The organism is Phormidium sp. CCY1219, assembly GCF_055795085.1.
This window is the reverse complement of the sequence record NZ_JAYFEQ010000531.1, coordinates 1-57671: the sequence shown is the minus strand read 5'-3', so window position 1 is coordinate 57671 and position 57671 is coordinate 1. Positions and strand designations below refer to the sequence as shown.

At 52.2% G+C, this 57671-nt stretch carries 37 protein-coding genes and 1 tRNA gene (1 of these 38 running past the window's edge); 16 read left to right on the top strand and 22 right to left on the bottom strand.

The genetic code is table 11. The annotated features are described in order from the left end of the window. The 4 genes from AC0QH1_RS14645 to AC0QH1_RS14630 form a co-directional block, all read left to right on the top strand. Positions 1–634, top strand: partial view of a peptidylprolyl isomerase gene (locus tag AC0QH1_RS14645; protein WP_324631919.1) — the 3' portion only. It extends 125 nt beyond the left edge of the window; the window shows 634 of its 759 coding nt (coding positions 126–759); the start codon falls outside the window, past its left edge; it ends in the stop codon at positions 632–634. Continuing rightward, a complete protein-coding gene (locus AC0QH1_RS14640; RefSeq protein ID WP_324631918.1) occupies positions 631–3663 on the top strand; it encodes a peptidase domain-containing ABC transporter in 3033 nt (1010 codons plus the stop codon). The genes AC0QH1_RS14645 and AC0QH1_RS14640 overlap by 4 nt, the downstream gene beginning before the upstream one ends. A gap of 117 nt (positions 3664–3780) precedes the next feature. Further along, the gene (locus AC0QH1_RS14635) at positions 3781–5805 is read left to right on the top strand and encodes a beta-barrel domain-containing protein (protein WP_324631917.1); all 2025 of its coding nucleotides are present in this window, start codon (positions 3781–3783) and stop codon (positions 5803–5805) included. 223 nt (positions 5806–6028) lie between these two features. Further along, positions 6029–6286 carry a hypothetical protein gene (locus AC0QH1_RS14630; protein ID WP_324631916.1) on the top strand — a complete coding sequence of 86 codons (258 nt, stop codon included), beginning with the start codon at positions 6029–6031 and terminating at the stop codon, positions 6284–6286. A gap of 150 nt (positions 6287–6436) precedes the next feature. On the opposite strand, the gene AC0QH1_RS14625 is transcribed toward AC0QH1_RS14630, so the two are convergent. From AC0QH1_RS14625 to AC0QH1_RS14615, 3 genes are all read right to left on the bottom strand, one after another. Continuing rightward, positions 6437–6826: a hypothetical protein gene (locus AC0QH1_RS14625; RefSeq protein ID WP_324631915.1), complete on the bottom strand. Its 390-nt coding sequence runs from the start codon at positions 6824–6826 to the stop codon at positions 6437–6439. 81 nt (positions 6827–6907) lie between these two features. Continuing rightward, positions 6908–7423, bottom strand: coding sequence for a DUF7733 domain-containing protein (locus AC0QH1_RS14620; protein ID WP_324631914.1), 516 nt, complete (start codon positions 7421–7423; stop codon positions 6908–6910). A 278-nt stretch (positions 7424–7701) separates the two neighbouring features. Beyond that, a complete protein-coding gene (locus tag AC0QH1_RS14615) occupies positions 7702–9081 on the bottom strand; it encodes an AAA family ATPase (RefSeq protein WP_324631913.1) in 1380 nt (459 codons plus the stop codon). Positions 9082–9094: 13 nt separating this feature from the next. Between AC0QH1_RS14615 and AC0QH1_RS14610 the strand changes: the two genes are divergently transcribed. Further along, positions 9095–9277, top strand: coding sequence for a hypothetical protein (locus AC0QH1_RS14610; protein WP_324631912.1), 183 nt, complete (start codon positions 9095–9097; stop codon positions 9275–9277). Position 9278: 1 nt separating this feature from the next. On the opposite strand, the gene AC0QH1_RS14605 is transcribed toward AC0QH1_RS14610, so the two are convergent. From AC0QH1_RS14605 to AC0QH1_RS14595, 3 genes are all read right to left on the bottom strand, one after another. Beyond that, on the bottom strand, positions 9279–12734 hold the full coding sequence (locus AC0QH1_RS14605; RefSeq protein ID WP_324631911.1) for a tetratricopeptide repeat protein: 3456 nt from the start codon (positions 12732–12734) through the stop codon (positions 9279–9281). Between the two features lie 203 nt (positions 12735–12937). Then, positions 12938–13330 (bottom strand): hypothetical protein, encoded by a 393-nt coding sequence (locus tag AC0QH1_RS14600; RefSeq protein WP_324631910.1) that lies wholly within the window; start codon positions 13328–13330, stop codon positions 12938–12940. Between the two features lie 291 nt (positions 13331–13621). Continuing rightward, on the bottom strand, positions 13622–14515 hold the full coding sequence (locus tag AC0QH1_RS14595; RefSeq protein WP_324631909.1) for a hypothetical protein: 894 nt from the start codon (positions 14513–14515) through the stop codon (positions 13622–13624). Positions 14516–14640: 125 nt separating this feature from the next. Here AC0QH1_RS14595 and AC0QH1_RS14590 point away from each other — a divergent pair, with 125 nt between their 5' ends. After that, a complete protein-coding gene (locus tag AC0QH1_RS14590) occupies positions 14641–15192 on the top strand; it encodes an HD domain-containing protein (protein WP_324631908.1) in 552 nt (183 codons plus the stop codon). A 172-nt stretch (positions 15193–15364) separates the two neighbouring features. Here AC0QH1_RS14590 and AC0QH1_RS14585 read toward each other — a convergent pair whose 3' ends face one another. The 4 genes from AC0QH1_RS14585 to AC0QH1_RS14570 all read right to left on the bottom strand — a co-directional run bounded on the left by AC0QH1_RS14585 (position 15365) and on the right by AC0QH1_RS14570 (position 18661). Further along, entirely contained in the window at positions 15365–16810 is a 1446-nt protein-coding gene (locus AC0QH1_RS14585) for a GTP-binding protein (RefSeq protein WP_324631905.1), read from the bottom strand. 28 nt (positions 16811–16838) lie between these two features. After that, on the bottom strand, positions 16839–18380 hold the full coding sequence (locus AC0QH1_RS14580) for a YcjF family protein (RefSeq protein ID WP_324631904.1): 1542 nt from the start codon (positions 18378–18380) through the stop codon (positions 16839–16841). Continuing rightward, entirely contained in the window at positions 18370–18537 is a 168-nt protein-coding gene (locus tag AC0QH1_RS14575; RefSeq protein WP_324631903.1) for a hypothetical protein, read from the bottom strand. The genes AC0QH1_RS14580 and AC0QH1_RS14575 overlap by 11 nt, the downstream gene beginning before the upstream one ends. Before the next feature lie 50 nt (positions 18538–18587). After that, a tRNA-Met gene (locus AC0QH1_RS14570) sits at positions 18588–18661 on the bottom strand. 298 nt (positions 18662–18959) lie between these two features. On the opposite strand from AC0QH1_RS14570, the gene AC0QH1_RS14565 reads away from it, so the two are divergent. Then, positions 18960–19127 carry a metallothionein gene (locus AC0QH1_RS14565; protein ID WP_324631902.1) on the top strand — a complete coding sequence of 56 codons (168 nt, stop codon included), beginning with the start codon at positions 18960–18962 and terminating at the stop codon, positions 19125–19127. A 72-nt stretch (positions 19128–19199) separates the two neighbouring features. Here the strand turns inward: AC0QH1_RS14565 and AC0QH1_RS14560 are convergent, their stop codons facing one another. Next, positions 19200–19775: a hypothetical protein gene (locus AC0QH1_RS14560; RefSeq protein WP_324631901.1), complete on the bottom strand. Its 576-nt coding sequence runs from the start codon at positions 19773–19775 to the stop codon at positions 19200–19202. Between the two features lie 150 nt (positions 19776–19925). On the opposite strand from AC0QH1_RS14560, the gene rpsD reads away from it, so the two are divergent. Beyond that, positions 19926–20534, top strand: coding sequence for a 30S ribosomal protein S4 (rpsD, locus tag AC0QH1_RS14555; protein WP_324631900.1), 609 nt, complete (start codon positions 19926–19928; stop codon positions 20532–20534). Positions 20535–20697: 163 nt separating this feature from the next. On the opposite strand, the gene moaA is transcribed toward rpsD, so the two are convergent. Then, positions 20698–21684, bottom strand: a complete 987-nt coding sequence (gene moaA, locus AC0QH1_RS14550) for a GTP 3',8-cyclase MoaA (RefSeq protein ID WP_324631899.1) — start codon at positions 21682–21684, stop codon at positions 20698–20700. A 703-nt stretch (positions 21685–22387) separates the two neighbouring features. Between moaA and AC0QH1_RS14545 the strand changes: the two genes are divergently transcribed. Next, positions 22388–26239: an EAL domain-containing protein gene (locus AC0QH1_RS14545; RefSeq protein ID WP_324631898.1), complete on the top strand. Its 3852-nt coding sequence runs from the start codon at positions 22388–22390 to the stop codon at positions 26237–26239. Here the strand turns inward: AC0QH1_RS14545 and AC0QH1_RS14540 are convergent. Next, entirely contained in the window at positions 26229–26810 is a 582-nt protein-coding gene (locus tag AC0QH1_RS14540; protein WP_324631897.1) for an Npun_F5749 family FMN-dependent PPOX-type flavoprotein, read from the bottom strand. The two genes, AC0QH1_RS14545 and AC0QH1_RS14540, sit on opposite strands and share 11 nt — an antisense overlap. A 1135-nt stretch (positions 26811–27945) precedes the next feature. Between AC0QH1_RS14540 and AC0QH1_RS14535 the strand changes: the two genes are divergently transcribed. From AC0QH1_RS14535 to AC0QH1_RS14525, 3 genes are all read left to right on the top strand, one after another. Continuing rightward, positions 27946–28242 carry a hypothetical protein gene (locus tag AC0QH1_RS14535; RefSeq protein WP_324631896.1) on the top strand — a complete coding sequence of 99 codons (297 nt, stop codon included), beginning with the start codon at positions 27946–27948 and terminating at the stop codon, positions 28240–28242. Between the two features lie 85 nt (positions 28243–28327). Then, positions 28328–30982 (top strand): sensor domain-containing protein, encoded by a 2655-nt coding sequence (locus AC0QH1_RS14530; RefSeq protein WP_324631895.1) that lies wholly within the window; start codon positions 28328–28330, stop codon positions 30980–30982. Positions 30983–31806: 824 nt separating this feature from the next. Further along, the gene (locus tag AC0QH1_RS14525) at positions 31807–36288 is read left to right on the top strand and encodes an EAL domain-containing protein (protein ID WP_324631894.1); all 4482 of its coding nucleotides are present in this window, start codon (positions 31807–31809) and stop codon (positions 36286–36288) included. Positions 36289–36393: 105 nt separating this feature from the next. Here the strand turns inward: AC0QH1_RS14525 and AC0QH1_RS14520 are convergent, their stop codons facing one another. From AC0QH1_RS14520 to AC0QH1_RS14495, 6 genes are all read right to left on the bottom strand, one after another. Further along, a complete protein-coding gene (locus AC0QH1_RS14520; protein WP_324631893.1) occupies positions 36394–38265 on the bottom strand; it encodes a response regulator in 1872 nt (623 codons plus the stop codon). Between the two features lie 147 nt (positions 38266–38412). Then, positions 38413–39504 (bottom strand): ATP-binding protein, encoded by a 1092-nt coding sequence (locus tag AC0QH1_RS14515; RefSeq protein ID WP_324631891.1) that lies wholly within the window; start codon positions 39502–39504, stop codon positions 38413–38415. 10 nt (positions 39505–39514) lie between these two features. Then, positions 39515–44068 carry a PAS domain S-box protein gene (locus AC0QH1_RS14510; RefSeq protein ID WP_324631890.1) on the bottom strand — a complete coding sequence of 1518 codons (4554 nt, stop codon included), beginning with the start codon at positions 44066–44068 and terminating at the stop codon, positions 39515–39517. Positions 44069–44677: 609 nt separating this feature from the next. Continuing rightward, the gene (gene pheS, locus AC0QH1_RS14505; RefSeq protein ID WP_324631889.1) at positions 44678–45682 is read right to left on the bottom strand and encodes a phenylalanine--tRNA ligase subunit alpha; all 1005 of its coding nucleotides are present in this window, start codon (positions 45680–45682) and stop codon (positions 44678–44680) included. 258 nt (positions 45683–45940) lie between these two features. Further along, positions 45941–49162 carry an efflux RND transporter permease subunit gene (locus AC0QH1_RS14500; protein ID WP_324631888.1) on the bottom strand — a complete coding sequence of 1074 codons (3222 nt, stop codon included), beginning with the start codon at positions 49160–49162 and terminating at the stop codon, positions 45941–45943. Between the two features lie 243 nt (positions 49163–49405). Beyond that, the gene (locus tag AC0QH1_RS14495; RefSeq protein ID WP_324631886.1) at positions 49406–51283 is read right to left on the bottom strand and encodes an efflux RND transporter periplasmic adaptor subunit; all 1878 of its coding nucleotides are present in this window, start codon (positions 51281–51283) and stop codon (positions 49406–49408) included. A gap of 683 nt (positions 51284–51966) precedes the next feature. Here AC0QH1_RS14495 and AC0QH1_RS14490 point away from each other — a divergent pair. Together AC0QH1_RS14490 and AC0QH1_RS14485 are read left to right on the top strand one after the other, a co-directional pair. Further along, positions 51967–52851 carry an Npun_R2479 family HD domain-containing metalloprotein gene (locus AC0QH1_RS14490; RefSeq protein ID WP_324631885.1) on the top strand — a complete coding sequence of 295 codons (885 nt, stop codon included), beginning with the start codon at positions 51967–51969 and terminating at the stop codon, positions 52849–52851. 214 nt (positions 52852–53065) lie between these two features. Next, a complete protein-coding gene (locus tag AC0QH1_RS14485) occupies positions 53066–54169 on the top strand; it encodes an AI-2E family transporter (RefSeq protein ID WP_324631884.1) in 1104 nt (367 codons plus the stop codon). A gap of 67 nt (positions 54170–54236) precedes the next feature. Here the strand turns inward: AC0QH1_RS14485 and AC0QH1_RS14480 are convergent, their stop codons facing one another. Together AC0QH1_RS14480 and AC0QH1_RS14475 are read right to left on the bottom strand one after the other, a co-directional pair. After that, positions 54237–55307: an ABC transporter permease gene (locus tag AC0QH1_RS14480; protein ID WP_324631883.1), complete on the bottom strand. Its 1071-nt coding sequence runs from the start codon at positions 55305–55307 to the stop codon at positions 54237–54239. 150 nt (positions 55308–55457) lie between these two features. Further along, complete coding sequence (locus AC0QH1_RS14475; RefSeq protein WP_324631882.1) at positions 55458–55622, bottom strand: hypothetical protein; 165 nt, start codon at positions 55620–55622, stop codon at positions 55458–55460. A gap of 171 nt (positions 55623–55793) precedes the next feature. Here AC0QH1_RS14475 and AC0QH1_RS14470 point away from each other — a divergent pair, with 171 nt between their 5' ends. Together AC0QH1_RS14470 and cysE are read left to right on the top strand one after the other, a co-directional pair. After that, entirely contained in the window at positions 55794–56279 is a 486-nt protein-coding gene (locus tag AC0QH1_RS14470; RefSeq protein ID WP_324631881.1) for a hypothetical protein, read from the top strand. 169 nt (positions 56280–56448) lie between these two features. Beyond that, the gene (gene cysE / locus AC0QH1_RS14465) at positions 56449–57201 is read left to right on the top strand and encodes a serine O-acetyltransferase (RefSeq protein ID WP_324631880.1); all 753 of its coding nucleotides are present in this window, start codon (positions 56449–56451) and stop codon (positions 57199–57201) included. A 132-nt stretch (positions 57202–57333) separates the two neighbouring features. Here cysE and AC0QH1_RS14460 read toward each other — a convergent pair whose 3' ends face one another. Next, on the bottom strand, positions 57334–57564 hold the full coding sequence (locus tag AC0QH1_RS14460; RefSeq protein ID WP_324631879.1) for a hypothetical protein: 231 nt from the start codon (positions 57562–57564) through the stop codon (positions 57334–57336). Positions 57565–57671: the final 107 nt, after the last annotated feature.

Here is a 57671-nt window from a genome sequence, read left to right as displayed (position 1 = left end):
AGCCAACATCTCTTGCACCGAAGAAGAGCGCATGAGGGCGGTAGAGGACTTTGCCGTGCAGCAAAAGCTGACCTCGCCAGAAGTTCGAGAAGCCTGGTTAAAAAGCCAAGGCATGACCCAAGAGATGATGGTGCAACAGGTAGAGCGAAAGCTGCTGATAGAAAAATTTAAAACCGCCACTTGGGGGCCAAAAGTGCAAAGCTACTTTATGTCGCGCAAAAGCAGCCTCGATCGCGTCGTCTATTCCCTAATTCGCACCCAAGATGGCGGATTAGCGCAAGAAATCTACTTTCGCATTTCCGAAGGAGAACAGAGCTTCGAAGATGCCGCCCGCCAATACTCCAAAGGACCAGAAAGCCGAACCGGGGGATTACTCGGACCGGTGCCAGTTAACCAGCCTCATCCGCTAATTGGTAAACTGTTGTCAATTAGTCAGCCCCGTCAACTATGGCCGCCAAGGCAATTAGATGTATGGTTTGTGATTATTCGATTAGAAAAATTTATTCCAGCTCAGCTAGATGACGCCATGCGTCAGCATTTAATCAACGAAATGTTTGAAAACTGGTTGCGAGAGCAAATTCAAAAACTTGGCTCCTTGCAACCTATCGGGTTAGGCGCAGCTTCTCAATCATGACATCAACCGTTACACCGTCTCAAATCGCAACATTTCTGGCTCAAACCCCGCCATTCGATCGCCTCGGGGATAGGGCGCTGCAAGACCTGGCATCCAAATGCCAACTGCTGCGCTATCGGACTGGTCAAGCCATCTTTGAACCGGGGAAAATGCCCACCCAAGTCGCGATTCTCTACGAAGGTCAAGCGCGGGAATTGGGTCGCGATAGCCGATCGGAAGCAATGGTCAGCTTGCGACTCGCAGGACCGGGAGAAATTCTCGGCTGGGCCTCCTTAGTGCGCGGCGTCGCCTCAGAAAGCGCGATCGCCTCCTCCGAACTGATTTGCATCACCCTCAGCGCCCAACACTTTCTCGATCGCCTCAAATCCGAACCCGAGTTGCAGCAAGCCTTTCAACAACAAGCCGCCCTGTGTGAAGTCTTTGCACTACTCTCAGCGGAACTGGAACGCAGGGCAGATGCAACCACCAACCTGAAAGAACTCACCCTGAAACTCTGGCCCGATTCGGTGGTAGTGAACTTGCCCAAAGGGAAAGTGGATTTCGGCCAATTAGAGCGCGATCGCCTCTGGTTCCTCAGTGGGGGAGCGATCGGCGAACTAGAAATCAGCAGCCCCCTGATGGTAAATGCCGAGAGCATCGGGAAGCTCTCCAGTCCCCAAGGAGCCAGAGTCGTCGGCTTACCCCCATTCGACCTCGCCGGTTCGAGCGCCCCCGCCGAACCCGTGGAAGCCGAAGTGGTGCCCAGCGATCGCCCAGTAGAGAGAACCGAGTCAGACATTCCCTACGCCCCCGATCGCCCCCCCGAACCAGAACCCGACGAAAAACCCACCCGAGGGAAAACCCGCTACCCCTTCGTTCGGGGGAAAGGCACCATCAATGGTACCGTCGCCTGCTTCGAGATGCTGGCGAAACACTACGGCATTCGCGTGCGCCGCGACGTAGTGCGCCGCGTATTGGACAATCAGTACAACACCCACGGAAAGCTCACCCTGCAATCTTGCGGCGCAGTTGCCGGCATGATGGGATTTAACGGTCAACTGGTCAATGTCCCCGGAGACCTACTCGGTCGCCTGAAAGCACCAGCCATGATTCGCTGGAAAGATAGCTTTGCCTTATTGTTCAGCATCAGCGATCGCGAAATCGTGGCCGCCATCCCCTCCCGGGGAATCGTCCGCAAAAAACCCAAGAAATTCACTCAACAGTGGCAGCTCGAAGCCCTCCCCCCCACCGATGGGCAGGAAGCAGACACCCAGCAAGTCCTGCTGCTACAGCCACCCCCCGAAGAAAAGCGAGAAAAATTCAACTTCTGGTGGTTCCTACCAGAACTGCTCAAATACAAAGGCATCCTCGTCCAAGTCTTTCTCGCCTCATTTTTCGTCCAGCTCTTTGGCCTCGCCAACCCCCTAATCACCCAGGTGATTATCGACAAAGTAATCGGCCAAAGAAGCCTCGAAACCCTGGATATCCTGGGAGCCTTAATGGTCGGCGTGGCGGTCTTTGAAGGAGCCCTAACCTGGCTCCGCACCTACCTGTTTGTGGATACCACCAACCGCATCGACCTCAGCCTCGGATCCCAGGTCATCGATCACCTCCTGCGACTCCCCCTGAACTACTTCGACCAGCGGCGCGTCGGCGAACTCGCCGGACGGGTGGGCGAATTGGAGCGCATTCGGCAATTTCTCACCGGAACCGCCCTCACCGTGGTTCTCGATGCCCTCTTCTCGGTGATTTATATCGCCGTCATGCTCTCCTACAGCTTGTTAATGACGGCAGTTGCCCTCGCAACCGTCCCCTTCTTTACCCTGCTCATCGTCTTCGTCTCTCCCATCGTCCAGCGACTCCTCCGCAAGCGCGCCGAGCGCTATGCCGATACCCAATCCTATTTGGTGGAGGTCCTCTCGGGCATTCAAACCGTGAAAGCCCAGACCATCGAGATGACCTCTCGCTGGAATTGGTACGATCGCTACGCTCGCTACATCAGTGCCGGCTTTAAAACCGTCCTGACCTCCACCAGCGCTAGCTCGATCAGTAACTTTTTGAATAAACTCTCCGGACTGCTGCTGCTGTGGGTGGGTGCCCACATGGTCTTGAGCGACCCCCCGCAGATGTCCTTGGGTCAGTTAATCGCCTTCCGGATTATTGCCTCAAACGTCACCGGTTCTCTGCTGCGCTTCGTCCAGGTGTGGCAATCTTTCCAAGAAACCGCTATGTCCGTGGAACGTCTGCGCGATATTCTCGAAGCTCACCCGGAAGCAGACGAACAAGACCGCAGCAATATTCCCTTACCCGAAATTGAAGGCGCGGTTCGATTTGAGGGCGTGTCGTTCCACTTCCCCAGCAGCAAGTCCCTACAGTTGGCGAATGTCAATTTGGACTTCGCTCCCGGTCAGTTTGTCGGCATTGTGGGGCAAAGCGGTTCGGGTAAGAGTACCTTGATGAAACTGTTGCAACGCCTCTACGAACCCACTGGTGGTCGGATTCTGTTGGATGGGTACGATATTAGTAAGGTGGAACTCCATTCCCTGCGGAGCCAAATTGGCGTGGTGCTTCAGGATACCCTGCTGTTTAATGGCACGGTCCAGGACAATATTTCCCTGACCAATCCCGATGCCACTACCGATCAGATTATTGACGCCGCCAAAATTGCTGTGGCACACGACTTTATTATGAGTCTTCCCAATGGATATAACACTGTGGTGGGGGAACGGGGTTCTTCCTTGTCTGGGGGTCAGCGACAGCGGATCGCGATCGCGCGGACGGTTCTGCAAAATCCCCATCTGTTAATTCTCGACGAAGCCACCAGCGCCCTCGACTACAATTCCGAACGCCAAGTCAGCGATAACCTCGCCGAAGCGTTTCGCGGTCGCACGGTCTTCTTCATCACCCACCGCCTGTCTACGGTGAGAAAAGCCGATACCATCCTAATGATGGAACAAGGTTCGGTGGTGGAAGAAGGCACCCACGACGAATTAATGGCGCTCAAGGGTCTCTACTACTGCCTGTATCAACAGCAGGAATCCCAAGTATAGAACGTCAGCGGGAATGAAGCTTGACCGAGCGAGGGGCATTTTGATTCCTCCGGATTGCTTCATTCTCGATTCCGACTCTCCTGTATTGTTACCCCTAATTCCTAACCCATAAGCACTATGAAATCAGCAGTTTTCGACCAACCTGTTATTTTAGAGCGATCGCCAATTTGGTCTAGCATATTCATTTGGTTAATTATTGGCATGACCACCTCGGGCGTGGCTTGGGCGGCTTGGGCTAAAGTAGACCAAGCCGTTCCCACCTCGGGCAAATTAGAACCCCAAGGTGCAGTGGTGGAAGTCAAACCCCCCACCGGTGGCGTGGTGCGCGAAATTCACGTGGAAGGGGGCGAACTGGTTAGAAAAGGCCAACTCTTACTCACCCTCGACCCCACCGCTTCGGTGGCAGATGTGGAATCCCTGAAAAAACAACGCGACGCCCTCAAACAAGAAAATCAGTTTTATATCGCCGCCCTCAATGGCAATACGGTGGGCGAAGCCGGCTCGGAACTGGAAAACCTCACCAAACTGCGCGCCAACTTAATCTCGGAAAATCAATTTTTACGCGCCCAGCTTTCCGGCGGCACCACTGCAGGCAATGGCGGCGAATTTGACCTCAACCAAGAACAATTGCTCGCCGCTAGCCAACAAGAATATCGCTCCCGCGTACAAGCCGCAAGACTACAGGTCGAAGAGCTGCAAAAACAACTCGATCAAATTAACAATCAGTTGCCCACCGCGCGCGGACAATTAGTCGTGTCTCGAGGACAATTAGAATCGGCGCAACGGCAATTAGAAACGGCAAAACGCCAATTACCCACGGCGCAAAGTCAAGTAGCCATTGCTACCCAACAATTAGCCACCGCTCAGGCTCAACTGCAAAACGCCAGAAGACAATTACCGAAAGCACAAACGCAATTGGAAAATGCTCGCCGCCAATTACCGCGCGCCATGCAACAGTTAGAAGTGGCTCGCCGTCAAATTCCCACGGCTCAAGCTCAATTGGCAACGGCGAAAAAGTCTCGCGATGTCAATCAAAGTATCATGGATCGCATCCAACCGGTGGTGGCAGAAGGTGCGTTATCTGAACTGCAACAAGAACGTCAAGCCCAAGAAATTTTGCGAAGCGAAGCAGAAGTCTCTAATCGCGAAGCAGAACTTCTGAGTCGTCAGCAACAACTAGCAGCACAAGAAGCGGAAATTATTAACCGTCAAAATGAGATTTCGGCGCGGGAAGCAGAAGTTCTGCGAAGTGAAAATGAGGTTTCGGCGCGGGAAGCGGAAGTTCTGCGGTTGCGAAATGAAATCTCGGCGCGGGAAGCGGAAGTTCTGCGAACTGAAAATGAAATCTCGGCGCGGGAAGGGGAAGTTCTGCGGTTGCAGAATGAAGTGCTGTCCCGTCAAGGGGAAATCGAGCGCCTGACTAATGAAAAACAGCGGATTAATGTGGCGATCGCTCGATCCCGCGAAGAACTGCAAAATACTCAGGCTCTCTCTCGAAAAGATATCCTCAGCAAAATCGCCGAAAACCAAAAACGCATCTCCGATATCAATGGTCAACTGAGTCGCAGCAAACTCGAAAATGACAAGCGCATCGCCCAAATTGAAGGTCAGCTCGAAAAGGCAAATCTACAGTTGCGATACCAAGAAATTAAAGCCCCCGTCAGCGGCTATGTCTTCGATTTGAAACCCAATGCTGAAGATTATGTGGTGGTCGAACGGATGCCGGAACCCCTGTTGAAAATCGTTCCGAATCAGGAACTCGAAGCGTCGGTTTACATCCAAAATAAAGATGTGGCAATGGTTCTCGATGCCCTCCGCAAGGCGAAAGCTGAAGGGGAAGAAGGTGTCCCGGTGGAAGTCAATATCGAAGCCTTTCCGGCGACGGAATATGGCACGGTTAACGGCATGTTAACCGGTGTGGGTTCTGATGTGTTGCCACCGGAACAAACTCGCCCCTACTATGCATTCCCCGCCACCATCGAACTGGATTCTGAAAAATTCTTGTTAAATAACGGATTGCAGGTGGAACTCCAATCTGGGATGGCGGTTCAAGCTAATATTAAAATTGGCAAACGCAGCGTTCTCCAGATTTTCCTCAGCCGCATGACGAACAAAGCCAGAACTATCGAAACGGTGAAGTAAACCGCGATTGTTTTCTCCGTCAAGATGACTTAAAAAGTCTGAATCGTAACGGTTCGGACTTTTTATTTTAAATAACTTGAATCTTGTCATACCGAATCGGGTGGAGAAAATTCGGATCGCATGGGCACCGCCACCTGACTACTTATGCCTTCAGAGGGATGAGTTTTGTCACGGAGTGTGATACACTGGTAATTATTTTGAGCAGTACGATAGGTCTGAAGTTATGGCACCCCAAGAGAAACGACTGGAAGGAGTCGAGTTAATTGACTGTGCAAAAGCCAGTGTAAATCAGGGATTGGAAGCTGCCGCACGACAATGCGGTTATGGGGACGATCTCAGTAGTTTTGAACGAGAACTGAAAAAAGCCGGTCAGAAAACGGGCATCGAAATTAATGATTTGACCGATTTAATTACCCCTCAGCAGCAGATGAAACAAGGCAAAGGAATTGATATTGCTCCAGATTCCCAGGGGAGTTTGTAGGAATTTTTGTGAAATTGGGGGTGAAGAAAAAGGGGGTCGGGATTTTGGGGTGGCTGCGATCGCCGCACTTCTGTTTCCCTACCCTTCACCGACGCTAGGGGATGGGCGATCGCCTCTCTTCCCCCCTCTAATTCCCCTGCCGAATGTATTCTATCCAGTAAGCTGCTGTGATTCCCCACACGGCATTAAACAATACCACAAATACGGGTTAACATCCCCAACTCCAACCCCATCATTCCCTGTTTCGCTTTCCCGGGAAACACTACTAACAATTGCAAGGGTTGGCCCTAAACTCAACACCAACCCTTTGCTTAACGGGTGGTTTTTCAAAATAGGAAGAAAAAACAAAACTCCCCACAATCCACCCCACACAATTCTCGGATAAAGCCAGTTTGGGGTCAGTGCCGGCGCGATATTTACCCCGAGGGCACTGGTAATCCATAATTGCCCAAATAACCACACGGTTAGGGAGTTTGTCAACCCTCCTAAAGCGCCCTCACTGAAAAATACCGTGGCTTGTCTTGCAATCTTGTTCGTCATTATTTCTCGTTGGCATTGGTATCTTTGCCTCACCGTTTAGGCGGTTTTACCACAATTTCCCCCACTTTTCTACCCCTCGCTTTATCTCTCTGACTCCTCCTGAATATCCCAGCGCAACAATCGCGGAATTTCTGACAAGTCTAAGAGGTAATTAATAACCCATACCCCGATTTCTAATATCAATAATCTCTGCACCCAAAGGGTTCCACTGTCTTCCCCAAGCAGCATCGCGCCCCTGGCTAACTGCCAAATTCGATAGGGAATATACACGAATGGCACCGTTACCCACACGCAAGATTGCAGTTGATTCAGGGTGACGCTTTCGGATAAGACTTGCAATCCGACAAGGAGCAAATACGGCGCGATCGCCTCCACCACAAGCCGGTTTCCTAAAAATACTCCCCACCACAGCAATGCCCCCACGGGCAGCAAAATCCCTACAATCAGCACGATATACAACCACGGCGTAAACCAACTCGGCAACGATTCGGGTAGGTGATAGGGCGGTAAGTTTCTCCACCTGCGCCAAAAAATCACAAAAAAAGAATTCGCGATCGCCAAAAACCCTATCGTTTCCAGCAGTAAATTATAATTCATAACGGCTAATCTACCCAACCTCCATATCGACAAAAACTATCGCCAAAAAAGCATCTTCTCCCCTACCAAGCGCTGCACTCAGCCCTTTCCCCCTGTCAGGAAGCATGCAAATTATTTGCCCAACCTGTAAACGCCATTAATCCCATTTCTACAACCGGACCAACAACAACCAACCACCAATGACAAATTACAAATGACCAATGACCAACAACAAATGACCAATGACCAACAACAAATGACCAATAACCAATGACCAATGACCAATAACCAATGACCAACTAAGAGTTCAACTTGTGTTGTCCCAGTTTCTTCAATGAGAGAACCAGAGGCAATAAATCTTTTTTGGTCACGTATTTGAGGTTGTTTCGTTCTAGGTTAGCGATCGCAGTTTTTAACTCTTCTATCTGCTGCTCGAACTCGGTTTTAGAAGAAGCAGGTAGCAAGCCGATTTCTTTTTGCATCTGAGCGATCGCTTCGGAAAGGCGGACTAATTCATCCCCCAATAATTCAATTCTCGCCGGTGGGGGCAAATTTTCCAAGCGATCGCCCAATTGGTTGACCAAATTGAGCAACTCGTCATAATGCTCTTCTAAATTAACAATAGTATGAGAGTGCAAATCAATTTCTTTATGAAGGCGCTCGATTTCGCCATGTTCCAAGGAACTGAGGCGACGTTGCATTTGACCGTGCAGGGCGTTCACCTTCTCAAAAAGTTCGGCGATCGCCGCTTCTAAAGAGCTGAGTTGCTCGGCATCGGTTTGCGGGGAAAGGGCCTCGAATCGGTGTTCCAGTTGGCTCAATCCTGCAGTGGCGAGTCCTAACTCTCGTTGCAATTCTTCAATTTGATGGCGTTCCGGGTGCCCTTCCATTTGGGAACTCAACCCATCGAGTTTTTCTTTCACCGCGCTGAGGGAGTGGGAATTCTCCAATTTTTTCACCATCCCCGTCAGGCGCTGCAAATAGGGTTTGATAATCTTTTTGTTATGCTGCTCTAACCGGGCCACTCGCGCGAGCAAGGGTTCGAGTTCCGGTGACAGCCGATCGCCAGTGGATTCCCTTCCGGAAGCGATCGCTTGCACTTCGGTTTGCAGGTGGGAAAAATTGTGCGAGAGTTGCGCGATCGCCTCTTGCACGTCACTGAAGTTACTCGGCAAATTGGCGTTGTCATCCACCGATTCGGTGGGGATGGAAGTAGGGCCTCCCTCTAGGGTTTCCCACAGCTTGGCGATCTGTTCTTGGAGCAGCAATAGTCGGACATTCACCGTCTCCCACTCGTCTTCTCTTACCGCATTATTCTCTAACCGTTGAGTCAGATTTCGCAACTGAGTCAGTTCGTCTTTAAACGGATCCAAGTCTACGGGGGGTGCGACGGGTTTTTCTTCCCGGGCGGCGTACAATCCATTCACCACCTGACGCAGGTCTGCAATTTGGGCGCTGGTTTCTTGTCCGTGCTGGTGCTTGAAGCGCGATCGCGATGCCAGATTTAAGGACAGGGCCAGGGTCAGGGGAGCCGCTGCATAGACGACCTGTCCGGACAATGCAGCGACAAAGGTGCCCACTGCAGAAACCCCCACGCTGGTCCATTCGGCCCATTCTTGCCAATGACGCTGGTGGAGGTTTTCCCGCAAAGCTTGAAAAGAAGGTTGGATATTTTGCATGGTTTGTGGTAAGATGCCAATTCCCTGGCCAAATCATAACAGCGATCGCGAGCCACAGATGGTGGGAGGGAGAAAATCCACCGGCCATCAATCGGCGATCGCCCCTAAAACGTTCCAAGCGGGAATCTGTATTCCCGCTTGTCGGTCAACTCATCGCCACAAATATCGCCCTTCCCCAACCTGGGGAAGGGTTTAGGCTACTGGGCGGTACAGGAGAGCTTGTTGAGAGTCTCCATCGCTTGGCTGTGATTGAGGGCATCGCCTTGGCGAGAAAACAGGTCGGCGGCGATTTGTAAATCCGCCATTGCTCCTGGGATATCGCCGATTTCAGCGCGAGCCAAACCGCGATTGTTGTAAGCCCCGGCATAATTTCCATTGAGACCAATGGCCCGATCGAAGTCTTCGATCGCTCCTTGATAGTCGGCTCGGGCCGATCGCGCCACGCCGCGATTGGAGTATGCCACGGCATCTTCGGGCTTCAAACTCAAGGCGGTGGTGTAATCCTCGATCGCGCCGGCATAGTCCCCTTGGTTATACCGCGCCAATCCGCGATTATTGTAAGCCACCGCATCGTGAGGATTCAATTGAATCGCTTGGCTGTAATCTTCGAGGGCCCGTGCGTAATCGCCAAGCACCCCGTAAGCTTCGCCTCGGTAAAAGTAAGCGCCGGTTTGTTCGGGAGTTAGGGCGATCGCTTGGCTGTAATCGGCGATCGCGCCTTGATAATCCCCGCCATCGAACCGGGCAAACCCGCGATTGAAATACACCACCGATTCTTGGGGATTGAGTTCCAAGGACCGGGAGTAATCGGCGATCGCGCCTTCAATATCTCCCATGTGAAACTTCGCCAAACCTCGGTTATTATACGCCGTGGGCTGGTTGGAATTCATCGCGATCGCTTGGGTATAATCTTCCACCGCCCCGGCATAATCCCCAATATCCAACCGCTCGAAGCCGCGATTGTAATAGGCGCTGGCATTGGCGGGGTTAAGAGTCGGTTCGCTAAACCGGGCGGTTAGCTCGCGAATAATCCGAGGATCGCTGGTTCGCAATCCCACCTCTCGTTCCGGTAACGCATCGCTGCTGCTGAGGAAGTGGTGCGTCGCCACCATCGCCCAAGCGTCGTCACGGACGATAAAGTTTTCGTGGGTGCCGAGAATCTTAAAGCGCAGTTGGTTGGGATAGCTTTCTTTCAGCGCTTCTAGCTCGTTGAGGGCATCGTACAATCCCCGCTTGACTACCGGATCGCTTTGCCAGCGTTCGTTAATCCGGATGGGAAATTCGCCGGCTTCGATATCGCGCAGATGACCCCACCCGATGTCAATTTGGGCACCGCGTTTTAGGAGTTCTTCGATTTTTTGCACCAGGGAATGGTCGATGCTGGCACGACTGAGCCAGGGACAGACGAGAATCAGCCGCTGTTGAGTGCTGTCGATCGCGGTTTCGAGTTGCTCGCGGATGCTGGGGCGATCGAAGACAAGCTGGTACTCGTGGGCTTGAATCCCTTGCAGCAATTGGTGGATCTGCTCGAGCTGCTGTTCGACGCTTTTGGCGATCGCCAGTCCCATATTTTTCCCATCCACACTCAGCAGTTCGGAGGCTTCTGGGTGGCTGACCATTGCCTGAATCTGTTGGGTGAGCTGTTCGAGTTGCGGATGCAGTTCTCCTTGGGGAATTTGCCCCGCAAATTCTCGCAGTTCGGTTTCGAGTTGTTCGATGTCGCGTTCGAGGTTTTCGATCCGCAGGGGGGTAACTTCGGAAAAGTTATTGGCGGATTCGCTGACGCGCGCTAGGGCGGCGTGCAAATCGGCGACCTCTTGGCGAAGGGCTTGCAGGCTTTCTGGTTCGGTGCCTGGGGTGGATTGACTGGGGGGAGGAAGTTGTTCGAGGTGCTCGTAGAGTTCGCTAACGCTTTCTCGCAGGGTTTGAATCTGCTCGAATTCGGGACGGGCGTTAAATTGCTCTATCAGGTCGTGGATTTGATGGGTGACTTCCCGATCGATGGTGGCGCTGAGCGCGCCGTTGGTTTGGGATTCATCCCCGTAGCGCAAACGTTGCAGTTGTTCGGCGAGTTGGCGCTGTTCTACCCCGGCGTTTTCTAGGCTTTGGTTTAACTCGGCGATCGCGCTTTCTACTTGGGCGATCTGTTCGCGCACTTCGGTTTTGCTGGCGAGTCGATCGCTGGTTTGGTCCAGTTGCGTCACCCTGTCGCTGATGTCTGCTACCGCTTGCTGCAGTTGGGTCAGCTCGTCTTGGGAGGCAATCCCCACGGCTAACTGGCTCAACCGCCCATCGAGTCCCTCGATTTGTTCGTGAATTTCGGGATAGGGCAAGCTGGAAAGCTCGTCTACTCGCTGTTGCAAGGTGGCAAAGGCGGTTTCTAGGTTCGCGATCGCCTCCGGTGACAGTCCGGCGCTGAGTTTGTCGTCGATTTTATCGCTTAAGGCGTTCAGGGAGCTTTCCCAAGACCCCTGTTCTTGTTGCACGCCGACGAGTTGTTCGCGCAGTTGCGCTAGGTCTTTGGTTTGTGCCTGCATCTCGTCTTGCAGCCGATTGAGGTTTACGGCTTCGAGTGGCTCGATCCGTTGTTCCATCTCGGCGATCGCTTCGGCGACGGATTCGGCTATCTTGGCAAGGGATTCTTCTACCCCGGTTAAATCTACCGGTTGGATCGCCGATGCTGCTTGGCTCAGGTTCTGTTCGCCTAAGTGGTCTTTCAGTTCTGGCAATAGGGCGATCGCGCTGGCTAATGCGCTTCGCAATTGTTCCACTTGCTCGATCTCTGGCTGCTGGGCGACTTTCTGGCTCAGTTCTTCGAGCTGATGGCTCAGATTCCGCACCGGGGTGACGGCATCACTCAGGGCGTTTTGTCGGCGATCGAGCTCCTGAATGGCGCTTTCTAGGGCGCTGATTTTTTCTGGATCCCTTTGTTGATTCTCGCTTAAGCGCAGTTGCGCCAGTTCTTGGTTTGACTGTTCGAGTTGCTGCTTGATGCTGCTGAGGTCTCTCTCCTCTAGAGTATCGAGCTGCTGCTGTAGTTGGGAAATTTGCCCGAACACTGGGGTCAAATCCGTGCTGGGCGAGGGGGTTTCAATTTTCGAGACTCTGTTTTGGAATTGGGCAACTTTGCTGTTGATTTGCGCGATCGCCGCTTCTAAGCGTTCGATTCCCGCTGTTCCTTTACCACCGGCTTCTACGGCGTCTAGGCGGGCGATCGTCCCGCTGAGGCTCTCTTGCACGCTGGCATAGTTTTCCCGCAATCGGGCAATGTCTTGTCGCAAGGGATTTAGCTCGAGTCCCTTGGCTAGGGAAAGGGTGGTTTCCACCTGCTGCTGCAGGGCCTCTAGGGTCTCGGAATGTTTGGCTACTGCTGATTGCACGAAGTTAAATTCGCTGTCGGTGGGCAATCCATTGACGCGATCGCGCAACGCTCCTACCTCTTGGGACAGTTGCTCGTTGACTTGGCTGACCTTGTGCGCCGCGAGTTTCTCCTGCGCTAACCGACGGCGGTTAGCTAGATTAATCACCACGGATAGAGATAGAGGGGTCGCTGCATAGATAATCTGCTGCGACGCTACTGCGGCTACGGATCCGGCGACGGATCCCGCAACGGAGACATATTCAAGAATGTCTAGCAAACTTGGCTTAGTCATTTTGAATTGAGGGGCTGATAGTGATTGCTTGGAGGCTTTTTGTTATATGCGGTTCATTTTAACTCGCTTGCCATCCACCCGATCGTCCCAAAAGAAGCGATCGGATTCTTTTCTGCTACCTTTCGCTTGCCTGAAAAGCTCGATGGCAACCGATGCCTTCGATTATGGCATTGTTGCCTACCCTGGAAATTCGCTCGAACCTTTTACTCGCTGCCAAGGGGGGGCACTTCTATGGTGGCTTCCCCAGTGGCAATGTCGAGCAACCTCTCTAAGCCGATCGGTTCCATTGTCTGAGGATGAATCGGTTCTAATACGTCGATGAGCAACATCAGTTGGTCTATGGCAAGACGGGTAATTTTACCCCCCTCAATTCGGTTAATCTGCGGCCCGGATATCCCCGGCACCAACTCTGGATCGATATACAAGTCTTTGCCGCGCTCTTTGAGCAACTCAGACTCTTGGGTGGCGATGTATTGCCCCAGATCGTGTACCGATGTCCAACCCCGATGGTGTCTGAGCCAACGCAGGTATCGACCCAAGTGCAGCAGTCCAACTTGAGTTAACCGGCGATTTTTTGTCAGTGTGTTTTGGGGCATATGGGTAAAGCTATGAGTTTCTTGATTGCAAGACAATGAGTATGATGTTATCTTATCATAGCCAATTGCCTATGATTAATTATTGAGTTTTGGATTTCATATAGTTAATATGCGATTGCCCTGGAATAAAAAAATTCAGGCAAAATCGCGCTTTCCTCTCCTGGGCGGGAAACCCAGGGATGAAAGCGCATTTCCTGGCTCTTTCTGGCGCGTGCCGTTTGTCGTAGCGCGAGCTTTTATTACCACAAAACAGGACAGTCTGTCAACCCTTCAATGAGGGCTTGACAAAAATTAATCTTTGTGCTTTTCGGCAGCGCGTAAAATCAAGTTCCGGGCAACGGTTTGGGTGCCGGTATGCTCGAAGTAGTTGGTGGACATATCTAGGAAAGCGGCGACATAATCGAGTTTATCGTCGGCGATGTCGATAAATTGCTTCAAATGACTGAGTACGTTTTGTGGGTTGAGATTGCGAGATGCCACTAATTTATTCATCCACCCTTGCACGGAGGTAAAGGTTTCCCCTAAAAAGTTGAGTTTTCCGCTGTTGTTTTTGCCCGGAATTGCACTGCTAATGGTTTGAAAGGTGGGATTGGTTTCCAGTTGGGCGGGACTCATTTGCGTGAGAGTGTTATTCGCTTTTTGGATGAAATCCGGTCCGAGGGGAATTATGGCATCCACGCAGACTAATGCCGCCATCCGCATCACCGCTTCGTTATGATAGTTGGATAGAGCCGTGGCAAAGGCGGTAGGAGAGTTGGGAATGCCGTGCAGTTTGCTGTAGGCGATCGCTTCTACGGCAATTTTTAAGCACAGATCCAGGGTTTGCGTGGTGTCGGCTTTCGGGGTAAGTTTATTGAGGAAACCGAGAAATCCGATTTTTTCGCTGACTTTATTCGCCAGTGCTGCAGCACCTAGGGCTGTATCGGCGCGATCGACGGTTTGGTAAAGCCACAGGGCTTGCTGATAGCCCAGGGAGGAGTCATTATACAGGTCAAGGGCGCGATCGCGAATTTTCTTAATCTTTTTTTCCTTATGTTTGCCGGTCACTACAGCTATGCTGTTCTCAAAACCAACCAGGTTTTCCCATTCCCCGGGAACCACAAAATCTAGCGATCGCAGCATGTAAGTGGTGACACTGCTTTCGGGCAGGTTATCCACGGCTTCAATAATAGAAGGTTTTGCCATAACGTTATTTCGGTAAAAACCGACTCATACATCGGTGGGTCTGATTTCTATTGTAGTCCCGTTGCACGGCTTACGGGTTCCAAAAACGATGAAGTTGATTAGAGTCAAAGGATAGAATCAAGATTATGGCTCGATTTTCCGATTTTCCCCAATATTCCGAACGCTACGATCGCGCGGTGCAGTTTGCCCTCAGCGCTCACCGCTACCAACAGCGCAAACATCGCGATCTTCCTTATATCTTACACCCCCAAGCCGTCGCCAGCTACGTTTGGCTGCAAGGGGGTAGCGAATCGGAAGCGATCGCCGGCTGGTTGCACGACTACGCCGAGGATGTGGCCCCCTCGATCGAGGCAGGATTGCATACCCTGGAAGTGGAATTTGGCGCGGAAGTGGCGGCGATCGTTCGCGGTTGCACGGAATGCGATCGCACCGGATCGTGGAAAGAACGCAAGCAACGGTATATCCAGCAAGTCGCATCCAGTTCTGATTCCGTATTGCGCGTTTCTTTAGCGGATAAATACGATAACTTTGCCAATGGATATCTTAGCCTCGGCAAATCGCGCCCGGAATTGATTTGGTTTGGCTCGACTCTCGCCGAAATTTATCAGCAGCGCTTGCAAGAAAGTTGGTTGACCCGTCAGTTTGCTGCTGTAGTGGAGCGCTTGAAATTGCTATAGACAATCTGTTTTTTATTGGATAATTTATTGCATTTTGAGAGTTTTTTAATTGGAATTATGGGGATAAAAATATGGTGTGGTGCGTGACGCCCTGGCGTGGATTTGGGGGTTTGTCCCAGGGATGGGGTGACGGGGGTCACGCACCCTACGGTGGGGTGAATGGGGGGAGGGATTAGAAGTTGCTACTTTCGTTCGATTGAAATTCCAACTGCTGCTGCAACTCTTGGCGCAGGCGATAGAGGACGGTATTGGGTTCTACGCGAGATAAAATATCTTGGATGACCGTATTGGCACCTAAAGGACCCCAGGTACAGCCTTGTGCTAAATATACTTGTGCGGCTTGTCCCACTTTGTAGGTGCCGAAACCGGCCATTGAAGCTTGAGCGATCGCCGCACCAGCATAGCCGGTAATCCCGCCCACATCGCCAGTTGCGCCGACAATCGCCGCCGCACTCTTGCCAAACCCCATAAACAACCCATTTGCCAACTCACTCAGCAACAAACCGCTACTGCTAAATAAAATCTGCTGCCAGAGTTTTCCCGCCTCGTAGCCAGTCATCGGCAATCCGTATAACCGGGCCAGGGCGCGAATCAGCAACAAGTCAGCGATCGCACCGCCCATCAAATCCACCACAGCGATCGGATTGAGTGCCACCACCAACGCCTTATACTGAGCGAAGCGCCAAATCAACTGTTCCGCTTGCTCTTCGCGCGCTTCTATGCTACAATTAGCCAATGCTTCCTGCGCCTCTCTGGCCTGCACCAAGGCATTAATCGCCAATAGCGATCGCCCTTGCTGGTTCACCACCTGCAAAATTTTCTGTTTCAACTCGTCAATTTGTGCTGGTGGCGTTTCCCACTCGTATGACACCTGCCCGTCGGGCCATTCCACCCGCACTTGCAAGGGAGCCGGTTCTGCCGATACCATCACAATATCTTCCTGGTGCGGGAGACGGTCTACGGGTGCTTTTGCCTCCGCCTCACGCCAATCATCCTCCCATTCTGGGACGGTGCGCTTCTGCTTCGCCGAGGCAAAATACTGTAACTGTCGGTAAATTGCCCGCCGATCTTGCTCCGGATACAAGTCAACTTTATTAAACACCAAAATCAACGGCTTCTGGGTGCGGCGCAATTCGCACAGGGCGTCGTATTCGGTGCGGGTAATATCGCCAGAGACGACAAACAGAATCAAATCTGCCGCCTGGGCCACATTGCGCGCCATTTCCGATCGCGCCTGACCTTCCACTTCATCCAGTCCCGGGGTATCGATTAACTCCACCGGTAAATTGTCGGCCACATTCCACTGTACCGATCGCGGCCATTGGGTAATCCCATGGGTCGGGCCGGTGGTCAAGATTTTCTCACCCATCAGTGCATTCAACACCGCCGATTTGCCGCGACTGACCAACCCAAAGGCGGCGATGCGAAGCACATGGCGATCGAGCTTTTCCAGGGTCGCCGAGAGGCGATCGAGTTGCGCTTGTATCTGCGCCTGCTGCTTGACGTCCATTTCCCCGCGTCTGTTGCGACGAATGTGGGAATACCAGGACAGAGCTTGCCGGATGCTGGCGCGGGCGCTGTTAATCTGCGGATCTTGCCGAGGGGAAGCGGTTCCCATGGGCGGGGATTGGGATGAGTTGGGGGAATTAGGTGCTTGGCTCAAGGTTCGGAATCGATAAACGCTCTCCATCTCTATTGTCCTGCAAAGCTTGCACTTGTGCAGTGAGGCTTTCCGACTTCTTGGATTCCGGTGCCAAACGCTTCACCATTTGCTTGACAAATCCTTGCAAAAATGCTACGCGCTGATTTTGCTCGAATACGGCTTTTAACGTTTGTCCCAGTTTCTCCAAATTTACCCCGGATTCTACACTGGCATCTCGAGCTTGGAAATATTCGATCAAGCTCAATCCTGCCAACCGGGTGAGATACGCGGCGCTGATGCCTTGGACTAACCCTCCCGCCACGTAGGTGACGGCGTTGCTTTTCAAAATAGCGGTGACGGTTTGAGTAGACAGTTCCACTAACCCCAGTTTGACCAGTTGTTCCCCCAGGGCGGCGGCGATCGCCTTCTCTCGTTCTACCGAGAATTTTTGCTGGTAAATTTCCCCTAAATCGATGACTAATTGCGTGGTTACGGCACCCGTGGCGACCAAATCCAGTGCCGCCACCGGGTTGGCAAAGGCAGCCGCAGCGGAAATATACTGATATTTTTCTAGAACCCCCAAGGCGCGATCGCGTCTGATGTCATTCAATGTCTGTTGGGCGGCAGCTTTAATCCCGATCGCGGTGCGATAGCTCTGAGCTAACAAGAGCTGTTGCCGCTTTTCGCTGGCGATCGCGCTCAAGCGGGCGGTGAGTTCTCCCATATCCGGTGCGGGTTGTTCCATCGTTTCTTGCCAGGAGTCGTCACTTTGATACTGGCGCACTTTCACCGGGGCGGGTGCGGCGGCGATCGCCACTGCATCTTCGCTCTCCAGGGTCAGTTCCAAGCGATTTCTCACTTGCTGCAAAATTCCCGCTTGTTGTTCGGGCAAATAGCGGTCTTTTTTATTCCACACTACCACCACCGGCACGGAAGCATTCACCAATTGTTGTAAGGTTTGAAATTCCGGGTCGGTTAAGTCGCCGGTGGTGAGGAACAATACCAAGTCGGCGGCGGTGGCGGCATCCCATGCGGTTTGCGAAATGTTCCCGGCGGTATCGCCGCCTTCGGTGGCGGTAAATAATGCCGGAATTTCCCGAAAGGCGATCGCCCCGGCAGATGGTGGCGGGTTAAAGTTGGCATCCAGCCATTCTCGCAGGGTGGTTTTGCCGGTGCCTTTGCCCCCGAGGAGGGCCACTTGCAGGTCTTGGCGCTGGGTATCGCCGCAGAGACTTTCGAGGCGATCTCGCCACTGTTGGACAATCGGGGGGCGATCGCCTTCGCTTTCCACCTGGGTAATGATGGTTTGCGCCTGAGCGATCGCTTTGTCCAAGGTTTCGCGATTTACCGCTTCCGCCGCGATCGCTTTGATGGTGGGGGGGTCGCGTCTTTGGAATAACCAAAATCCGGCCCCCAGGGCGATCGCCCCCAGGATGCCGATTTCTCCCACTTCACTCCAGGAGTCTTGCACGCTCTCGAGTGCCCACAAGGCAAACGACAAACCAATGCCGCCAATTAAAATAGGTCGCCGCAGTTTAACCGCCATGATACTTGAGTTCCAATTTTTTCCGAATCGATAGATAGTTAGAGCGCGGCACAACCCAGAGGAATGCCTCGGCGCTGACGCCATCGCCCTCAATTTTATTGTACCGCTCATCCCCAATACCGAGGGGCAGCGATCGCTTCGTCGGATTTATCAACATGCAACAAACCCCTGCAACCATTTGCGATTGCAGGGGTTTGGGGGGTGGAATGGCGGGAGGCGGATTTGAACCACCGACCTTCGGGTTATGAGCCCGACGAGCTACCAGACTGCTCTATCCCGCGTCGTCGTTGTTTTGATTATAACCATAACTTAACCTGTTTGACAACCCCTTCGGTCAATTTTTTTTTGATTGCCCGGTCAAACCAGGATTGGTTAAGCGTTACAGCGATTATAGCATTCCCCCTGTCACGATGACCACCCTGGGGGCAGGGGAAATTTTTTGACGGGATTGCGGAGGTAGGAGGCATTTCCCCGGGGCATGGGGAGGCATTGCTTAAGAAAACATTAACAAAATGCCTGAATATCTGTTCAGATGTTATAGTTAAAACTGAAAAGCGATTCAAGAAAGGAAAAACAAAAATGGCTCCTGTAACTGACATGAAATGTGCTTGTGACTCTTGCCTGTGCGTGGTTTCCACAGATAAAGCCGTGATGAAAGACGGAAAATACTACTGTTCCGACGCCTGCGCCAACGGTCATCCGAATGGGACAGGGTGCGGCCACCAAGGGTGTGAATGCCACGCTTAAGCAGATCTCCAGCAATAGACAAAAAGACCCTCACTGCCGAACGCGAGTGCTTCGGCGGTGAGGGCGATCGCGTTAAGTAGAAGGCAAGTTATCGGTCGGTGGGGGTTCCGAGGGCGGTTCCTTACCCGGAATAAAATCTGGTGCGGGGTCGATAATGCGATCGCCGGCATCAATACAGATCGCCAACGCTTGGGTAGTAATCAAATCGATTTCATTTTTCAACCCCACCACACACTGGGCAAACCGTTCGGGCAATAAACTGCTACCGCAAAACTGCAAAATTGCCGGGGCATCGCTGACCTCAGAGACTTCGGCGATATCCACCACACAGGTTGCCAACTCCAGAGGACGCCGCACCTGCTGACAGGCAACCAAGGCATCGGAGGCGATAATATCGGTATTGACATCGATATCCACCACGCACTCGGCCAACTCTTCCGGGTCGAGGACCGAAGAACAAGCTAAGGCGACGCTTTCCGGAGGGAGTTGGCGACGCAACAGGTCTTCGGCGCAGATATCGTAAGGGTTAGCCGCCACAGCGGGTTTGAGAAAAGGGGAGAAGGTAGCGATCGCGGGCAACAAACCCATGCCAACGAGGGCCAATTTGAGGGGACTGCGAGGGAGGCGATCGCGGATTTGGCGAAACATTTGGGACTCCTCAGAAAAAAAACAACCGAAATTAGGGCATTACGGGTTTCCCCGACCCAATAAATCCAACAATGGATTTGAAAGTCGTTCCGTTAAAGATCTATACTAGAGAGTCTGGGAAAATAGTTTACGAACTGACGAGGAAACTTCATGGCACGATATCGAGGCCCACGGCTAAGAGTTGTACGTCGTTTAGGAGAATTGCCCGGTTTAAGCCGGAAATCTCCCAAGCGCACCTATCCCCCCGGGGAACACGGTCAGGGTCGGCGGAAGCGCTCCGAGTATGCGATCCGCTTGGAAGAAAAGCAAAAACTCCGCTATAACTACGGACTGAGCGAAAAGCAGCTTTTGCGTTACGTGCGTCGCGCGCGCCGCCTGACGGGTTCCACGGGGCAAGTGCTGTTGCAGTTGTTGGAAATGCGACTGGATAACACGGTTTTCCGTTTGGGGATGGCTCCCACGATTCCCGCCGCCAGACAATTGGTCAGTCACGGTCACATTCTGGTGAATGGTGGACGGCTGAATATTCCCAGTTATAGCTGTCGTCCGGGAGACGTTATCGCCGTCAGAGACCGGGATAGCTCTCGCAAATTAGTGGAAGCGAACCGGCAATCCCCCGGTTTGGCCCACCTTCCCAACCATTTGGAGTTTGATAAAGACAAACTGGAAGGCAAGGTGAACGGGATTATCGAGCGCGAATGGGTTGCCCTACAGATTAACGAACTGCTAGTGGTGGAATACTATTCTCGACAAGCGTAATTATTGGAATTGTGCTGCTTCTTACCGCGCAGCGTCATAAGTTTTGAGAAAGCCCCCAAATCCGTCAGTAAGGGGGCTTTTGATTTGGGGCAGGGTGGAGGAATTTGGCTGATAGGGGTCGCAAAAGCCTCGGGCGGGATGATTGGTTGGTTCCCGATGGGGATTAGCCGCCAATTTGGGACATGGTGCGGCTGTAGGTGCCGGTGGTGCCGGATTCGCGCTGTTTAAAGTTGATTTCGGGTTTGATGGCGAGCAAGCGAGCGACCTGTTCGCGAAGTTCCGGTAGGGGGGTGTGGTGGCGTAAGGCGGATTTTAAGTCGATTTGACCGATTTCGTTGAGCAGACAGGGGCGCAACCAACCATCAGCGGAGAGGCGCATGCGGTTGCAGCGATCGCAGAAACATTCGGACATTTGGGAGATAAAGCCGAGGGTTCCTTGGGCACCGGGGATTTGAAAGACATCCGCCGGGCCGTTCCCGCGAACGCGAGATTCATGCAAGCCCCAGCGATCGCGAAAAAGTTGGCGGAGTTGTTCCGAGGGAATCCACCCGCGATCGCCAAACAGGCGATCGTTGCCGATGGGCATAAATTCGATAAAGCGGACATGCCAGTGGCGATCGCGCGTTAATGCCGCCAAATCGAGCACTTCGCGATCGTTAACGCCAGGAATCACCACCACATTGAGTTTCAGCGGGTCGAACCCGACGCGATATGCCGCTTGAATGCCATCCCAAACCTGTTGCCACCGACTGCGCCCGCGAGTGCCGACAATTTCATCAAAGGTATCTGGATCGAGAGAGTCCAGACTGATGTTAATCCGACGCAACCCGGCATCGTAGAGTTGTTGTGCCATTGGCGCGAGTAAAAAGCCGTTGGTGGTCATCGAGAGGTCGCGAGTGGCGGGCAAAGACGCGATCGCCCGCACGATATCCACCACCCCCGGGCGGATCAGCGGTTCCCCCCCAGTCAAGCGAAATCGCGTAAATCCCAGGGGCACAAACACCTGTTCGAGTAAGGTTAATAATTCCTCATGGGTGAGCAAATTCTGTTGCAGGATATAATCCAATTCCTCTCCTTGCGGCATACAGTATTGACAGCGAAAGTTGCAGCGGTCAATCAGACTGATGCGTAAGTAATCCACTTGATTCATGCTCTCCCCCAATTCGGTGAACTTATCGAAAGCTGCTGCTTTCTTAATTTAACATTTTTTAAAACCGCCCCGGTTCTGGGAGCTTCACAGAACTCGCGAGAGACTCCCCCCTGGTGTCAGCATGACTATCCCCGGCGTTACCGTTTTCGCGAGACGTGGGGCAATCTTAGCGCTCGGTGAGGCTAGGGGCAAATAGCATCCATCGCCAATTCTGTCAAGTTTTGTTACTATTTTTTCTTGGCTATGCAATATTTAGTAATATTTTTTTGGAATAACATAAATCTGCCTTAAAAAGTTATGATTCTCTTACAAAAAGCCAAAGAAACTATTAAAAAGCGAAGGAATTCAAAAATCAGGGTGTATTGTAAGTTACAAGGAGTGAACTCTGGAGGTTGACACCACTGTGTCACGAGCCTGCATCAAACTCCCCAATGGAAAGTTGATTATCCCTGAAGGAATAATAAAGAAAAGTTAAAACTCACCTACAAATCCGTGAAGCAGGAAGACCCATTCCCAGAAGTTGGCAAATGAATCAGGTTTTTATCTGCACAGTGACCAACTGCTAGATAGAAAGCTAGGGGCTAGAAAAAGCGAGGATAGTATTGACCGATACCGGGCAAGCAAGCTATCGCGACAGCAACGAACTCGTATCGAGCGAGGGAGAGTCAGTCAATCCACCGCAACAGAAGCAAGAGGAAAAAAGATGCTACAAAAAATGCTGAGCGAACAAAACTTACAACCGTTCAATCAAAAGCCTGTAGAGAACGACGAATTTGTGGGAGAAAAAGGATTAGAAGAGATTGCTCGGTTAGCCGCTCAATTATGCAGCACGCCGGTGGCATTAGTGCAAAGCAAAGAGGGGGGTCAGCATTGGTTTAAAGCCAGACCAGAAGCGGGAATGGCGGAAATTGTATCCGGGTGGACTGAAGGGCGATCGCTGCATTGTTTTTCCATTGGAGACAAGAGCTGGAACGACTGCACGATCGCGTCTTCGTGCTTTAGCTTTTGCCAGAAGATACCCTTACTCGATGGGGAAGGCACTTGTCTCGGTCATTTGTGGGTAATGGATAACGTGCCACACAAGCTCGATACTGCTGTGGTGATGGCATTAGAAAGCTTAGGAAAAATTGCCGCACAATTGCTAAAAACCCACGGCAAAACACTCAGTCCTTTTTCCCGGAAAGCGGCGCGAATCAAAGCGAGACAGGAGGGGCAAAACCTAGAAGATGCGTTCAACGCCCATCCCGATCCCACTCTATTAATCGATTGTCAAGGAAAGATTTTACTCGTGAATCGAGCAGCAGCGAGACAGCAGGGCTATGAAGCGCGCAAACTCAACGGAACCTGCATTTACGAAATTTTACCCACCGAACTCGCGCAACAGATAAGCCACCACGTTAAAAAAGTAATTCAGACGCAAAAGCGAGAACAGTTTGGGACAAAGCGAGGGGATATCGACGCCAAAGGCACGATCGCGCCAATTTTCGATCGCAGAGGGAAGCTGAGCAAACTGGCGATCGTGATGCGAGAGACACAACTCGAGAACGCACTGCTCAAGACAAAAGCCGGGTTAAAAAACCCAAAAGGCGAGAAACTGCGAGATCCAAGCGGGCAATTGCAAGGGATGCGCGATCGCTTAACCCGAGAAATCGCCCGAGGGAAAACCCTAGAAACGCAACTGAGAGAAACCCAAGACATCGTGCAAGCGCTGCTCAACGCCACCCATGAAATCGCAGGCATTCTAGATCGCGACGGCACCATTTTAGCCGCCAACTCGATTGCGGGGCAACAACTGGGGATGAGTGCCAGTGAAATCATCGGTTTATGCGCCTACGACTTGTTACCATCCAAACTCGCCAACAGCAGAAAAGCCGCCATCGATCGCGTCTTCGAGACTGGAAAGCCGCAACAATTTGAAGACCGACATAATGGCAGAGATATCGACAACAGTATTTATCCCATCTGCACCCGCCAAAATCAAGTCACGAAAGTTGCTATTTTTGCCCGAGATATTACCGAACGAAACCCGTGCCAATTGCAGTTAAAAACCGAACGGGAAAGACTCTATCAACTCCTGGATAGATTACCCGCCTTCGTCTATTTGCAAGCCCCGGATTGCTCCATTCGGTTTGCCAACCGTTATTTTCGGGAAACCTTTGGCGAACCGCAAGGAAAATGCCGAGATAACCCGCCGGCAAAGATTCAAAACCCCGGCGAAGGATGTCCCACAAAAGAAGTGTTTAAGAGCCAAAAATCGCGTCAGTGGGAGTGGCACAGCGAAGACGATCGCACCTATGAAATCTACGACTATCCCTTTGCCGATATAGATGGGAAACCGTTAGTATTAGAACTCGGAATTGACATCAGCGATCGCAAACGAGCCGAAGAAGGATTGCGCTCCTCCGAAGCCCTGTATCGACTCATCCTCACCAATGTTTCCGATGCGGTATTCATCACCGACGACGAAGGAGCCTTAACCTTTATCTGTCCCAACGCCGAAGCCTTTTTCGACTATTCCGTTGCCGAAATGCAAGCAATGGGAAATATCAGCCACCTGATTGGCGAGGACCTATTCGATTTGCAACAGCTTAAAGCCGTTGGCGAAATTGAAAACATCGAGGGAGAAGTGCGGGAGAAAAACGGCAGACGCCGCACGGTTCTGATCAACGTGAAACGAGTCGCCATTCAAAACGGAACCACCCTTTACTGTTGTCGCGACATCACCGATCGCAAACAAGCGCAGATGGAGATGATGCAAACCAACTCCCTGCTAGAAGCCAGCGAAGAACGGTTTCGCCTCTTAGTCGAAGGCGTCAGAGATTATGCAATTTTCATGCTCGATCCGGTGGGCAAAGTGGTGAGTTGGAACGAAGGATCCGAAAGAATCACCGGGTATTTAGAACCCGAAATTATCGGTCAGCATTTCGGTTGTTTTTACACCCCAGAAGAGGTGAAAAACGACAAACCGCATCAGGCGTTGCGCTTAGCCGCCGTTGCCAGTCGCATGGAGGAAGAAGGGTGGCGCAGGCGCCATGACGGATCGTATTTTTGGGGGGATATGCTAATTGCCGCATTGCGAGACGAGAGGGGATATTTGCGCGGATTTTCCGTGGTCATTCGGGATATTACGGAGCGCAAGCGGCTGCAAGATAAATTATGGCACGCTGCCTTTCACGATGCCCTGACGGGGTTGCCCAACCGCGCCATGTTAACCGATGCCTTGTGGGATGAGCTAGAGGTGAAATCAGAGAAAGCCGAGTCGGGGTTTGCCCTGCTGTTTCTGGATTTAGATGGATTCAAATTGGTGAATGATTCCTTGGGGCATAATATTGGAGACGAGCTGCTGGTGGCGATCGCGCGACGACTGGAAAACTGCCTGCGATCGCGAGATTTAGTCGCGCGCCTGGGCGGGGATGAATTTGCCATTTTGCTGCGAGATATGCAAGAGATTGGCGAAGCGACAGCGGTGGCCCAGCGGATCCACCAAGTGTTAGAGGATCCGTTTCAGATTAAAAATCACAAAGTTTATACCAATGCCAGTATTGGTATCGCCTTCCACCGCAGTGCAGATGCGCGGGGAGGGGAATTGAGTGCCGGCGATCGCCCCGAGATTGGCGCGCATCAAGTGCGCCAGTGGCGATCGCAACAGCCCGAAGATATCCTCCGCCATGCGGATACGGCAATGTATCGCGCCAAACGAGAAGGGCGCGGCTGTTTCATGGTTTTTAACGAAACCATGCACGCCGGGGTTGTGGAGCAGTTAGAGTGGGAAAATGACCTGCGACGAATGCTGCAGCATCCCGAGGATGAATTGCTGCTGCACTACCAGCCGATCGTCTCCCTGAAAACCGGGCAGGTGACGGGATTTGAGGCCCTAGTCCGCTGGCAACACCCAGAGAAAGGGATGATTTCGCCGAGTCAGTTTATTCCGATTGCCGAACAAACGGGTGCGATCGTGCCGTTGGGGATATGGGTGCTGCGCGAAGCCTGCTGGCAACTGCGCCGCTGGCACGGGGAATTTCCCCGTACTGTGCCCCTGACGATGAATGTGAATTTGTCCGGGAAACAGTTTTCGCAACCGGATTTCATCGAGCAAATCGATCGCATTTTGGCAGAAACCGGGATTGATGCGAGCTGTTTGAAATTAGAAATCACCGAAAGCATGTTGATGGAAAATCCGGAAGCGGCAAATGCAATGTTGGCACAATTGCGAAAGCGTCAGATTCAGTTGTGCATTGATGATTTTGGCACCGGGTATTCGTCCTTGAGTTATCTGCGAAAATTGCCGGTGAATACGTTAAAAATCGACCGTTCGTTTGTGATGGATTTGGAGCGGGAGAAAAATAATGGGGAAATTGTGCGGACGATTTTGATGCTGGGGCATAATTTGCGGATGGATGTGGTTTGCGAGGGAGTGGAAACCCCCGGGCAGCTCGAGCAGTTGTCGGCGTGGCAGTGTGATTACGGTCAAGGATATTTGTTTGGCAAGCCGTGCCATCCGCAAACCGCATCCGAGGCGATCGCCACGGTTTATCGATGCAATCTTAGGGATTGATTTCTTGCACGGACCAACTGCGATCGCTTTGTCGCAAGTAGAGCCAGCGATTTTGCGGGTTGCCGCGCAATTCCAGGCACTCCACCCGGATCGGATCGAGCAACAGCAGGCAAAACGGGTCTGTGGGTTGCACCGGGTCCGGGGCGGGGGGGTCGAAGTCGGCGTTGGGGTGGCGAGGTTGTCCCGGCGCGGGCCATGCAAATTGCAAGCGGGCACTGGGGGAGAGGTCTTGCCATGCTATGTGGCGCGCTTGTTGCAATTCGGGGGTTTCGGCGTCGCTTTTGACTGAGGTGAGGGTTCCTTGCAGCCGATATTGTTCCCGGGTGATGGGAAAATACCAGCAGGCTTCGGCTTGGGGATTGAAATCGATTTGTTCGATTTTTTCGCTGCGCCCATCGGTGACGATTTTGAGCCGATCGCTGTCTTGGAGAAAGCCGCGAAACACTACGGTGCGGTTGGCGGGGCTGCGATCGCGGCGGATGGTAGCAAGCTGGAAATACTTCGCGTCGGCGCGGGCGCGGTTGCGATGGAGTGCCCGAGACAGGGGCGATCGCCAAGGTGCAAGAGACATGAGGGCTTTCCGATCTATTCCAAGGTTAGTGTTTTATTATACCGCTCCGGCGATCGCTGCGCGGCGCAATGCGCTGTAGGGATTCGGTGTTTCCGAGGGCGATCGCGGTGGCGATAAGCGAGGGGGTAGGGTAACATAACATATCCAAATCTGGGATAGGAATATTCTTAATTAAATCTTTAACGATCGCCTCTTGAGGCTTTATTTCTCTGACATGACTTCCGCACCTTTGTCACGGGTAGTCACGGGTAGGGGGGCAACGAGTTGCCCACCCTACAGGTAGTGCTTTATTGAATCTTTACCGGGGATGGGAATATTCTTAATTAAATCTTTAACGATCGCCCCTTGAGGCTTGGATGGTTTGAGTTTAGGTTGAGTTAAGTTCGAGCGATCGCGGGTTGGTGGCGGGCGGGTTCTCCCTCAGTTCAAAGCGTCAAGCCTAGGGTTGTGGCGGGGAAAATTCCTCTGGGGGCTGTCTGCCCCCTCACAATTTAAGCGAGGGACTTCAACCGGGTTGTGAGTCCCTTCTGCTACCATAGTGGACACCGGGGACAACACCCCATTCACGGGGAAGGGGGTAAACGAGAACCGGGAAGTGGTGAAAATATTAACAAATTTCAAGAACCCTTGACATTATGCGAATTTCTATGTAAACCCTTAATGAAAGGGGTCAACGGAATCCTGGGGCACTTCGGGTTTGGCGGGACCTATAATGGGCATACCACGGCGAATACAAGGTTGTGCGACAATCGGGCGCGCCCGATTGTTGTTGGTTGGAGTGTCGCTTTCCTGTAGGAGGGTGAAGTATGGGGTCAATTGCGAGAGCGATCGTTTTGCGGCACACTCGGCAGGAAAAAGCACTGGAGGGGCAACCGTAATGGCACGATCCGATCGCGGTTTTTTGGCTTTTGTCCTTCATTGATGGGATGGACATTGGCGGGAGATGCGCGCCTTTTCTCGATTGCAAAGCGATCGCATCCAATTGCAGTTATTTTACAACTTGTAAACACCGAGATGGGAGAGAGCGCGGCAATCTATGGCCGGCGCGGATGGTAGACTGCTGATGGTTTTATGTTAACGTAGAAAACGATTTTTCCACCTCAATGCCCGTGCAAAAATTCAAGGAGTATCGTAAATGGTGTTCGCCAGCCAATCTAGAGCAGTGGCAGGGAAATGCCCTCTTTTAATCCGCCAGTCAAGTCAGCGGAAAACTGCCTCTAAAAGCAGGTTTGGGGAGAGGCTTAAACTGGAGTTGGAAAATACAGAGCGCTTTGGGGAACAGCTAAAGTTAGCTCGTGAATTTAAAGCACAAAAAAAAGGAAGGGGAGTGCCAATCGGGAATGCACAATACCATCAAACAATTCAATGGAAAACCAAGACGGAGGCGATCGCTGCTATGGAGGATGAGCGCCGCAAGCAAGGTGATGGCTAAGGGAAAGCGTGCAGAAGCGATCGCGCCAGTGCAATACAGTTAGATGCGAACCGAACTGGGAAAAGAACATACAGGGGTCAATAAGATGTTAATACAACTGTTAGAAGATGCAGTGGTGCGATTCAAGTCGCGCAACTCAATGCAGGAAGGATGGGATGTTTCATGGGATGAAGCCATCGAGTTGATTGCTCAGGTGGCGAGGGAACTGAGTCGCCAGCGCCATCGAGATAGAGGTCAGGTGGAGAGCCACGGTAGAGGGGATAGATCCCCTGGCGACGCAGTTGCGCATTTCCGGGAGGAAGAGAGTTGCAAAGATGGAGAAGGGATTTCGGTTTCCACCCGGGCGCTGCTGTGCAATCAAGCGGGAGAGGGGGAAAACAGCAACCTCACCGAGTCGTGGTTGGATCCATTGACGCGGGGAGATCGAGCGAACCCACGAGAGATGTTCGCGGGTTTATGGTTGATCCAAGATGTACTGCAGCAGCTAACGGCTTTGCATGCATTGGATCGCGATCGCCCAGCAGATCCGCCCCAGGTGTCGGGTTCTGAAGGGGTGGAGGAACATCCCCCCAGGGAGGAACGGCAGTCAGGGTCATTGCTAAGGGAGGTTGACGATCGCGAAACCGAGGCAGGGGTACACTTGGCGCTACAACAGATGCAGCAGCACAAGGTAGAAAATCAAATTGCACCGACGATCGCGCCGTGGGGAACCCTCAGCCATCGGGTTTGGCAACATATTCCGCCCCCCCCTAACCCGCGCAGCCTAAGCGCGCGATGGGGGAGCGCAGATGTGTGGTTTCCGGGGGTACAACAGAGCGAGTCGGTGGAAATGCCTGGGTTGCCCCGATTAGAAGAGAGCGGCGAACCAGGGAATCGGGCAAGGGGGAGTTGGCAAGAAAGCGAGTGGGGAGATTATACCTTAGCCCAACACTGTCCGGTGGGAATGTTCTATAGCGATGCTGGGGGAGAGCGATTATTGTATGCCAACCCGCGCTGGTGCGAAATGACCGGGAAGCAACTAGGGGAAGCGATCGGGGTAAATTGGCTGACATGTATCCATCCCGACGATCGCGCCAAAGCAAGCGGGCGATGGCATGAGGCGCGGGAAGCCGAAGCATTATTTCACGGGGAGTACCGGGTACAAAATGCAGATGGCGAGACGCGCTGGGTGCTGGCGCAGGCGAGTCCATCCAGGGAAGGTGAGGGGAGACCGACGGGTTATGTGGGAACCCTGACCGATATTACCTATCGAGTGCGCGCCGAGGAGAAACTTCGCAAAGCTGCTTTTCACGACCCCTTGACGGGTTTGCCAAATCGCACGTTTTTCAAAGAGTGTTTGAGTCGGATATGCGAGAGACTCAGACGAGAGTCCGAGGAGATGTCGGCGGTGTTGTTTGTGGATCTCGATCGGTTTAAGGCGATTAACGATAACTTGGGCCATGAAATGGGCGATCGCTTGTTAAAATCGATCTCGCGGCGACTGTTAGCCTCGGTTCGCAGTGTCGATACGGTAGCGCGTTTGAGCGGCGACGAGTTTGCGATTCTGCTCGATGAGATCCAAGATGTGAGCGATGCCACCCGGGTGGCGCAGCGGATTCTCGCCAGCTTCAATTCACCATTCAAACTCAACGGGCATGAAGTGCTAACCAATGCCAGTATTGGGATTGCCTTGAGTCGCGATCGCGCCTCCGGGGTGGTGTATCATTCTCCAGAAGACTTGTTGCGAAATGCAGATACCGCCATGTACCGCGCCAAAACCCACGGACGCGGTTGCTACGAACTGTTCGATCGCACCATGCACGAACGCGCTGTGGCGCTGTTGCAATTGGAAAATGACCTGCGCCGCGCATTACCAGAAGCAAAAGCAGAAACTTTGCATCTGGATGCCACCGAGGACATGGAAGGCGGCGAAAATGGGCGGCAAGAAAGCATCGGATCGGTTCTGGATTGCTATGTGCCATCTGGCACTCGGTTCGGGGAGGGGGCAAGCGAGGGCCCCTTGTCGGAGTTTGCCATCTACTACCAGCCGATGATATCCTTGGAAACCGGACGGGCGATCGGCTTCGAGGCATTGGTGCGCTGGCAACATCCCGAGCGCGGTTTGGTTTCTCCCTCGGAGTTTATCCCGGTGGCAGAAGACATCGGGAAGATGCAGCAAATCGGTCGCTGGGTCCTGCAAGAAGCTTGCCGTCAGTTTAGCACTTGGCGACAGTTATCTCCTCATGCCGCTCACTTGACCTTAGGCATCAATTTATCCGGGAAACAACTGGCACAACCGGGCTATCTCGACCAAATCGATCGCATTTTGGCCCAAACCGGCATCCCGCCCCATCAATTGATGCTCGAAATCACCGAAAGCGTGCTGATTCAACATGCCGAAATGGCTAGCCAACTGCTCGAAGCATTAAAACGCCGAAAAGTGCGGGTGTGTATTGACGATTTCGGTACCGGGTATTCTTCTTTGAGTTACCTGCATCGTTTTCCCATCGATACTTTAAAAATCGACCGTTCGTTTATTAGTCGCATGAGTGCGGATAGCGACACCGCCGAGTTGGTTCGTTCGATTATCACCATCGCGCATCATCTCGGACTCGAGGCGATCGCGGAAGGTGTAGAAACCGAAACCCAGTTAGTGCAACTGTGGACCTTGAAATGCGAAGTCGGACAGGGGTATTTTTTCTCGCCACCTTTAGATCCTACAGAGGCAGAAGCATTAATTTTATCCTCGCCGCAATGGTAATTCGCCCATTGGAGAGAATTTAAAAAATTTTAACCCTGAGATTTTTCGTGGTGCAGGTTGACACAACCCCGCCAATTCCGTGCGGATCTATCCGGAACGTTCACTTTAACAATGCTCGCAGAGGCGGGAAGGAGAAACAACTTAATGGATTCCCCAATCCAATTTAAAATTTGAGAAACGCCGATTGGGATACAGGGGATTGGGTACCCAAATCCGTTGTTTTAAAACAGATAAAGCGGTGGCTTTAGCAAAAACAAAACCACAGGTTTCGGCGTTCCAATGCGGGCAGCGGCTCAACTGACACCGGGAAGAAAAAAAGCACCGATTTCGTGAAAGTATCCGCCACGGATCGAGAACCACACCCAAGGATATCCCCACCGAGATAAAGCTTAACGCCAAAAGAGAAATTTAACAAAAATTAATAAGAGGGCACAAGGACCCTTTGCATCGAGCGATCGCCTCAGCCATTAATCCAAAACGAGTTTTAATTTTGTGTAATTTGCTGCTGAATTAAAACCCAATTCTGTAATACCGTATTAAGGATCGGTTAAGAGTAGATTTTAATTGGATCGATCCTCGATGTTCCAGATGTCGGACCGCAAAGCGAAGCAGGAGGTGGGTCAACCCAGGTATGGCCGAACCACGCAGCACGACAGCCGCCGAGAGTCTGCCGGCAGGTTTAGAGCGCTCATTAGACCGCCTGGAAAGGGAAAATCGGCCTTAACCCATCACCGGGGGTAGAGAGGTCGCGACCCCCGACGGGGGGAATTTCGGGAGGTTGCTATTTCAACCGCCAGCCGCCAAATGGGTGCAGTCAGAAATAGGTGTATCGGGGGGAAGAGTGGGGAAGCGCCGAAAGCCGTGCTGCACCCCCGAGAACCCGTCCTCCCTCACCGCAACATCGGTCAATCCAGGGCGCGGTTTTCCAGCAGTTCCACCCGGGGGTGCATCGAGAAAGGGAAAACGGCAGATTATCCAAAGGAAATGGAGCGATCGCGTCCTCGACAAACAGCCAATCCCAAACCGTCAGAGTCAAACGAATACCCGTGGAACACCAAAACAAAAGCATTACCGCCATTATGAGCCTGTGCCAATCCATCCACCAAACCCAATCTCTGGAAGTGGTGCGCCAGCCGAATCGAGCGTCTTTATTGCAATTGCAAACCATCGGCTTAAAACTCGCACAAGCCGACGATTTTCACAGCGCCTTAAACTTAGCCGTGCAACAAGTGTGCCAAAGTAGCGGGTGGGATTATGGAGAAGCGTGGGAATTCAACCCGCAAACCGGCTATCTGCAATGCAGGCGAACTGACTACGGGCCTCAGGCACACCGAGACCCCCAGGCATTTCCCGGATTAGAACACTTCAGACAGCACAGGGAAACCCTTAGCTTTCTCCCCGGGATGGGACTTCCCGGACGGGTGTGGGTGCAAAAACAACCAGAATGGGTGCCGGATATTTCCCAACTCTCGCCATCTGTGTTTCCCCAGGTTCGCCTAGGGCGCAAAATCGGCCTCAAAGCCACCTTTGCGGTGCCGATTGTGGCGGAGAATCGGGCGATCGCCGTGCTGCAATTCTTCACGTTCAAATCGCGCCCGGAAGATCGCCGCATGGTGGAACTCATCTGCGAGATTTCCACCCATCTCGGTGCGGTGATTCAACACAAACAATCCGAAGAAGCCTTGCGTCAAGCGGAAGAAAAATATCGCCGCCTGTTCGAACACTCCATCGAAGGCATCTTTCAAAGCACCCCCGAGGGGCATTACCTGCTGGTCAATCCCACCTTAGCTCAGATTTACGGCTACGACTCTCCCGCTGAATTAATCCGGGAAATCTCCGACATCGAGCATCAACTGTATGTGGATCCCAATCGTCGCGCCCAATTCAAGCGCCTGCTGGAAGAAAACGATGCCTTGTGGAACTTTGAGTCGCAGTGCTATCGCAAAGATGGCAGCATTATTTGGATCGCCGAAAACGCCCGGGCGATCCGGGATGCCAACGGCGTGCTTCTCGGTTACGAAGGCACGGCGATCGATATCACCCAACGCAAACAAGCTGAAGCTCGCTTCGCCGCATTAGTGGAAAATTCCTCAGATATTATCGCGATTCTCGCCGCTGACGGCACCATTGAGTATGGTTCTTCTTCCCTCGATCGCCTCTTGGGATACAACCCAGAAACCCTCGTGGGGCAAAATTGGTTAGAGTACGTCCACCCAGAAGACCGATCGGCGGTTGCCGATGTGCTGTTGACGCCCCCCGCCTCACCCCCGGACGATCGCCCCGCACAGACGGATTGTGCTATCCCCCCTGCCCCTTCCCCTTCGGCAACTGCTGCGATCGAGTATCGCTTTCGTCATGCCGATGGCAGTTGGATCGATATCGAATCGGTGAGCAATCGCCGACTCGACGACCCCACGATCCAAGGCATCGTGGTGAATTCGCGCAGCATCGCACAACGCAAGCAAGCCGAGTCACAACTGCACCACCGACTGCTGATCGAAGCCGCTTTATCTAAAATTTCCCGCTTGTTTGTCTCCTCCCGGGAACCGGATTTCGGCAAAATTCTGGCACTGCTGGGCATTGCGGCTCGGGTGAATCGGGCGTATATCTTTTCCCTGGACGAGCATGGCAGAAGTATGAGCCAGATTTATCAGTGGTGCGACAGAGACCAGGAGGCAGAAAGCGAGGCCAATGTTTATCTGGACCCGCGCCAGTTTCCCTGGTTAATGCAGCAGCTCTTCACGGGGGAAATTTGCCCGATTGAGGAGGTGGACGAACTCCCACCGACAGCTCGTGCGGAAAAAGCACTGTTGCGGCGGCTTCATGCTCGCGCTGTGCTGCTGGTGCCGATTTATTCCCCCTCCGACACTCTGTGGGGATTTATCGGATTGGACGCGAGGGAACAACGTCGATGGTCTCCGGGGGATGTGCATTTGTTGCGCGTTATCGGTCAAATGATGTCGAGTTACTATCAGCGCAAGCAGGCGGAATCGGCTTTGCGACAGGCGGAGCGCAAATATCGCAGCATTTTTGAAAATGCGGTGGAAGGGATTTTTCAAACCACGCCGGCGGGCCGTTACTTGACGGCGAATCCGATGTTAGCCCGGATTTATGGCTATGATTCGCCAGCACAGTTAATGGCACAATTGACGGATATCGAGCATCAGCTCTACGTGGATCCGCAACGCCGACAGGAGTTTCGCCGATTGTTACAAGCACGGGAAGCAGTGTGGGGGTTCGAGTCTCGGGTTTATCGCCGCGATGGCAGCACGATTTGGATTTCGGAAAGTGCCCGCACAATTCGGGATGCGAATGGCCGATTGCTGGGGTATGAAGGAACGGTGGTGGATATTACCCAGCGCAAGCAAGCGGAAGCGGAACTGCACCAGCGCGATAGTTTGCTGTTGGGCGTGGCGGAGGCAATGAATCATTTGCTCACGGAACTGAGTATGCCCGAGGCGGTGATGAAGGCATTGGCGACTCTGGGCACGGCGGCGGGGGTGGAACGAGTGTATATCTGCGAGGCGATCGCTCGCCGAAGCAATCCAAACCATCACTCTATTTCTCACGAATTGGGTAACATTTGCCATCCCGACAGTCGGGAGTTGGCAGCTAATTGTGCTAATTTTGAGGGAGTTCGGGCTTGCGAGTTTATCGTGCGGTTCCAGTGGCGCTGCAACGATCGCGTATCGGCCAAACGGGAGGGAAGTTATACAATTGGCGAAAATTCTAGCGCGTTGGAGGCGTTGTGCCTGGGGAACCCCCGCGCCATTTTCGCACAATCAGCGCCGGAGGGAGAACGCGCGAGCTTGCAGGCAGAGGGCACTCAGTCGATGCTGATGGTGCCGATTTTGGTGGAACGGGAATTTTGGGGGTATATTGGATTTGATGCTACGCGATCGCCCCGCAGTTGGTCGAAAAGCGAAGAATCGATTTTAATCGCGATCGCCGCTAGTATCGGCGGTGCCCTACAGCGCCATTACCAAGAAGAAATCATTCGTCATCAAGCCTATCACGATCGCCTCACTGGGTTGCCTAACCGTCAGGTCCTCGACGAACGCTTGCCCCTGGCGTTGGAAACCGCTCGCATTTGCGGGCACCAAGTGGCAGTGATGTTCCTCGACTTGGATCGGTTTAAAATTATCAACGACACCCTCGGTCACGCGATCGGGGACGAATTGCTCGAACGCGCTTCGGTCCGCCTGCGAAACTGCCTGCGGGAAGAGGATATTATCGTCCGCTGGGGCGGGGATGAATTTATTCTCCTGCTCGATCGCCTCAGTACCCCTGAAGATGCCGCACAAATCGCCGAACGCCTCCTGGAATGTCTCCGCCCCGCTTTTTATATCGAGGGCAATCAACTCTATATTACCGGCAGTATCGGCATTGCTCTCTATCCCAGCGACGCCCACGATGCGGAAACCTTGATTAAAAATGCCGATATAGCATTATACCGCGTCAAGGAACAAGGGCGCAATGACTATCAGTTATATGCACCGGGAATGAATTCTCAGGCTTCGGAGTTGTGGGTGCTTGATAATTACCTGCATACCGCTTTCTCCACTCAGGAATTTCTGATTTACTATCAGCCCCAGGTGAATCTTCACACCGGGAAAATTACCGCAATGGAAGCCTTACTGCGCTGGCAACATCCCACGTTGGGCGTGATTCCACCGGATAAATTTATGCCCTTGGCAGAAGAAAATGGCTTGATTTTACCCTTGGGTCTTTGGGTATTGGAAACCGCTTGCGCTCAACATCAAAAATGGCGGGAATCCGGTTTGCCACCAGTGCGAATGGTGGTCAATCTTTCGGCGCGACAGTTTCAACAACCGAATTTGGTGGAGGCGATCGCTCAAGTTTTACGCACCACCGCCTTGGATTCCCAATGGTTGGGATTGGATATTACCGAAACTACCGCTATGCAAGATGCTAACTTAACCGTGGAGGTTTTGACTCAGTTGCAGCAAATGGGCGTCTCTACCGCGATCGATGATTTTGGCATCGGTTATGCTTCTTTAAATTACTTGAAAAAATTCTCGTTCCGAATGATTAAAATTCATCAATCATTTGTGGGAGATTTGGCCAAGCAATCTAAAGATTATGCTATCGTTTCCGCCATTATCACTCTGGCAGAACAATTACACATGAAGGTGGTAGCAGAAGGGGTGGAAACAGAAGCGCAACGGGATTGTTTGCTACAGTTAAACTGTCACGATATGCAGGGCTATCTGTTCAGTCGTCCCCTGGATGCTGAAGGCGCAACCCAATTGCTTCGGGATGGACTTTGGGGGCAAAATAACTGACAATCTTCATCCCTGTTGGGGCGGATGACCACAGGATTTCCAGGAGGAATCTTGCCGATTCACTCGCCCCGATCGCCCGCCCAAAGGTGGGACAATTATCTCAGATTAATCCCCTCCCCTCTGCGATGCCTTTTCCCGGTTTAGGGGAATTTCGATGGTAAATTTCGCGCCTTGTCCGGGGGTGGAAGAACAGGTTAACTCGCCGTGATGTTTTTGCACGACTATCTGATAGCTAATCGATAATCCCAAACCAGTACCCGACCCCACCGGTTTGGTGGTAAAAAATGGATCGAATAACCGCGATCGCCTCGATTCGGGTATCCCCGGCCCATTATCCGCGATCGCGATTTGCACGGCGTTGTTATCTGGGGTGACTTCGGTGCAAATGTGAATGGTCATTTGGGGTTGGTCATTGGTCATTTGTCCTTTGTCATTTGAAGCTGTTACCGATGACGAATGACCAGTGACTGATGACTCTAGAGCATCGATCGCATTATTGAGTAAGTGCATAAACACTTGATTGAGCTGACTGGGATAACAAGTCACTTTAGGCAAATGGCCATAGTCTTTTTTGACGTGAATAGCGCAGTGGTTGTGGGATTGTCCGAGGCGATGTTGTAACAGGGTTAAGGCATTTTCAATTCCGTCGTGGATATCCACGGATTTCATTTCAGATTCATCGAGGCGGACGAAATTTTTCAGAGACAGGACGATTTTCTGGATGCGCTCGGAGCCAGATTTCATCGAGTTTAGCAGATTTTTAATATCGCTGGTGATGAACTCTAAATCGATGTGTTGGATGGAGTCTTCTACGGTAGAAGTAAGGGGGCATTCTTGCTGAAATAGTTCGATGAGTTCGAGTAAGTCTTGAAAATAAGCAGAAACATGGGTAATATTGCCGTAGATAAAGCTAACGGGATTGTTGATTTCGTGGGCAATACCGGAAGCGAGTTGGCCTAATCCGACCATTTTTTCATTTTGGACCAGTTGAGTTTGAGCTTGTTTGAGTTGGGTTAAGGCTTGTTCGAGTTCTTGTTTTTGGGTTTGAATTAAGGCTTGGGCCTGGAGTCGTGCGGCTTCAGCTTGCTTGCGATCGGAGATATCCCGGGCGATCGCGAGCACTTCATGCGGACCGCTTGTGACAAACCTCACCTCATAGGCGTGCCATTTGCCATTTACTTGTTGCATGTATTCGCCAATTTGGACTCGAGAGGCGCGCAGAGTTTGCTCGACGTAGTATAACACCCAGATTGCGAGGTCGCTGGGTAAGGTATCGGAGACATATTTGCCGATCGCGCTGTCTTTGGAGAGGGGATCGGCGATCGGGAAAATCACCGCATTGTGCATCGGGGTGTCTGCATGTTTCTCCTCGGGGGAAATATCCCTGGCGATCGGCTGATTTTTGGCAAGGCGATAATCCAATAAAGTTCCCTCGGCGCTAATGCGAAGCATCAAATCGGGAATCGCTCTCAAAAGGCTTTGATTTTTGGCTTCGCTTAACTCTAATTCGGATTGAATTTTTTCTCGCTCTTGGATTTCCCGTTGGAGGGAATTATTTTTCTCTTCCAGGCTGCTTTGCAGTCGGCGCAAATGCAGGTGGGTTTCCACCCGCGATAAAACTTCTTTGTCTTGGAAGGGTTTAGTGATATAATCCACTCCGCCCACTTCAAAGGCTTTTACTTTATCCAAAACGTCATTGAGCGCACTGATAAAAATCACCGGAATTTGTTCCGTTTTCGGGTTATTTTTTAAGTGCTGACAAGTCTCGTACCCATCCATCTCTGGCATCATCACGTCGAGGAGAATCAAATCTACGGGGACAGTTTCACAGGCGGTGAGGGCCATTTTCCCGGTTACGGCTTTATGGACTTTGTAGCCTTCTGGGGTCAAAATGCCCGCCAAAACCCGCACGTTATCGGGGCGATCGTCTACGACAAGAATATGTCCGGCATTGGCTAAATTTTTTTCTAAGTTCATGGTAAAGTTGAAATAATAATTGGATTGACGAAAATGCAAATTACCACCCGTGGATCGGATAAGAGGGAGAGCGGTCAACTTTGAGCTGCCGATTTGTTGAGGTAGCCCGGTGGGGATATTTTAACAACTGAAGGAAAAAGAAGTCAATTAGGTTTGGGGTAGGGTAAAATAGAATTGAGTGCCGCATCCGAGCTGGGAATCGACCCAAATTTTCCCGCCGTGACGTTCGACAATTTTTTTACAAATTGTCAAACCGATGCCGGTTCCGGGATATTCCCCGGTAGAATGCAGGCGTTGAAACACTTCAAAAATGCGATCGCATTGTTGGCTTTCGATTCCGATGCCATTATCTTTAACTTGCAACAGCCATTCACTTTTATGATGGGGCGTTGCGGAAATTTCGATGGTGGGGATAACATCGCGACGGCGAAACTTAATTGCATTGCCGATTAAGTTTTGAAAAAGCTGCATGAGTTGGGTGCGATCGCCGAGGATTGTGGGCAGTTCAGAATGAGTAATTCGCGCGTCACTCTGGGCAATTTCTGCACTCAAATTCGACAAAGCGGCGGCTAACACTTCCTGACAATCAATGGTACTCCAACGCCGCGAAGCGGTACCGATGCGGGAATAGTCGAGCAAGTCTTCGATGAGCTGCTTCATGCGAAATGCGGACTGGATAATTTGCTCCACATAGCGATCGCCATCCGCCCCCAATCGATCCTCATATTTCCAACTCAACAAATCCGCATTCCCTACAATTGCCTGCAAGGGGGATTGCAAGTCATGGGAGGCAATATAGGCGAATTGTTCCAAATCCGCATTCGATCGCTGTAACTCTTCAGTTAACTGGCGAATTCTGAGCTGATGGGCGATGCGAATCAATACTTCCTCCACCTGAAACGGTTTAGAAATGTAATCCACCCCGCCCACATCAAACGCTTTTACCTTGTCAATCGCCTCATTGAGCGCACTAATAAAAATTACCGGAACATTCGCCATGTTGGGCAATGCTTTTAATTGCTGACAAACGGCATACCCATCCATTTCCGGCATCATAATATCCAGTAAAATCAAATCCGGCGAGACAGTTTCGCAAATTTTTAGTGCCATTTGCCCGGATAAAGCTTTGCGGACTTTGCACCCCCAAGCGAGCAGAATCGAGGACAAAATCCGCAGGTTATCCGGGTTATCGTCTACAATCAAAATATCTTTATTTGACAGATCCACACCGTTCATCATTATGAGTCCCTTATTCATTGTCCTGGGTCAATGCCATCACGGTTTCAAACTGGAAATTATAAGCTAAATCTCTGAGTGCATTGCTCAAAGGAGCCAGTTCTGCCGGAATTTCCGCCAGTAACTCCAAAATCTCATCATCGGTGCCTTGAGACGCCGCGATATGAACCCTTGTCCGCCAATCGGCTGGCATTTGAGCGCAAAGGGGAGTCAGATCTGCGGGATCGAGAAGGGTTTCGCACTCTGGAGATTCGCTTTTTTCCGCCTGGTTTTCGGCTTCATAAAGATATTTTACGCCCAAATGTTTGGTGAGGGATTCGAGGAGGATTTCTTGTCGCACCGGCTTGCGAATGAAGTCGTCGCATCCGGCGGCTAAAATCTGCTGCCGATCGCTGTCAAAGGCGCTAGCGGTGAGAGCGATGGTGATGGTGACTTGTCCGCGATCGCTGCGTTTAATGCGGCGGGTGGCTTCATACCCATCCATCACCGGCATTCGCATATCCATGAAAATCAGATGCGGTTCCCAGGTTTCCCACACCTCCAAAGCTTCTCGTCCGTTTTCGGCTTCGCGCACTGGAAAGCCAATCGATGTGAGCAGGGCCACTAAAAACTGGCGACTGTCTCTGACGTCATCCACCACTAAGAGGCGATAGGGGGGTTGGTTGGGGGCTAAACCGATAATTTGACGGTGGGATTGCGGAGCTTTCATTTGACTCGGATCCGGCGGGGCGATCGCAATCCGAAAGCCAAACACACTCCCTTGACCCACAACGCTCTTGACCGAAATCTCGCCGCCCATCATTTCTATGAATTTTTGCGAGATGGGCAATCCCAAGCCGGTTCCGGAGTGGGTTTGGCGACCAGTTTGGGTTTGCCCGAATGGTTCGAATAGCCGAGGCATCTCTGCTGGGGCAATTCCCGGACCGGTGTCTTCGATTTCAAAATCTAGGTGAGATTCGGGGGATGAAACCGTGGGTTTTGACTGGCTGGCGCGGGATGAGTCTGCTAAGCGAACCCGCACGGTAATCTCTCCTGTTTGGGTAAATTTTATCCCATTTCCGATCAAATTAATTAACACTTGCCGCAATTTTCCTTCATCGGTTTTCACCCATTGGGGAATGTCTGGCGCGAGGTCAAAATTGAGCTGCAAGCCTTTAGAAACCGCTTTTAAGCGCAGCATTTCTTCCAGGGTATGGAGGGTAGAGTGCAGGTCGAAGGTGGATTCATTGAAGACAATTTTTCCCGCTTCGATTTTTGACATTTCCAGGATGTCGTTGATTAATTCGAGCAGGTGTTCGCCGGCGCGATTGATAATCTGCAAGTATTCCTGGTGTTCGCCGCTCAAGGTGCGATCGCGATTCATCAGTTGGGTAAAGCCGAGAATGGCATTCAGGGGGGTTCGCAATTCGTGGCTCATATTGGCGAGGAATTCGCTTTTGGCTTGGTTGGCAGTATCGGCGGCGATCGCGGCTTCCTGCAGCGCCTGGGATTGCTCTTTCGTTTGTTGCAGCAATTGCGCTTGCTGCAATGCGACGCCCAACTGCGCCCCAATTTGAAGGACAATATTACTATCGCTGGTTTTCCACTGGCGCGCCCCGGAATTTTGATAGGCGGCGAGCAATCCCCAGAGTCGATCGCCGCAAAAAATGGGCACGATAATATAGGCTCTGACTTGAAGTTGTTCTAACCGTTCGATGTAACACTCACTAAATCCGCGATCGTAAATGCTTTCTACCACTAACGCTTCCTGATGGGTGGCTAATTTATCCACCGCCCTTTCGCTGAGATAACTATCCTCCCAAACCTGGGGAAAGCCAATCAAACTTTTCACCTGGCAATTGTCGTTTTCCACAAATTGTGGCGGAACGGAAGTCGAACCATTTTGCTGCATTTCTAGCACGGAAACCCAGCCCGGTGCGGTTGATTCGGCGACAAATTCCCCGCTCCAGTTGGGATTAAACTGATAAATGGCCACCCGATCGCAGTTTAGCACTCGGCGCAATTGAAAGGTCGTCTCGTTAAAAATGACCTCGATATCCAGCGATCGCCGCATGCGTTCTATGGCGACTGATATGGCTTTTTCCCGATCTGCCGCTTCGCGCAAAACCGCTTCGGCGTGCTTGCGCTGTGTGATATCCGTTGCGGTTCCGAGCAACTGTTTCGCCGTGCCATCGGGATTGCGGGTAAATAGGGTTTCTCGGCTCAAAAGATAGCGCCATTTTCCTCGGGCATCTCTCACCCGATATTCTAACTCAAAAATCTCCCCGTCTTCCGCCCGATCGAATTGTTGAAAATGGGCGGGAAGCTTCTGTAAATCCTCCGGGTGAATAATCTGAGGCAGAATATCCGTGCCCATGTCTTGAATTTCTTGCGGCTTATATCCGAGCATTTCGGAAATTTCCCGATTGGCATACACATTGCGCTCTGCTTTTATGTCGTAAATATAGAGCAGATTCGGAGAAGATAACGCCACTTTTTCGATAAAATCCTGGCTATCTCGCATGGCTTTTTCTGCTTCTTTTCTCTCGCTGATATCTCGGACAATACAAATCTTCTCGTCCGTTTCCAGCCGGGTTACGGAGACTTCTTGGGGGAAACAGGTGCCATCGCGGCGCAGTCCCATCGCTTCGGTGCGACAATACTCTTGTTCTAATAACAGGGAAACCATTTCATCAGTTAACCGTTGGCCTTCGGCTGCGTCGTAAAGTTCGAGCCAGCTTTTTCCTAACAGTTCTTCGGCGCTGTTGTAGCCAAATATTTGAGCGTGAGCGTCGTTTAAGTAAGCGTATTTGTCGTTCCTATCTAAAATGGCAATGCCATCGTTTGCTTTGGCAATGGCAACGGTTTGTTTCTGTAATTTTTGCTCGAATATTTTTCGATCGCTGATGTCGCGTCCTTCGGGAACGATCAGGATGACATTCCCGCTATCGTCGAGGACGGGTTTAATGGAAAAGTCAATGGTAATGGTGCAATCTCGCGCGCCCATCACTTCTACTTCATACCGCAAGCATTCTCCCTGGGCCGCCCGGGCGATCGCCGCTTGTAACTGTCGTTGTATCTCCCGAGACTTCCGCCACCAAGGGGTTTCCCAAAATGGCAGTCCGAGGATATCTTCTAAGGCGACACCGACAAATTCCAGGGCGGTTTTATTGGCGTCGATTAAGGTACCATCGGGTTCCAAAACGCCCATAAATTGGAAACTACAATTAAAAATCCCCCGCAACCGTTGCTCGTTTTTTTGCAGGGCGGCTTCCACTTGTTTGCGCGCGCCAATCTCCCGGGCGATCGCTAACACCGATGTTATCTCACCTTCTTCGGTCAATTCCGGTACCACGCGACAGGAGTAGTATTCCGTTGTTTGCCCATTTGCTCTTTCCAGTTCCAGTGTTTTTTCTTGCCCCGTCTCGAATACCTGGCGCACGGTTTCCTCCCACCGCAGGGCGATTTCGGGGGTTTCCACTTCGCCAACCGGGCGATGGATAATCTCGCCACTGGGTCGATCGAGCGCGCGGGCAAAACTGGGGTTTGCGTATAAAACCCGACAGTGGCGATCGAATCGCACGATGAGATCCGGCGCATTTTCTACCAATGCCCGAAATTCCCGTTCTCGCTTCTCCAGGGCTTTTTGGGCTTGGATGCCCTCTTCGATTCCCCGTTGCAAGCGCTGGTTTGCCTCTCGCAATTGTGCGGTACACCGGTCTAATTCTTGTCGCACAATGTCGAGGCTGGCATACAGTTCTACCGGATCCAGGGCTTCTAAAAGACTGCTTTGAGTGAGAATCCCGGCGAGGGTGCCTTCCTCGTTCATCACCACCAACCGTCGGATGAAATGGGATTCCATCAATTTATGCGCCTCCCACAAGGAATCGCTGGTTTGAATGGGCAATAAGGGGGCGCTCATCACCGCCTGGGCCTCGGTGGCGGTTAAATTCAGCCCCAATGCGCGAAACTGCACGATGTCGCGTTCGGTCAAGATACCCACCGGCACCATTGCGGAGTCGGGATCCCCGGGGGTAATCGGTTGGGCGATCGCCACGCAACTCACCCGGCGATCGGCCATTGTCTGGATAATTTCTAACAGCGACGCCGTGGGGGGCGCGTGAATCACCCGCTGACTCATCACTTCCTCCACTCGTCTGAGCTTGAGCAAATCCCTAGGATGCAGCAATTGGCGAATACTGCGCGGCCTAATCACCCCGATCGCCCGACCCTCGTCATCGATCGCCGGTAAATGACGAATTTTGTGCTGGCGCATCAGGGATAAAATGGCAAAAATATCCCGGGGTTGGGACAGACAAATCGCCAGCGGATCCCGGGTCATCACCGCCTCGACTTCCACATTTTCTAACTCCATCCCTGCAGCGGTCATTCTGACAATATCTCGTTCGGTCAAAATCCCCACTAAGCGAAGGTTTTCTTCTACCACTAAACCACAACTGGTTCGCTTCTGACTCATGCGCGTCACCGCTTCCGTGAGTGGCGTATTTGGCAACAGCAACAGGGGGTCTCTGTCGATAGCGGGAGAATTGTGTACTAAGGGGTTTAAAATAGAACTTTTCGTTAACATCGGGTTATTTTGTACTTGCAATACATATTTTATAGTCAGAGAAAAATTGCTCTCTCTATCGCACAGGCAGCCAAGCTTTTTTCCCTGTTCTCTGGCGGATAATTTAGGAGAAATTGGCTTAGATTTCGTAATTTCACTGATTGAAAAATAATTTTGGTTTTGAGGGGTTGGTTTAAGTAATCATAGCATATTATGGCAATCGAGAGCGATGGTTTCCGGTTTTCTGGGAGAATGTGGCCATCTCCCCGATGGGCTTGAGGTTTGAGTTGCTGCATAAAACCAAAGGGTGGCGCTTCAGCTAGAAAACAGGGAACAGTTAGAGCGGTTTTGAGGAACCTAAACGGCGAGGGATTCGTCTCAGATTCGTTTTTTCTTTTAAGGGGGTAGCAAGGCTCGACCAAATTGCAGGGCGGGCTTGATTAACCCAGGCTTGATTTAATACACTGCCGGATAGGCGATCGCGCCACTCCCGCACCGATTTCGGTAATTTCCGATTAAAAAACTGGAATTGAACGGCAGGATGAAGCTATTTTTACCCCACCCTGCCCGCTAGATTCCGCACCGATTTTCGGCAAGAATTACGGTGCTATTTTCTTCGTTTGCCCGCGCTTACAACTGTTGCAAAAAGCGCAAGTCGCTGCTATAAACCCGACGGATATCGTCGATTTCATAAAGCACCATTGCCAAGCGTTCCACACCGAACCCTGCTGCCAATCCGGTGTAAACTTCGGGGTCGTAACCCACGGCTTTCAGCACGTTCGGATCTACGCTACCACACCCGAGCACTTCCAACCATTTCCCTTGCCACTGCACGTCTACTTCTGCAGAAGGTTCGGTGAAGGGGAAATAACTGGGACGAAAGCGCAAGGGCAAATCCACCCCGAACATTTGGCGGACAAATTCTTTCAGGGTGCCTTTGAGATCGCAGAAGGTAATGCCTTTGTCCACGGCTAAAATTTCCACTTGATGGAATACGGCGGCGTGGGTGGCATCTACGGTGTCGCGTCGGTACACCCGCCCGGGGGCCACAATTCGCAAGGGAGGTTCGTGCTTCTCCATGTAGCGAATCTGCACCGGGGAGGTATGGGTGCGAAGCAGATTGCCATCGGGGAGGTAAAAGGTGTCCTGCATGTCCCGCGCCGGATGGTCTGCCGGTGTATTCAGTGCCTCGAAGTTATAATAGTCGCTTTCCAGTTCCGGTCCGCTGGCGACAGTGTAGCCCAACCCGACGAAAATATCGATCGCGCGATCGATGACTTCGTTGAGGGGGTGAACTCTTCCTTGAGGACGATACACCCCGGGCATGGTCACATCCAGGGTTTCCGCTTTCAGTTGCGCTTCGATTTGCGCGCTGAGCAAGGCGTTGTGGCGCTGCTCTAGCTCGCTTTGCAGGGCTTCTTTTACTTCGTTGGCGAGGGCACCAATGCGCGGTCTGTCCCCGGGGTCGAGTTTGCCCATCCCTCTTAAAATTTGGGAGAGCTGCCCTTTTTTACCCAGGTAGTTGACCCGCAGTTGTTCGAGTTGCTCTAGGTTTTCCCGAGAGGCGATCGCTCCGATGGCTTCAGTGCGGAGCGTTTGGAGTTGCGTCTCCAAATCGGTGAGCTGAGTAGTCATGCAAAATTATCAATCCAATTGTCCCGCTTTGTTGAGTTTAGCGTGATTTTAATCCGCGATCGCTTTTTCCTTTTTTCCCATGCCGGGAAAAATTCCTTCCTTGACTGAAATTGCCTTTTTTGTCTTAAACTAGAAATAGAATTGGCCAAACTATGTCTTATCGGGAGACTTTCCCATTTATGGGGGTGGTGCGTGACTCCCCCATTTCAGTGGGCGATTTTCCCCCAGGTGGGGGAGGGGGAGTCACGCAGCCTACCGCTACTTCACCACTCGGATTGGCTTTTGCTTTTTCTTGGATGATACAGGGCGTAACTTGCGACGGCGGGCAAACTCGCCGGTAAACAAGCCCACCACCCCGCGCCAGAATCCATCTACATAAGTAAACAGTACCGGCACGACCACTAAGGTCAACATGGTAGAAGTGGAGAAGCCGCCGATTACCGCGATCGCCATTGGAGAGCGCACCTCACCCCCCGCACCAATTTCCAGGGCGATCGGCATCATGCCCGCAATGGTAGAAAGTGCCGTCATAAAAATCGGACGCAAGCGAGACACCCCCGCCTGCACCACCGCCTTAAACTGCTTCATCCCTTGCTGCTGATTCGCTAAGGTACAATCCACCAGCAAAATCGCATTTTTCGTCACCAACCCCATCAGCATGACAATCCCGATCAGGGCAAACAATCCCAACTCTTTTTGTGCCACCATCAGGCCCAGCAGCGCGCCGCCAATCGACAGGGGTAACGCCACCATAATCGTCAGGGGATACAAAAAGTTATTGTACAGCAGCACCAAAATTGCATAAATCGATAGCACCGCCAATCCCAGCGCCCCGAGAAAGCGACCGAAAATATCCTGCATAATTTTCGCATCCCCGGAGGATTGCTGTTCCACACCGGCAGGTAAATCCATCGCGGGTAGAGCTTGTACCTTTTCCAGGGCATCTCCGAGAGAAATGCCTTGCAAGTTGGCTTCCATTACCACTTGACGAGCGCGATCGTAGCGTTCCACCTGGGCCGGACCGCTGCCGATCGTAATGCTCGCCACTGCTGAAAGCGGCACTAACTGCCCGGTTTGACTGGGAATCTGGATATTTCGCAACGTATCGAGATTTTGCCGATACTTTTGCGCCAACTGCACCCGAATCGGAATTTGCCGATCGCTCAAATCGAACTTCGCGAGATTTGCCTCATTATCGCCGATCGTCGCCAGAGAGGCAGTACGCGCGATCGCCTGCACCGATACCCCCAAATCCGCCGCCCGTTGCGGATTCGGCACAATCAATATCTCCGGTTTCACCAACGACGCACTGGAAGACACCTCCACCAACCCGGGAATCTCGCGCATTTGCCGTTCCAACGCATCCGCCGCTTCCTTCAGCGCCTGCGGATTTTCACTTTTTAGCACAATCGATAAATCCTTACTGCTGCCCCCAGCCCCGGAAGACTGAAAGCTCACTCTCGCCCCGGGAATCGCGCCAAACTGGCTCCGCATTTCCTGCTCGAACTCCTGCTGAGACAACTCCCGTTCCGACTCCGGCAGCAAATTTACATACAACGTGGCCTTATTTACCTCGCGACTCGCGCCGCCGGTACCCGCCGTCGCCAGCACGCTTTCCACCCCGGGATTGTCCTGCAACAGCCCCATCGTCCGTTGCGCCACGCGATCGGTTTCCTCCAGGGTAGACCCGGGAGGCAACTCGATATTGACCACACTCAGTCCCGTATCCCCACTACTAAACAGTCCCTTGGGGATATAGGGCACCAACTGCAAACTGCCGATAAACAACGCTACCGCAATCAGCAAGGTGGTAATCCGATGCTTCAGCGCCCAAGTGAGAGCGCTCCGATAGGGATGAAAGCCCCCGTTTCGCACTTTAGGCCGCGACGTGCCATTGCCATTCTGCCCGTTAGCCGAGTCTTGTATATTGGCCACAGTCCTCGGCTTCTCTTTTAGCAAATAGGCGCTCAGCATCGGCGTCATCGTCGTTGCCACCAAGGTCGAGAACATGGTAGACACCGAAACCGTCACCCCAAACGGTTGGAAAAACTGACCCGGCACGCCGCCCATAAACGCCACCGGCAAAAACACCGCCACAATCGTGGCCGTGGTTGCCAGTACCGCTAACCCGATTTCCCGGGCGGCATCCATTGCGGCATTAAACGGCTTTTTCCCCATCCGCAAGTGCTGGTCGATATTTTCGATCATGCAAATCGCATCATCCACTAAATTTCCCACCGCTAACGACAGCGCCAGCAGGGTCATCCCGTTCAGGGTATAATCCAGAGTTCGCATCACCAAAAAGGTGGGAATAATCGATAATGGCAGGGCCACCGCCGTAATCAAGGTGGCCCGCCAATCGCGCAAGAAAATCCCCACCACCACCACGGTGAGCAAACAGCCCATCACCAGGGCATCGATGGAGGCTTGATAGGATTCCCGAATCGAGTCGGCGTTGGTGACGATCAGTTCAAACTCGATATCCTCCGCTAGGGTTTTTTCCAGTTCGCTCACCGCCTCGCGCACCCCTTCTTCCACTGTGACCAGGGTACTGCCGGTACTCCGCAATACGGAAAAGGTGACCACGGGAGAACCGATTTCGGGCGATCGCGCCACGGACTTTTTTCTCTCACTTGCTATATTTTCCGCCCAAAACCTCGCACTTTGCCTCGCTTCGGCAAACCCATCGCGCACCTGCGCCAAACTTTGTAAGGACACCGCTTCCCCAGAAGGCAAGACAATCCGATACTGTCGCAAGGTCTCTACCGTGGGCGCAGATCCCAGGGTGCGTATCGTTTGTTCGCTCCCGCCAACTTCCGAACGTCCCCCCGGCAGGTTAATATTAAAGGCGCGGATTTGGTCGTTGACTTCCGTCGCCGTAATCCCGAGGGCTTCCAGGCGCGTGGGGTCGAGATCCACCCGGATTTCCCGGTCTACACCGCCCACCCGGTTCACTTGCGCTACCCCGGGGACGCTGAGAATCCGCCTCGCGATCGTCCGATCCACTAAATCGCTTAATTCTTCTACCGTGCGGCGATCGGAACTGACCACATATGTCATAATCGGTCCGCCAGCAAATTCTAGCCGCTGCACAACCGGGTCGTTGATATCTCGGGGTAAATTTTGCCGAATTTGTGCGACCGCATTGCGAACGTCATTGGTGGCGCGATCGCTATCAGTGCCCAAAATAAAACTAATCGTCGTTGTCGATACCCCATCGGTTACGCTGGAGGTCAGTTCGTCGATATTCCCCAACCCCGCTACCGCATCTTCGATTTTCTTCGTCACCTGAGTTTCTAACTCGCTCGGACCGGCCCCCGGTTGGGTAACGGTGACGCTCACCGCCGGAATATCGATGTTTGGCGTTTCATCAATCCCCAGTTGCCCGAATGACATAAATCCCACTATCGTCAAGATGAGAAACATCACTAACGTGGGAACGGGGTTTTTAATAGACCAAGTGGAAACGTGGAAAGACATATTAATTAGGAAATAAAGGGGTTTGTCTTTTGTGGTTTGTCATTTGTGGTTTGTCATTTGTCATTTGTCCTTTGTCCTTTGTCCTTTGTCCTTTGAAGGAGTACCAATGACTATTAACCAATGACCAATGACCAATGACCAATGACCAATGACCAATGACAATTGACCAATGACCAATGACAATTGACCAATGACCAATGACCAATGACCAATGACCAATGACAATTGACCAATGACCGCTGTTTATAGTTCTACGTTTGGGGGGACGGGATTTTCCTGTTCGATCGCGATGCGATCGCCGTCTTTGAGATAGGCGGCCCCTTCCACCACCAGGCGATCGCCGGGAGCCAAACCGCTTTTAATTTCCACCTGAGCCGTACTCAGGTCCGTACCTTCGGCGGCGGTAATTTCTCCCACTTCTACCGATTGTGCTTGGACCGTGCGGTTATCCAGAACCCGATAGACCATGCCACTCCCATCCGGTTGGGGTAACACTGCTTTTGCCGGCACGGTGAGGGCTTCTTGCTGGCTGGTGGTGATGGCGGCACGCAAAAACATCCCTGGTTTGAGCAATTCATTATTCGGGAGGCGCACTTTCACCGTAGCTTGGCGGCTTTCTTCGTCAACCAGGGGGGCGATATCGCGCACCGTACCGCGCACCTGGATGCGACTATCCGCATCGGAGGTAATGGTTGCCGGTGCGCCGATTTTGACTTGAGGCAATTGGGTTTCCGGGACTTTCACATGCACTTCGAGTTCGTTATTGGCGACGATAGAAAAGAGTTTTTTCGAGTTACTGGTGATATCCCCGACGCGAGCGATGCGTTCGGCGACGATGCCCGGTGCGGGGGCGCGCACGGTGGTGCGAGCTTGTTGGGTTTGCACTTGTTGGACGCGCGCTTGGCTGCTGCGGATATTGGCTTCGGCGCTGCTGACGTTGGCGCGGGCGCTTTCCACTTGGGCTTCGGCGCTGCTGACATTGGCGGAGGAGCGTTGAAGACGCGATCGCGCACTTTTGACATTGGCGATCGCGCTTTCGAGGCGGGCTTCGGCGCTGCGGATATTGGACTCGGCGCTGCTGACTCTTGCCTGCATACTGCTGATATTGGCGATCGCGCTTTGAATGCGCGCGTCGGCACTTTTAATATTGGCTTCGGCGACGCGCACCGCTTCTTTTGCATTTTCGGCGGTAGTGCGTCGGGTATCCAGTTCTTGTTGAGAAATGGCACCGGCGGCGGCTAAGGTTTGGTAGCGCTCCAGTTCCCGTTCGGCTTGCGCCAGTTCTGCTTTGGCTTTGGCGAGATTCGCCACCGCTTGTTCGCGCCCGGCTCGAGCTTCCACTTTTGCCGCTTCGGCTTGGGAAACAGCGGCTTGCGCTTCGGATTTAGCGGCGAGGGCTTGTTGGCGTCCCGCTTCGGCTTCCGATTGGGCCGCTAGGGCTTGAGACAGGGCGGCTTCGGCTTCGGATTGGGAGGCGAGGGCTTGAGAGAGGGCGGCTTCGGCGGCGGAAACGGCGGCTTGGCGTTCGAGTTTGCCCGATTCGGCGGAATCGAGTTGGGCGATCGCTTCGCCAATTTGCGATCGCTGTAGGGCATCATCTAAAATCGCCATCGGTTGACCGGCTTTGACGAAATCCCCCTCGTCTACCAAGACTTGTTGAATTTGCAATCCCGGTTGTTGGGGCAACACGGGAAGCAGGTCATAGGCTTGTACGGTGCCCCTAGCGTCGAGAGTTCGCCCCACCGTCGCTCGCGCCACTGTGGCGACGGTAACGGTTTGACTGGGGGCAGATTCGGCGGTTAATTGGGCTTGCGCCGGGGGTGGGTCTTGCGCGGTTTCGGCGGCGGGTTTGTCCAGGAAGCGCATTCCCCCCACCGCCAGGACAATGCCAATTCCCATGCCCGCCATTAGCCCTTTCCAGCCCCGGTTGGATTTGGGGGGGGTGGCGAATTCGTCGATGTCGTCGGAGTCGAGTTCTTCCTCGGAGGGGATGGAGGCGGTGGGTGAATCCTCCTCCGGGGGGGTCTCGGTGTCGGGATCGAGGTTGTCTGGTGTGGGTGTCACGGCGTGGATTTCTTGCGACTCAATGGGTTTTACTTCTGAGAAAGCGCGATCGGGCATGAGTGGTTCTCCCCCAGTCTTTGCGTGATAGTTTACGGAGTGCTAAGAAATATTGCAAATTGTTTCTTTTCTTAATTCTACTGGGAGGAGCCGAAACTTCCCGAGTGAATTTGCTTAGTCCCCTGCATCTGCCCTTGAGGCGCTACCCCCCCCGGATGGCGCTTGCAAATTACCAATTTGTGAATAATGAATCACAAATCCACAATTTTTGGGGACAGCGGGGTGACGGCTTTGGGAGTCCCTCCCTCCCGGTCTTAATTTTACAATTTACTTGCATGCAATTGAATTCAAAAAGCCATAAGTAATTAGGCTAAATCCCTATTGCATTATTGCATCAAAAAAAATAATGGGGCGAATAGAAGGGTCGGGGAAGGGAATCGAGGCCCTCGTCTGTAGGGAATTCCGGATATTTGCACCCGTAGCGATCGACAATCCGGATTGAACTCTACAATAAACTAAGAAACCGATTGAATTATTCTTGATGTTCCGGAAACGGGTGTTTTGGCGAATAGGGAGGGTGCAAATGGAATGAAGCTGTAGGTCTAATTGCGGCGATCGGGCAGAGGGGAGCCACCGAGCCTACCATGACAAGACCGGGTCAGATGCATTATATAGAAGTATGAACCATTTGCAACCCCTGGACAATCGGGAAAATTGTACTGGAACACGAGCGAGTACCCAATATGTTTAATGCCACTGAAATATTAATTGACACCTTCGTGCAAAAGCTGCGATCGGGCTATCGACGCACCTATGGGGGGTACAAACCCGACTACGAGGATATCATTGCCTGGGCGGGAAGCATGGCGCTGGAAAATATTGCCAACAGCGACGCCCTTTACCACAATGTGGAACACACGATTCTCGTCACCTTGGTGGGACAGGAGATTATGCGAGGCAAACACATCCGCGAGGGTGGGGTCTCCTGTGAAGATTGGCTGCATTTTATCATTTCCCTGGTCTGTCACGATATTGGCTATGTGAAGGGAGTGTGCCGCCAAGATCGAGGTGGATGGTATGCCACGGGGCAAAATGGGGAGATGATCCGCCTACCACCCGGAGCGAGCGATGCGGGGTTGACCCCCTATCATGTGGACCGCGCCAAACTATTTATCGACGAACGATTTGGGGGTCACAAGCTGATCGATGCCGAGGCAATCAAGCGCAATATCGAATTGACTCGTTTCCCGGTCCCGAAAGCAGAGGACCATCAAGATACGGTGGATTTTCCGGGGATGGTTCGGGCGGCGGACCTGATCGGGCAACTGAGCGATCCGCGCTACCTGAAGAAAATCGGCGCGCTGTTCTATGAATTTGAAGAAACCGGGACGAATAAGGCCCTGGGCTATCGACATCCGGGGGATTTACGCAAGAACTATCCCAAATTTTATTGGTATGGGGTTTATCCCTATGTCAAAAATGCCCTGGCATATTTGATGCTCACTCAGCAGGGCAAACAGGTGGTGGCAAACCTGTACTCGAATGTGTTCGTTGTCGAGCATGAAACCTTAGTGGAAGACGAGGACAAACAGGAGGCAGAGCAAAAAGAAGAGGTGAAACAAGGATAAGGATTTCGGGGCTTATGCTTAACTGGGGCTTCCCGCCGAGAAGCTAAAATACCGCCCACATCCCCCTCAAACCCGGTAAAAAGCCCCGTACCCTGACAAGCAAGCGGATACGAGTTAAACTTTTGCACGAGAAAGGTTAACCGAGCGACTGGGGAGGTTGGCGGAACTTCTCCACCTTTCCCGGGCGTTCCGTAGAAATGAGATCAAGGCAATAATGACTCAAATTTTTTCGCCCTTGCAAAAGTTTTTACTCACCTGGTTGCTGATTTTGATCGCGGGATGGGCTACCCTGAATGCCCTGAGTTATGTGGGCGAACTGATTAGCATTTTAGTGACCGCCGGGTTAATTGCGTTTTTGCTCAACTATGCTGTGGCGAGACTGCAACGGTTGGTGCCCCGCCCGATAGCGGCGATCGCCGTATATCTGGCAGCCGGTTTGCTGGTGTTGGCGATCGCCCTGACGGTGGTTCCTTCGGTGTTCAATCAAGGGCGGCAATTGTTGAACAATTTTCCGTCATTGTTACAATCGGCACAGCAACAATTGGCCGAGTTTCAAGCGTGGAGCTCTTCTCATAATTTGCCCTTTGACGTGCAAATTGTAGAACAGCAAATTGTGGAACGCTTCCAAGCTCAAGCCCAGGCGATCGCTGCTAAAGGGTTCGGGTTAGTCGTGGGCACTTTTAATTGGTTCTTGGATTTCATCTTGATTCTGGTGATTTCCTTTTACATGCTCTTGGATGGCGATCGCTTATGGCACCATCTGACCCGCATTTTCGCCCCCCATATCCGCACCCAACTCACCAACTCCTTGCAGCGCAATCTGCAAAAGTTCGTCACCGGCCAACTCCTTCTGGGTCTGTTTATGACCCTCACCCTCACCCCGTCGTTTTGGATTCTAAAAGTCCCCTTTTTCCTGTTATTTGCCGTGTTTATCGGCGCTTTGGAAATTATTCCTTTTGTGGGAGCTACCCTGGGCATCGGCACGGTTTGCATTATCGTGGCGTTTATTGACTGGTGGCTCGCCCTGCAAGTGCTGGCGGTGGCGATCGCCTTTCAGCAAATTAAAGATAATCTAGTCGCCCCGCGCATTATGGGCAACCTCACCGGTCTCTCGCCAGTGATTATTTTTGCCTCCTTGCTCCTCGGGGCGCGCGTCGGCGGCTTTTTGGGCGTCATCCTCGCTATCCCCCTCACCGGTGTGGTGAAAAGCATTGTGGAAATCGTCCTCGACCCCACCCTCCCTCCGCAAACTGGCAGTTTCTTCAATAACCCCCTGGTGAAAAAATTGCCCCCAGAAGAATTGCCAATTGACAATTGATAATTTATCCCGTTCCCAGCATTGCTGGGAACGAGGAAGGGTGGGAAAATAAAGCGATCGAACATCCCTACCGCTGCACGCTGCGCGGATCCAAGGCATCGCGCAACCCATCCCCAAGCAGGTTAAACGCCAACACGGTTAAAATAATCAACAGGGCCGGGGGCCACACCAACCAAGGTTGCAGCAGCAATACCGACGCATTCGTAGACAGAGACAGCATATTTCCCCAGGAGGGATCCGGTTGCTGGATGCCCAACCCAATCAAACTCAACACCGATTCCGCCACGATAAACCCAGGCACGGATAAGGTTGCGGCAATAATAATATAGGTGGCGGTTTGGGGCAAAACGTGACGGACGATGATATAAAATGGATTGGCTCCCATCGATCGCGCCGCTTGTACGAATTCGCGCTGTTTGATGGAAAGCACCTGTCCGCGAATCACCCGCGCCAATCCGGACCAACTCACAAATGAAGTAATCACCACAATTAACAAAAATCGCTGGGCGCTGGTAATTCCTGCTGGCAAAATTAACGTCAGAGTAACGAGCAAATAAATGCTCGGAATGGTCATCAACACTTCCACTAAGCGCATCAAAATACTATCGACAACGCCGCCAAAATACCCAGAAATTCCGCCGACAATGGTGCCGAGGGGAAAGGAAATGGTAATCCCCACTAACCCAATAAATAAACTAATCCGCGCTCCATGTACCAGACGGCTAAATTGATCCCGGGCCTGATCGTCGGTGCCAATTAAGTTAAATTTGGCAGGCCCGAGGGTGCCAAACAGGTGGACATCTCCGGGAATTAAACCCCACAGTTTATACTCGTCCCCTCTGACAAACAATGTCAACGGAGAGGGTTCTTGGTAGTTAACTTTCAGCAAGCGATCGCCGGTTTCTAGATCCACTGCACCCTGAGTGGTGGGATAAACGTGGGGACCGATAAATTCCCCGGTTTCTTGGTTGCGCCAGTAAATCTGTGTCGGCGGTAGCAAGGATCCGTCGGGTTGGGACACATAGGGGTCATATGGCGCGACAAATTCTGCGGCGATCGCGGTTAAATAAAAAATTAATAACAACACCGCCCCAATCTGAGCCAAGGGGTTTTTTTTCAGTTTTTTCCACCAGTTCATTTTTCACCTCTGTGACGAACAGATATTCCGATACAGTTATTGGTCATTGGTCATTGTTTATTGGTCATTGGTCATTGTTTATTGAGGAACAATCGGCTTGATTTTTCATCTCCAAAGGTAGAGGATAGCGCAATTGAATTCCGGTGGGATTCATTCATCTATTCCCCACAAAATTACGGCGACAATTACGGCTATGCCAAACCAGTTGGGGATTTGCCCGATAAAATGGATAAAGGCGATCGGTAGACTGACCAACCCGGTGGTAAGCAGCCACCCGGCAATAGTTAAAACCAGCATTACTAATACACCACTCATAATTTAATTGCCCAAAAATCAGAACAGTTAGCGGAGTTGAAAGGGACAGTAATCCAAAGTGTCACTCAGAATTTTAACAGAGACCAAACGCTGTTTATGAATGAAATAAGAGTGAAATTCGGAGTCAGTGCGAGACCGAGATTGATTAAAAATTTAGGAGGATAATCGAAAATGGGATTACATGGAATCGGAAAATTGAGAGGCGGGAGTTTATTGGGTTGGGCGATCGCGTTCAGCGCCTTGCCGGTGTTGGCACAAACAGCCAATTATGAAGGATTGACCCTTTCGCCGGGATTTTCACCGCAATCAGCGGAGGTGACGGGGTACACCGGGGGGTCTACCTCCTTGCCGGCGGTGGTGTCAGCGCGCGATCGCAATAATCAACCTTGCCTCGGGTTTGGAGACCCTACTCCGGATCATATTATGGAATTAACATCGGATTTCGATCGCTTAACCGTCTCGGTGGACAGCGGAGAGGATACGACTTTAGCGATCCTTGGACCGAATCGGGGCATGGTGCGCTGTGGGGACGATACCAGTAGCGGGCGAGATGCGAGCATCTCGGACCGCAACTGGGAAGCAGGTACCTACCGGATTTGGGTGGGGTCTCTGGAAGCGGGAGAGCGTTACAAATACACCCTGATGGTCAGCGAGTAGGGATGGGTTGAGCGTCAAATGATGCCCGCCACCCATCGGTTAAATCGACCCGCTCTTCCAAAATAGGGGGGCGGGTTGATTTGCGCGACTCTCTCGACAGGGGTAGAGGGAAAAACCCGCTTAACGATAAGATAGAAAGTGGTTAATTTGCCGAGAGTGGTAACGAAGCGTGCTCAATACCCTGATAGCTGACTTCCGAATTATCTTCGAGCGTGACCCCGCCGCTCGCAACTGGGTAGAAGTTTTATTCTGCTACCCCGGTTTGCAAGCACTACTGTTTCACCGGGTTGCCCATTGGTTGTATCGGATCGGCATTCCCGTAATTCCGCGCCTGATGTCCCATATCGCTCGCTTTTTCACCGGGATTGAAATTCACCCCGGGGCGGCGATCGGTCAGGGGGTGTTTATCGACCACGGAATGGGAGTGGTGATTGGCGAAACGGCCATTGTGGGGGATTATAGCCTGATTTACCAAGGCGTAACCCTCGGCGGCACCGGCAAGGAAACGGGCAAACGTCACCCCACCCTAGGAGAATATGTGGTGGTGGGTGCCGGTGCTAAAGTCCTGGGGAATATCCAAATTGGCAATAATGTCCGGATCGGTGCGGGTTCGGTGGTGCTGCGCGATGTCCCTTCTGATTGTACTGTAGTGGGGGTTCCGGGTCGGATCGTCTATCGCTCTGGCGTGCGGGTCAATCCCCTGGAACACGGACAACTGCCTGACTCGGAGGCGGCGGTGATTCGTACCTTGGTCGATCGCATTGAAACCCTCGAACAGCAAATGCAAAACTTGCAAACCGAGCAACCGACTTTGGTGCTGACGGGGGTTCACTCCCATGAGTTAGATTCCAATGAGATCGCCCCGAATTGTCGCCTCAAAGATAAGCAAATCCAGCAGTTTCTCGATGGTGCCGGGATTTGACCGGATAAGCGATCGCGCGGCAGAGTCGTCTCTGTCGCTACATTACCCAATCAGCCCGCTTCGGCGGGCTAAATTTTTGGCCGTGCAGTTTCCCCGCCCTTTCTCGATGTCGGCTGGAAACCCCCGGATGAGTTACCCGCCTCGGCGTTTATCGGCGGAATTGAGCAGGGTGGAAGAGGCGGGTTGCAGGAAACAAGCACTGACGAAGGCAAAGGTGCCGCCAATCAAGCCGATCGCTAACCACCATTTAAAATTGAATCCTTTGCGTTTGGCGAGAAATGCGGCGAGTGTGCCGATAATGCAGTGCAGTACCATCATCGCCCAGAAAAGGGGTAGGTTTTGTTGAATTGCGGATATTATCACGGCGATCGCTCTTTAGGCTGTTAATGACTCAAGCCTGATTTACTGGAAAATTCTAGATTATTCCGGAAATACCTCACGGCGTGTGGTAGAGTATTGAGTAGTGCAAA

Excerpts from the sequence above, each read along its gene's own strand:
- AC0QH1_RS14640 (WP_324631918.1), top strand. The coding sequence starts at position 631 with ATGACATCAACCGTTACACCGTCTCAAATCGCAACATTTCTGGCTCAA.
- AC0QH1_RS14635 (WP_324631917.1), top strand. The coding sequence starts at position 3,781 with ATGAAATCAGCAGTTTTCGACCAACCTGTTATTTTAGAGCGATCGCCA.
- AC0QH1_RS14630 (WP_324631916.1), top strand. The coding sequence starts at position 6,029 with ATGGCACCCCAAGAGAAACGACTGGAAGGAGTCGAGTTAATTGACTGT.
- AC0QH1_RS14625 (WP_324631915.1), bottom strand. The coding sequence starts at position 6,826 with ATGACGAACAAGATTGCAAGACAAGCCACGGTATTTTTCAGTGAGGGC.
- AC0QH1_RS14620 (WP_324631914.1), bottom strand. The coding sequence starts at position 7,423 with ATGAATTATAATTTACTGCTGGAAACGATAGGGTTTTTGGCGATCGCG.
- AC0QH1_RS14615 (WP_324631913.1), bottom strand. The coding sequence starts at position 9,081 with ATGCAAAATATCCAACCTTCTTTTCAAGCTTTGCGGGAAAACCTCCAC.
- AC0QH1_RS14610 (WP_324631912.1), top strand. The coding sequence starts at position 9,095 with ATGCCAATTCCCTGGCCAAATCATAACAGCGATCGCGAGCCACAGATG.
- AC0QH1_RS14605 (WP_324631911.1), bottom strand. The coding sequence starts at position 12,734 with ATGACTAAGCCAAGTTTGCTAGACATTCTTGAATATGTCTCCGTTGCG.
- AC0QH1_RS14600 (WP_324631910.1), bottom strand. The coding sequence starts at position 13,330 with ATGCCCCAAAACACACTGACAAAAAATCGCCGGTTAACTCAAGTTGGA.
- AC0QH1_RS14595 (WP_324631909.1), bottom strand. The coding sequence starts at position 14,515 with ATGGCAAAACCTTCTATTATTGAAGCCGTGGATAACCTGCCCGAAAGC.
- AC0QH1_RS14590 (WP_324631908.1), top strand. The coding sequence starts at position 14,641 with ATGGCTCGATTTTCCGATTTTCCCCAATATTCCGAACGCTACGATCGC.
- AC0QH1_RS14585 (WP_324631905.1), bottom strand. The coding sequence starts at position 16,810 with ATGGGAACCGCTTCCCCTCGGCAAGATCCGCAGATTAACAGCGCCCGC.
- AC0QH1_RS14580 (WP_324631904.1), bottom strand. The coding sequence starts at position 18,380 with ATGGCGGTTAAACTGCGGCGACCTATTTTAATTGGCGGCATTGGTTTG.
- AC0QH1_RS14575 (WP_324631903.1), bottom strand. The coding sequence starts at position 18,537 with ATGTTGATAAATCCGACGAAGCGATCGCTGCCCCTCGGTATTGGGGAT.
- AC0QH1_RS14565 (WP_324631902.1), top strand. The coding sequence starts at position 18,960 with ATGGCTCCTGTAACTGACATGAAATGTGCTTGTGACTCTTGCCTGTGC.
- AC0QH1_RS14560 (WP_324631901.1), bottom strand. The coding sequence starts at position 19,775 with ATGTTTCGCCAAATCCGCGATCGCCTCCCTCGCAGTCCCCTCAAATTG.
- rpsD (WP_324631900.1), top strand. The coding sequence starts at position 19,926 with ATGGCACGATATCGAGGCCCACGGCTAAGAGTTGTACGTCGTTTAGGA.
- moaA (WP_324631899.1), bottom strand. The coding sequence starts at position 21,684 with ATGAATCAAGTGGATTACTTACGCATCAGTCTGATTGACCGCTGCAAC.
- AC0QH1_RS14545 (WP_324631898.1), top strand. The coding sequence starts at position 22,388 with ATGCTACAAAAAATGCTGAGCGAACAAAACTTACAACCGTTCAATCAA.
- AC0QH1_RS14540 (WP_324631897.1), bottom strand. The coding sequence starts at position 26,810 with ATGTCTCTTGCACCTTGGCGATCGCCCCTGTCTCGGGCACTCCATCGC.
- AC0QH1_RS14535 (WP_324631896.1), top strand. The coding sequence starts at position 27,946 with ATGGTGTTCGCCAGCCAATCTAGAGCAGTGGCAGGGAAATGCCCTCTT.
- AC0QH1_RS14530 (WP_324631895.1), top strand. The coding sequence starts at position 28,328 with ATGTTAATACAACTGTTAGAAGATGCAGTGGTGCGATTCAAGTCGCGC.
- AC0QH1_RS14520 (WP_324631893.1), bottom strand. The coding sequence starts at position 38,265 with ATGAACTTAGAAAAAAATTTAGCCAATGCCGGACATATTCTTGTCGTA.
- AC0QH1_RS14515 (WP_324631891.1), bottom strand. The coding sequence starts at position 39,504 with ATGATGAACGGTGTGGATCTGTCAAATAAAGATATTTTGATTGTAGAC.
- AC0QH1_RS14510 (WP_324631890.1), bottom strand. The coding sequence starts at position 44,068 with ATGTTAACGAAAAGTTCTATTTTAAACCCCTTAGTACACAATTCTCCC.
- pheS (WP_324631889.1), bottom strand. The coding sequence starts at position 45,682 with ATGACTACTCAGCTCACCGATTTGGAGACGCAACTCCAAACGCTCCGC.
- AC0QH1_RS14500 (WP_324631888.1), bottom strand. The coding sequence starts at position 49,162 with ATGTCTTTCCACGTTTCCACTTGGTCTATTAAAAACCCCGTTCCCACG.
- AC0QH1_RS14495 (WP_324631886.1), bottom strand. The coding sequence starts at position 51,283 with ATGCCCGATCGCGCTTTCTCAGAAGTAAAACCCATTGAGTCGCAAGAA.
- AC0QH1_RS14490 (WP_324631885.1), top strand. The coding sequence starts at position 51,967 with ATGTTTAATGCCACTGAAATATTAATTGACACCTTCGTGCAAAAGCTG.
- AC0QH1_RS14485 (WP_324631884.1), top strand. The coding sequence starts at position 53,066 with ATGACTCAAATTTTTTCGCCCTTGCAAAAGTTTTTACTCACCTGGTTG.
- AC0QH1_RS14480 (WP_324631883.1), bottom strand. The coding sequence starts at position 55,307 with ATGAACTGGTGGAAAAAACTGAAAAAAAACCCCTTGGCTCAGATTGGG.
- AC0QH1_RS14475 (WP_324631882.1), bottom strand. The coding sequence starts at position 55,622 with ATGAGTGGTGTATTAGTAATGCTGGTTTTAACTATTGCCGGGTGGCTG.
- AC0QH1_RS14470 (WP_324631881.1), top strand. The coding sequence starts at position 55,794 with ATGGGATTACATGGAATCGGAAAATTGAGAGGCGGGAGTTTATTGGGT.